60 protein-coding genes and 1 tRNA gene (2 of these 61 cut by a window edge) are annotated in these 54,508 nt (G+C 67.0%); 29 read left to right on the top strand and 32 right to left on the bottom strand.

The genetic code is table 11. The features are described 5' to 3' along the window. Window positions 1-496, top strand: the 3' portion of a protein-coding gene (locus tag BLS11_RS11520; RefSeq protein ID WP_092537602.1) for a GNAT family N-acetyltransferase. It extends 17 nt beyond the left edge of the window; the window shows 496 of its 513 coding nt (coding positions 18-513); its start codon lies beyond the left edge, outside the window; the stop codon is at window positions 494-496. A 123-nt stretch (window positions 497-619) separates the two neighbouring features. On the opposite strand, the gene aspS is transcribed toward BLS11_RS11520, so the two are convergent. Beyond that, entirely contained in the window at window positions 620-1,924 is a 1,305-nt protein-coding gene (aspS, locus tag BLS11_RS11515) for an aspartate--tRNA(Asn) ligase (protein WP_092537600.1), read from the bottom strand. A 153-nt stretch (window positions 1,925-2,077) separates the two neighbouring features. Here aspS and BLS11_RS11510 point away from each other — a divergent pair, with 153 nt between their 5' ends. Next, on the top strand, window positions 2,078-2,842 hold the full coding sequence (locus BLS11_RS11510; protein WP_092537598.1) for a DUF4013 domain-containing protein: 765 nt from the start codon (window positions 2,078-2,080) through the stop codon (window positions 2,840-2,842). 63 nt (window positions 2,843-2,905) lie between these two features. Here the strand turns inward: BLS11_RS11510 and BLS11_RS11505 are convergent, their stop codons facing one another. Both BLS11_RS11505 and BLS11_RS11500 read right to left on the bottom strand, forming a co-directional pair. Then, window positions 2,906-3,631 (bottom strand): phosphoglycerol geranylgeranyltransferase, encoded by a 726-nt coding sequence (locus BLS11_RS11505; protein ID WP_092537596.1) that lies wholly within the window; start codon window positions 3,629-3,631, stop codon window positions 2,906-2,908. A 142-nt stretch (window positions 3,632-3,773) separates the two neighbouring features. Further along, on the bottom strand, window positions 3,774-6,275 hold the full coding sequence (locus tag BLS11_RS11500; RefSeq protein ID WP_092537594.1) for a DNA topoisomerase I: 2,502 nt from the start codon (window positions 6,273-6,275) through the stop codon (window positions 3,774-3,776). Window positions 6,276-6,498: 223 nt separating this feature from the next. Here BLS11_RS11500 and BLS11_RS11495 point away from each other — a divergent pair, with 223 nt between their 5' ends. Further along, window positions 6,499-7,941, top strand: a complete 1,443-nt coding sequence (locus tag BLS11_RS11495) for an MATE family efflux transporter (RefSeq protein ID WP_175454441.1) — start codon at window positions 6,499-6,501, stop codon at window positions 7,939-7,941. A 100-nt stretch (window positions 7,942-8,041) separates the two neighbouring features. Next, window positions 8,042-8,230: a hypothetical protein gene (locus BLS11_RS11490; protein WP_092537592.1), complete on the top strand. Its 189-nt coding sequence runs from the start codon at window positions 8,042-8,044 to the stop codon at window positions 8,228-8,230. Window positions 8,231-8,377: 147 nt separating this feature from the next. On the opposite strand, the gene gatB is transcribed toward BLS11_RS11490, so the two are convergent. Both gatB and BLS11_RS11480 read right to left on the bottom strand, forming a co-directional pair. Continuing rightward, window positions 8,378-9,868, bottom strand: a complete 1,491-nt coding sequence (gatB, locus tag BLS11_RS11485) for an Asp-tRNA(Asn)/Glu-tRNA(Gln) amidotransferase subunit GatB (RefSeq protein ID WP_092537590.1) — start codon at window positions 9,866-9,868, stop codon at window positions 8,378-8,380. 58 nt (window positions 9,869-9,926) lie between these two features. Then, on the bottom strand, window positions 9,927-10,364 hold the full coding sequence (locus BLS11_RS11480; protein ID WP_217629015.1) for a hypothetical protein: 438 nt from the start codon (window positions 10,362-10,364) through the stop codon (window positions 9,927-9,929). 142 nt (window positions 10,365-10,506) lie between these two features. Here BLS11_RS11480 and BLS11_RS11475 point away from each other — a divergent pair, with 142 nt between their 5' ends. The 4 genes from BLS11_RS11475 (at window position 10,507) to BLS11_RS11460 (ending at window position 16,536) form a co-directional block, all read left to right on the top strand. Continuing rightward, window positions 10,507-11,364, top strand: a complete 858-nt coding sequence (locus BLS11_RS11475) for an alpha/beta hydrolase (protein ID WP_092537588.1) — start codon at window positions 10,507-10,509, stop codon at window positions 11,362-11,364. A gap of 84 nt (window positions 11,365-11,448) precedes the next feature. Next, window positions 11,449-11,937, top strand: coding sequence for a DUF7518 family protein (locus tag BLS11_RS11470; protein ID WP_175454440.1), 489 nt, complete (start codon window positions 11,449-11,451; stop codon window positions 11,935-11,937). 29 nt (window positions 11,938-11,966) lie between these two features. Next, window positions 11,967-15,638 carry a chromosome segregation protein SMC gene (gene smc / locus BLS11_RS11465; protein WP_092537586.1) on the top strand — a complete coding sequence of 1,224 codons (3,672 nt, stop codon included), beginning with the start codon at window positions 11,967-11,969 and terminating at the stop codon, window positions 15,636-15,638. Next, on the top strand, window positions 15,631-16,536 hold the full coding sequence (locus BLS11_RS11460; RefSeq protein WP_092538581.1) for a segregation/condensation protein A: 906 nt from the start codon (window positions 15,631-15,633) through the stop codon (window positions 16,534-16,536). The genes smc and BLS11_RS11460 overlap by 8 nt, the downstream gene beginning before the upstream one ends. Window positions 16,537-16,557: 21 nt before the next feature. Here BLS11_RS11460 and BLS11_RS11455 read toward each other — a convergent pair whose 3' ends face one another. The 5 genes from BLS11_RS11455 to BLS11_RS11435 all read right to left on the bottom strand — a co-directional run bounded on the left by BLS11_RS11455 (window position 16,558) and on the right by BLS11_RS11435 (window position 21,184). Next, complete coding sequence (locus tag BLS11_RS11455; RefSeq protein WP_092537584.1) at window positions 16,558-17,781, bottom strand: ABC transporter substrate-binding protein; 1,224 nt, start codon at window positions 17,779-17,781, stop codon at window positions 16,558-16,560. 78 nt (window positions 17,782-17,859) lie between these two features. After that, the gene (mtnP, locus tag BLS11_RS11450) at window positions 17,860-18,720 is read right to left on the bottom strand and encodes an S-methyl-5'-thioadenosine phosphorylase (RefSeq protein WP_092537581.1); all 861 of its coding nucleotides are present in this window, start codon (window positions 18,718-18,720) and stop codon (window positions 17,860-17,862) included. Window positions 18,721-18,816: 96 nt separating this feature from the next. Next, window positions 18,817-19,770 carry an AEC family transporter gene (locus tag BLS11_RS11445; protein ID WP_092537579.1) on the bottom strand — a complete coding sequence of 318 codons (954 nt, stop codon included), beginning with the start codon at window positions 19,768-19,770 and terminating at the stop codon, window positions 18,817-18,819. Window positions 19,771-19,851: 81 nt separating this feature from the next. Next, window positions 19,852-20,472: an HD domain-containing protein gene (locus BLS11_RS11440; RefSeq protein ID WP_092537577.1), complete on the bottom strand. Its 621-nt coding sequence runs from the start codon at window positions 20,470-20,472 to the stop codon at window positions 19,852-19,854. Between the two features lie 7 nt (window positions 20,473-20,479). After that, the gene (locus BLS11_RS11435; protein WP_092537575.1) at window positions 20,480-21,184 is read right to left on the bottom strand and encodes a phosphoribosyltransferase; all 705 of its coding nucleotides are present in this window, start codon (window positions 21,182-21,184) and stop codon (window positions 20,480-20,482) included. A gap of 307 nt (window positions 21,185-21,491) precedes the next feature. On the opposite strand from BLS11_RS11435, the gene BLS11_RS19430 reads away from it, so the two are divergent. The 4 genes from BLS11_RS19430 (at window position 21,492) to BLS11_RS11420 (ending at window position 23,562) form a co-directional block, all read left to right on the top strand. Beyond that, complete coding sequence (locus BLS11_RS19430) at window positions 21,492-21,659, top strand: DUF7563 family protein (RefSeq protein WP_175454439.1); 168 nt, start codon at window positions 21,492-21,494, stop codon at window positions 21,657-21,659. A 64-nt stretch (window positions 21,660-21,723) separates the two neighbouring features. Then, the gene (locus tag BLS11_RS11430; RefSeq protein WP_092537573.1) at window positions 21,724-22,623 is read left to right on the top strand and encodes a PhzF family phenazine biosynthesis protein; all 900 of its coding nucleotides are present in this window, start codon (window positions 21,724-21,726) and stop codon (window positions 22,621-22,623) included. Between the two features lie 73 nt (window positions 22,624-22,696). Then, window positions 22,697-23,062 (top strand): DUF7344 domain-containing protein, encoded by a 366-nt coding sequence (locus BLS11_RS11425; RefSeq protein ID WP_114936169.1) that lies wholly within the window; start codon window positions 22,697-22,699, stop codon window positions 23,060-23,062. An 89-nt stretch (window positions 23,063-23,151) separates the two neighbouring features. Then, window positions 23,152-23,562 carry a VOC family protein gene (locus BLS11_RS11420; protein WP_092537569.1) on the top strand — a complete coding sequence of 137 codons (411 nt, stop codon included), beginning with the start codon at window positions 23,152-23,154 and terminating at the stop codon, window positions 23,560-23,562. Window positions 23,563-23,605: 43 nt separating this feature from the next. On the opposite strand, the gene BLS11_RS11415 is transcribed toward BLS11_RS11420, so the two are convergent. From BLS11_RS11415 to BLS11_RS11395, 5 genes are read right to left on the bottom strand one after another with little or no spacing between them, the layout of a single operon-like run. Further along, a complete protein-coding gene (locus BLS11_RS11415) occupies window positions 23,606-24,364 on the bottom strand; it encodes a proteasome assembly chaperone family protein (protein ID WP_092537567.1) in 759 nt (252 codons plus the stop codon). A 7-nt stretch (window positions 24,365-24,371) separates the two neighbouring features. Then, the gene (locus BLS11_RS11410; protein WP_092537565.1) at window positions 24,372-24,551 is read right to left on the bottom strand and encodes an RNA-protein complex protein Nop10; all 180 of its coding nucleotides are present in this window, start codon (window positions 24,549-24,551) and stop codon (window positions 24,372-24,374) included. A 1-nt stretch (window position 24,552) separates the two neighbouring features. Next, window positions 24,553-25,350: a translation initiation factor IF-2 subunit alpha gene (locus tag BLS11_RS11405; protein ID WP_092537563.1), complete on the bottom strand. Its 798-nt coding sequence runs from the start codon at window positions 25,348-25,350 to the stop codon at window positions 24,553-24,555. Window positions 25,351-25,374: 24 nt separating this feature from the next. Then, window positions 25,375-25,560: a 30S ribosomal protein S27e gene (locus tag BLS11_RS11400; RefSeq protein WP_092537561.1), complete on the bottom strand. Its 186-nt coding sequence runs from the start codon at window positions 25,558-25,560 to the stop codon at window positions 25,375-25,377. A 3-nt stretch (window positions 25,561-25,563) separates the two neighbouring features. Continuing rightward, complete coding sequence (locus BLS11_RS11395; RefSeq protein WP_092537559.1) at window positions 25,564-25,845, bottom strand: 50S ribosomal protein L44e; 282 nt, start codon at window positions 25,843-25,845, stop codon at window positions 25,564-25,566. A 169-nt stretch (window positions 25,846-26,014) separates the two neighbouring features. Here BLS11_RS11395 and BLS11_RS11390 point away from each other — a divergent pair, with 169 nt between their 5' ends. Further along, complete coding sequence (locus BLS11_RS11390; protein WP_092537557.1) at window positions 26,015-26,272, top strand: HAH_0734 family protein; 258 nt, start codon at window positions 26,015-26,017, stop codon at window positions 26,270-26,272. A gap of 24 nt (window positions 26,273-26,296) precedes the next feature. On the opposite strand, the gene BLS11_RS11385 is transcribed toward BLS11_RS11390, so the two are convergent. Further along, window positions 26,297-28,702 carry a DUF2298 domain-containing protein gene (locus BLS11_RS11385; RefSeq protein WP_092537555.1) on the bottom strand — a complete coding sequence of 802 codons (2,406 nt, stop codon included), beginning with the start codon at window positions 28,700-28,702 and terminating at the stop codon, window positions 26,297-26,299. 175 nt (window positions 28,703-28,877) lie between these two features. Here BLS11_RS11385 and BLS11_RS11380 point away from each other — a divergent pair, with 175 nt between their 5' ends. The 4 genes from BLS11_RS11380 to BLS11_RS11365 all read left to right on the top strand — a co-directional run bounded on the left by BLS11_RS11380 (window position 28,878) and on the right by BLS11_RS11365 (window position 30,711). Next, window positions 28,878-29,684, top strand: coding sequence for a glycosyltransferase (locus tag BLS11_RS11380; protein WP_092537553.1), 807 nt, complete (start codon window positions 28,878-28,880; stop codon window positions 29,682-29,684). Between the two features lie 2 nt (window positions 29,685-29,686). Further along, the gene (locus BLS11_RS11375) at window positions 29,687-30,136 is read left to right on the top strand and encodes a GtrA family protein (protein ID WP_092537551.1); all 450 of its coding nucleotides are present in this window, start codon (window positions 29,687-29,689) and stop codon (window positions 30,134-30,136) included. Window positions 30,137-30,206: 70 nt separating this feature from the next. Next, window positions 30,207-30,281: transfer RNA gene (locus BLS11_RS11370), tRNA-Met, on the top strand. 91 nt (window positions 30,282-30,372) lie between these two features. After that, window positions 30,373-30,711: a hypothetical protein gene (locus BLS11_RS11365; protein ID WP_175454438.1), complete on the top strand. Its 339-nt coding sequence runs from the start codon at window positions 30,373-30,375 to the stop codon at window positions 30,709-30,711. A gap of 28 nt (window positions 30,712-30,739) precedes the next feature. Here BLS11_RS11365 and BLS11_RS11360 read toward each other — a convergent pair whose 3' ends face one another. The 6 genes from BLS11_RS11360 to BLS11_RS11335 all read right to left on the bottom strand — a co-directional run bounded on the left by BLS11_RS11360 (window position 30,740) and on the right by BLS11_RS11335 (window position 35,971). After that, the gene (locus BLS11_RS11360; RefSeq protein ID WP_092537549.1) at window positions 30,740-31,150 is read right to left on the bottom strand and encodes a Rieske (2Fe-2S) protein; all 411 of its coding nucleotides are present in this window, start codon (window positions 31,148-31,150) and stop codon (window positions 30,740-30,742) included. A 46-nt stretch (window positions 31,151-31,196) separates the two neighbouring features. Next, complete coding sequence (locus BLS11_RS11355) at window positions 31,197-32,105, bottom strand: aminotransferase class IV (RefSeq protein WP_092537547.1); 909 nt, start codon at window positions 32,103-32,105, stop codon at window positions 31,197-31,199. Then, complete coding sequence (locus tag BLS11_RS11350) at window positions 32,098-32,694, bottom strand: anthranilate synthase component II (RefSeq protein ID WP_092537545.1); 597 nt, start codon at window positions 32,692-32,694, stop codon at window positions 32,098-32,100. Before BLS11_RS11350 ends, BLS11_RS11355 begins: the two co-directional genes overlap by 8 nt. Beyond that, window positions 32,691-34,271, bottom strand: a complete 1,581-nt coding sequence (locus BLS11_RS11345) for an anthranilate synthase component I family protein (RefSeq protein ID WP_092537543.1) — start codon at window positions 34,269-34,271, stop codon at window positions 32,691-32,693. Before BLS11_RS11345 ends, BLS11_RS11350 begins: the two co-directional genes overlap by 4 nt. A gap of 92 nt (window positions 34,272-34,363) precedes the next feature. Beyond that, window positions 34,364-35,107, bottom strand: a complete 744-nt coding sequence (locus BLS11_RS11340) for a helix-hairpin-helix domain-containing protein (protein ID WP_092537541.1) — start codon at window positions 35,105-35,107, stop codon at window positions 34,364-34,366. Between the two features lie 60 nt (window positions 35,108-35,167). Further along, window positions 35,168-35,971 carry a shikimate dehydrogenase gene (locus BLS11_RS11335; protein WP_092538579.1) on the bottom strand — a complete coding sequence of 268 codons (804 nt, stop codon included), beginning with the start codon at window positions 35,969-35,971 and terminating at the stop codon, window positions 35,168-35,170. A 228-nt stretch (window positions 35,972-36,199) separates the two neighbouring features. On the opposite strand from BLS11_RS11335, the gene BLS11_RS11330 reads away from it, so the two are divergent. The 5 genes from BLS11_RS11330 to BLS11_RS11310 all read left to right on the top strand — a co-directional run bounded on the left by BLS11_RS11330 (window position 36,200) and on the right by BLS11_RS11310 (window position 40,955). Further along, entirely contained in the window at window positions 36,200-37,522 is a 1,323-nt protein-coding gene (locus BLS11_RS11330; RefSeq protein WP_092537539.1) for a sodium:calcium antiporter, read from the top strand. A 48-nt stretch (window positions 37,523-37,570) separates the two neighbouring features. Then, entirely contained in the window at window positions 37,571-38,890 is a 1,320-nt protein-coding gene (locus BLS11_RS11325; protein WP_092537537.1) for a D-aminoacyl-tRNA deacylase, read from the top strand. Between the two features lie 102 nt (window positions 38,891-38,992). Next, a complete protein-coding gene (gene ftsZ / locus BLS11_RS11320) occupies window positions 38,993-40,141 on the top strand; it encodes a cell division protein FtsZ (protein ID WP_092537535.1) in 1,149 nt (382 codons plus the stop codon). A gap of 183 nt (window positions 40,142-40,324) precedes the next feature. Further along, on the top strand, window positions 40,325-40,498 hold the full coding sequence (locus BLS11_RS11315; RefSeq protein WP_092537533.1) for a protein translocase SEC61 complex subunit gamma: 174 nt from the start codon (window positions 40,325-40,327) through the stop codon (window positions 40,496-40,498). A 1-nt stretch (window position 40,499) separates the two neighbouring features. Continuing rightward, window positions 40,500-40,955 carry a transcription elongation factor Spt5 gene (locus BLS11_RS11310; RefSeq protein ID WP_092537531.1) on the top strand — a complete coding sequence of 152 codons (456 nt, stop codon included), beginning with the start codon at window positions 40,500-40,502 and terminating at the stop codon, window positions 40,953-40,955. Window positions 40,956-41,261: 306 nt separating this feature from the next. On the opposite strand, the gene BLS11_RS11305 is transcribed toward BLS11_RS11310, so the two are convergent. Beyond that, complete coding sequence (locus tag BLS11_RS11305) at window positions 41,262-41,564, bottom strand: DUF7565 family protein (RefSeq protein WP_092537529.1); 303 nt, start codon at window positions 41,562-41,564, stop codon at window positions 41,262-41,264. A 135-nt stretch (window positions 41,565-41,699) separates the two neighbouring features. Here BLS11_RS11305 and BLS11_RS11300 point away from each other — a divergent pair, with 135 nt between their 5' ends. Next, window positions 41,700-42,434 carry a PHP-associated domain-containing protein gene (locus BLS11_RS11300; protein ID WP_092538578.1) on the top strand — a complete coding sequence of 245 codons (735 nt, stop codon included), beginning with the start codon at window positions 41,700-41,702 and terminating at the stop codon, window positions 42,432-42,434. Between the two features lie 9 nt (window positions 42,435-42,443). Here BLS11_RS11300 and BLS11_RS11295 read toward each other — a convergent pair whose 3' ends face one another. Together BLS11_RS11295 and BLS11_RS11290 are read right to left on the bottom strand one after the other, a co-directional pair. After that, a complete protein-coding gene (locus BLS11_RS11295) occupies window positions 42,444-42,974 on the bottom strand; it encodes a metal-dependent hydrolase (RefSeq protein WP_092537527.1) in 531 nt (176 codons plus the stop codon). A gap of 112 nt (window positions 42,975-43,086) precedes the next feature. Further along, window positions 43,087-43,602 (bottom strand): CinA family protein, encoded by a 516-nt coding sequence (locus BLS11_RS11290; RefSeq protein ID WP_092538577.1) that lies wholly within the window; start codon window positions 43,600-43,602, stop codon window positions 43,087-43,089. A 148-nt stretch (window positions 43,603-43,750) separates the two neighbouring features. On the opposite strand from BLS11_RS11290, the gene BLS11_RS11285 reads away from it, so the two are divergent. Together BLS11_RS11285 and BLS11_RS11280 are read left to right on the top strand one after the other, a co-directional pair. Continuing rightward, window positions 43,751-44,887 (top strand): pyridoxal phosphate-dependent aminotransferase, encoded by a 1,137-nt coding sequence (locus BLS11_RS11285; protein ID WP_092537525.1) that lies wholly within the window; start codon window positions 43,751-43,753, stop codon window positions 44,885-44,887. Window positions 44,888-44,931: 44 nt separating this feature from the next. Further along, complete coding sequence (locus BLS11_RS11280) at window positions 44,932-46,185, top strand: ArsA family ATPase (protein WP_092537523.1); 1,254 nt, start codon at window positions 44,932-44,934, stop codon at window positions 46,183-46,185. A gap of 79 nt (window positions 46,186-46,264) precedes the next feature. On the opposite strand, the gene BLS11_RS11275 is transcribed toward BLS11_RS11280, so the two are convergent. From BLS11_RS11275 to BLS11_RS11260, 5 genes are all read right to left on the bottom strand, one after another. After that, window positions 46,265-47,107, bottom strand: a complete 843-nt coding sequence (locus BLS11_RS11275) for an SDR family oxidoreductase (RefSeq protein WP_092537520.1) — start codon at window positions 47,105-47,107, stop codon at window positions 46,265-46,267. 46 nt (window positions 47,108-47,153) lie between these two features. Then, entirely contained in the window at window positions 47,154-47,918 is a 765-nt protein-coding gene (locus BLS11_RS11270) for an endonuclease V (protein WP_092537518.1), read from the bottom strand. Between the two features lies 1 nt (window position 47,919). Further along, on the bottom strand, window positions 47,920-48,834 hold the full coding sequence (locus BLS11_RS11265; protein ID WP_092537516.1) for a rhomboid family intramembrane serine protease: 915 nt from the start codon (window positions 48,832-48,834) through the stop codon (window positions 47,920-47,922). A gap of 136 nt (window positions 48,835-48,970) precedes the next feature. Then, window positions 48,971-49,099: a hypothetical protein gene (locus tag BLS11_RS19865; RefSeq protein ID WP_258555446.1), complete on the bottom strand. Its 129-nt coding sequence runs from the start codon at window positions 49,097-49,099 to the stop codon at window positions 48,971-48,973. Between the two features lie 186 nt (window positions 49,100-49,285). Next, a complete protein-coding gene (locus BLS11_RS11260; protein WP_092537514.1) occupies window positions 49,286-49,819 on the bottom strand; it encodes an inorganic diphosphatase in 534 nt (177 codons plus the stop codon). Window positions 49,820-50,097: 278 nt separating this feature from the next. Here BLS11_RS11260 and BLS11_RS11255 point away from each other — a divergent pair, with 278 nt between their 5' ends. Then, window positions 50,098-50,457, top strand: a complete 360-nt coding sequence (locus BLS11_RS11255; protein ID WP_092537512.1) for a PadR family transcriptional regulator — start codon at window positions 50,098-50,100, stop codon at window positions 50,455-50,457. 19 nt (window positions 50,458-50,476) lie between these two features. On the opposite strand, the gene BLS11_RS11250 is transcribed toward BLS11_RS11255, so the two are convergent. After that, a complete protein-coding gene (locus BLS11_RS11250; RefSeq protein WP_092537509.1) occupies window positions 50,477-51,064 on the bottom strand; it encodes a DUF7108 family protein in 588 nt (195 codons plus the stop codon). After that, window positions 51,057-51,650, bottom strand: coding sequence for a ribonuclease HI (rnhA, locus tag BLS11_RS11245; protein ID WP_092537507.1), 594 nt, complete (start codon window positions 51,648-51,650; stop codon window positions 51,057-51,059). Before rnhA ends, BLS11_RS11250 begins: the two co-directional genes overlap by 8 nt. Before the next feature lie 118 nt (window positions 51,651-51,768). Between rnhA and BLS11_RS11240 the strand changes: the two genes are divergently transcribed. The 3 genes from BLS11_RS11240 to BLS11_RS11230 all read left to right on the top strand — a co-directional run. Next, a complete protein-coding gene (locus BLS11_RS11240; RefSeq protein WP_092537505.1) occupies window positions 51,769-52,752 on the top strand; it encodes a transcription initiation factor IIB in 984 nt (327 codons plus the stop codon). 213 nt (window positions 52,753-52,965) lie between these two features. Further along, window positions 52,966-54,231 (top strand): DNA repair protein NreA, encoded by a 1,266-nt coding sequence (nreA, locus tag BLS11_RS11235; protein ID WP_092537503.1) that lies wholly within the window; start codon window positions 52,966-52,968, stop codon window positions 54,229-54,231. 148 nt (window positions 54,232-54,379) lie between these two features. Then, on the top strand, window positions 54,380-54,508 hold the 5' portion of the coding sequence (locus BLS11_RS11230; RefSeq protein ID WP_092537501.1) for a DUF7344 domain-containing protein. Its footprint extends 198 nt past the window's final position; the window shows 129 of its 327 coding nt (coding positions 1-129); it begins with the start codon at window positions 54,380-54,382; its stop codon lies beyond the right edge, outside the window.

The raw sequence follows: 54,508 nt of genomic DNA, 5'->3' as shown, positions 1-54,508 counted from the left end.
CCTCAGACGCTACCGACCCGAAGACCACGACCGCGTTCTCGAACTCCACGAGGAGGCGATGCGCGACGTCGGATCCTTCGTCGAAGGTGTCCCCGACCTGGACCTCGAAGACGTCCGGGGGGCGTACCTCGACGGAGGCGGTGAGTTCCTCGTCGGCGAGGCGGACGGCCGAATCGTCGCGATGGGTGCGTTCCGCTCGGCGGAGGGGTACGTCACCGATTTCCTCGACGACCTGCCCGAGACGACGGCGGAACTCAAGCGGATGCGCGTCGCCCCCGACCACCAGCGTCGCGGGTACGGACAACGGGTGTACGAGGAACTCGAACGCCGCGCGCGGCAACGAGGCTTCTCCGACATCGTTCTCGATACGACGCCGAAACAGGTCGGCGCCCGGCATCTCTACGAACGCAACTCGTTCGAGGAAGTCCTGCGGGACCGCGTTCGAGTGGCGGACGAGTCGTTCGAGATTCTCTTCTACCGGAAGTCGCTCGACTGAAGATGAGCGTTCGACGGCTCCCGACGCCTTCGCCTACGGGCTCTGGCGTTGTCTGTCCCGCGGGAACTCACTCGCAAATCGGAGATTTGCTCGCTGTTCCCACGCTCGTATCCGCGGCGTCGCCTACGGCGACAGCCGCTGTCGGTCTCGCGGGAACAACACGGCTTCTCGGATGTTGTCCAGACCGAGCATCGTCATGACGAGGCGTTCGCCGCCGAGGCCCCATCCGGCGTGCGGGGGCATCCCGTACTTGAACATCTTCGTGTAGTAGTCGAACGACTCGGGGTCGAGACCCTGCTGTTCGAAGCCTTCCACGAGGTGTTCGTAGCGGTGTTCACGCTGCCCGCCGGAGACGAGTTCCATGCGCGGGTGCATCATGTCGAACCCCGTCGAGAGCTGTTCGTCGTCGTCGTGGTCCTTGATGTAGAACGGCTTTATCTCGGAGGGCCAGTCGGTGATGAAGTAGTGTTCCCCGACGTCCTCGCCGAGTGCGCGTTCGCCCTCGGTCGGCAGGTCGTCGCCCCAGACGAGTTGCTCGTCGAGTTCGCCTGTCGCGTTGATTCGCTCGATGGCCTCCTCGTAGGTGAGGCGGGGGAACTCGCCCTCGGGCACCTCGAAGTCGTCGGCGATGCCGAGCGCTTCGAGCCGCTGTTGGCAGTTCTCGGCGACGCCCTCGTAGGCGGCCTTCACGACGTACTCGCAGGCGTCCATCGCCTCGGTGTGGTCGAAGAACGCGGACTCGAAGTCGATGGAGGTGGCTTCGTTCAGGTGCCGCGGCGTGTTGTGTTCCTCCGCGCGGAAGATGGGACCGACCTCGAAGACGCGTTCGAGACCGGAGCCGATCATCAGCTGCTTGAACAGCTGCGGCGACTGGTTCATGAACGCCTCCTCGCCGAAGTACGTGATGGGGAACAGCTCGGTGCCGCCCTCCGTCCCGGTGGCGACTATCTTCGGCGTGTTGATCTCGGTGCAGCCGAGTTCGCGGAAGGCGTTCCGGACCGACCGCAGAATCTCCGCGCGAATCTCGAAGACTGCCTTCACTTCCTCCTTGCGGAGGTCGAGCGTTCGGTTGTCGAGCCGAGTAGAGAGTTCCGCGTCCACCTTCCCCGAGGGGTCGAGGGGGAGTTCCGTGTCCGCCTCCGCGAGGACGTCGATAGACTCGGGAACGACTTCCACGTCCGTCGGCGCGCGGGGTTCCTCTTTCACCTCGCCCGTGACGGAGATGACGCTCTCGCGGTGGACGCCGAGACCCGTCTCGACGAGTTCCTCGTCCATCTCGTCTTTCTCGAACTTGACCTGAATCTTCCCGCTCTTGTCGCGGAGGATGAGGAATGCGATGCCGCCGAGGTCGCGGACCTCGTGGACCCACCCCGCGACGGTCACCGCGTCGCCGGGTTCGGCGTCTGCCGTGTACGTTCGGTTCTGCATGTGTCCGGATTTCCGCCGGCGAGTCTTAAAAACGGTCGTTTCACCTCGGAGTGAGAGTGCTAAGCACACTTCGGCGCGTCCGCCTCCGCCGCCGGTCGTCGCCGCCCGCCGCGCGGAGGTTTATATGCGGAGACGGGACCACTCCGGGCCACGATGAGACACACCCTCGACGTCGCGATGGAGTCGCTATCGACCGCGGAACGCCGAACAGAGACGGTAATCGTCGGATCGTTGCTCACGCTCGGGTCCGCAATCGCGCCCGTACTCTGGATCCCCCTCGTCGGGTACGCCGTCCGCGCCGTTCGCTCCGCGGCCGAGTCCGAGACGGCCCTTCCGACGTTCGAGGGGTGGGACGGCCTCCTCCTCGACGGCGGCCGGGCGACCCTCGCGGCGGTTCCGCTTCACCTCCCCGGACTGGTCGTCCTCCGGTTCGCCGTCGGGTTCGACCGCGCGCGTCTGACCGCGCCCTATCTCTTCTCGGACCTCCGACGCGGCGTGCTTCCGGGTCTGGACTTGTTCGTCGGTCTCCTCGCCGTCGTCGCCCTCGAAATCGCCGCGGGCTACCTCTCTCTCGCGGTCCTCGTCGCCGTGGCGCGACGCGGTTCGCTCGGCCCGGGTCTCGTCGCAACGACGAGCGAGATAGCCCGCGACGGCGCGTTCGCTCGAACGTCCTCGCTCGCAGTCGCGGTCGGGACCGTCGGACACGTCCTCGGCGGCGTCGTCGCCGCCGTTCCGATTCTCGGCGGACCCGCGAGTGCGGCCGTCTCGTTCCTCGCAGTCGCCGTCGGCGCGTCGGTTCTCGGCGGGCGGTTGTCCCCGAGAGGCGACGACGACCGACGGGACGGCGACGTTCGATCCCCTACTGCGTCTTCTGCGTCTTCCGCGTCCCCCGCACCGAACCGCGGCGTTCGCGACTGACGCCGTTCGTAAACGGCGTTTACGGACGCGAGGGTCCGCGGAGTTAGCGGAGAAAGAGACCGCTCACTCGGCTTCGAGTTGTTCCGCGTGGGCGTCGTTGACGCCTTCGACCGTCTCGCGGACGGCGTCGACGCCCTCGTCGTGGAGGAGGTCGCCGACGACGATGGTGTCGGCGTGCTTGCCCATCTCGTAGGCCGCGTCGTAGTCGCGGATGCCGCCGCCGTAGAACAGCGTCGAATCGTCGAGAGCGTCCTGCGCGGCGGCGACTTTCTCCGTGTCGCCGAACATGCCGGAGTACTCGACGTAGATTATCTCCTGTCCGAACATCTTCTCGGCGACGGCGGCGAAGGAGGCGACGTCGTCTGCGCTCTGTTCGGTGTCTGCCTCCGTCAACTCCGCGACGGACGCTTCGGGGTTCAGAACGATGTACGCCTCGGTGGTCGTGCGTTCCCAGTCGAGGGGGCCGTCGATTCGGACCCACTCCTTGTGCGCGCCGGTGACCCAAAACGACGAGTCGGCGTTGAACACCGTCGGGATGAGGTAGCCGTCGAGGTGATCCGACTCGATGACGACGCCGGGGTTCGACGGTTCCTGATACAAGGGCACGTCGTACTTCGCACACGCGTCGACGACGCGTTGCATCTTCTCCGTCGTGATGTCCAACGTGCCGCCGATTTCGATGGCGTCAGTTCCGGTGGCGCAGACGTCCTCGAACGTCTCGCCCTCCACGAGGTCCTTGTCGGGGTCTACCTTCAAGACGTGGTCCCATTCCGTCCATGGCCCGGTCATTGGACCTACTTCTCCCCGGAGGCGTTAAAAATGGCGCGGATGAGCGAGTCGGATGCGTTGCGATGGCATCCGTCCTTCTCTAAACTACTTTCACCGAGTGAGGCGCGGCATCGCCGCGCCCGTACAGCGTAAAAGGTGGGTTTCAGTCCGCGTTCGCCTGCCACTCCCGAACCGTGTCGGGTCCGACGCCGTCCACCGCGTCAGCGAGGGCGTCGGGTTCGGCTTCCTTCAGCGCGCTCACGTCGCCGATACCGGCGTCTTGGAGTTTCTCCGCCGTCTTCTCGCCGATACCTTTCACGGCCTCGAGCTCCGAGCCGTTCTGTTGGGCTTGGTACTCGCGGTAGTTGCAGATGGGACAGCCGAGGTCCCACGGTTCCCTGTCGCCGTCGTAGGTGATGCGTATCTTCGGCAGGTCGTGTTCCTCGCAGGAGTCGTCCGTGACCTCCACGTCGCCCCGCCGCGGGAGGGGAAGCGAGTAGTCGCAGTCGGGGTAGCGCGTACAACCGACGAGGCGCGACCCCGAGCGGAGGCGCTTGATGGCGAGTTCGCCGCCGTGTTCCTCCCCACATTCGGGACAGGTGCCGATGACCAAGTCCTCCTGTTCGTCAGCCTCCTCGGCCTTACAGAGCGGACAGCCGTGGACGAACGTCTTCCGACCGGCGAGCATCTTCACGTGGTTGAGCTCGTGTTCGTCGCAGGACTCGTCCATGATGAGGGGCTTGCCGGTGGACGGAAGCGGGAGGGTGTAGGTGCAGTCCGGATAGGAGTCACAGCCGATGAAGTACGACCCGTGTCTGCTCTTTCGGACGACCAAGTCGCCGCCGCACTCGGGACAGGTTCCGACCGTCTTGTCGGCTTTCAGCGACTCTTGGAGGTGTTTGCCCACCTCCTCGCCCGAGGACATCAGCCCCTCGAAGACGTCTTCGAGGATGTCGCGGGACTCGTCTGTCACCTCCTCTAAGGTGGCTTCGCCCCGCGCGATGGCCTGCATGTCCTGTTCCAGTTGGGCGGTCATCTCCTCGCTCACGATGAGTTCCGCGAACTCCTCGCCGGCCTCGACGACCGACCGCGCCAGTCGCGTCGGTTTCGGCGGGTCGCTCTCGATGTAGCCGCGGTCGTACAGTTTCTGGATGACGTCGTGTCGCGTCGCCTTCGTCCCGATGCCCATCTTCTCCATCGTCTCGATGAGGCGCGACTGCCCGTATCGCCGCGGCGGTTGGGTCTGTTTGGCCTCGATTCGGGTGTCCGTCACCGCGAGTTCCTCGCCCTCCTCGACGTCGGGGACGAACGACTCGCTGGAGTTGAAGTACGGGTAGACGGCGTGGTAGCCCTCTTTCACGAGACGCTTGCCGTTGGCCTTCAGCGAGAGGCCGCCGGCGTCCGCGACGACGCGGAGATGCTCCCACTCGGCGGACTCCGCAACCGTCGCGAAGAACCGGCGGACGACGAGTTCGTACACCTCCCACTCGTCCTCCGAGAGGTCGGAGGGAGAGGGGAGTTCGCCCGTCGGGTGAATCGGCGGGTGGTCCGTCGTCTCGTTGTCGCCGGCGGTCGGTTCTATCTCCTCCTGTTCGAGCAACGAGTCCGCGTCGTCGCCGAACGTCCGGTGGCCGCTGAACTCCGAGAGGAGTTCCTCGGGGTCTAAATCCTCCGGGTAGACGGTGTTGTCCGTCCGGGGGTACGTCATGTACCCGGCGGTGTAGAGGTCCTCCGCGATGCTCATCGCTCGCTGGGCGGAGTAGCCGATAGAGCCCGCCGCGCGGATGAACTGCGTGGTGTTGAACGGCGCGGGCGGGTCGTCGGTCCGCGTCCGGCGGCGGACCGACTCCACCGTCGCCGCCGACACCTCTTCGAGCGTCTCGTAGGCGGACTCGGCGTCGTCGCCGTCCCAGACGCGTTCGGCCTCGTTGCCGTCCTCGTCCAGATAGAAGTACTGCGACTCGAAGCCCTGCCCTTCTTTCTCCAAGTCGGCGAACAGTTCCCAGTAGTCCTCGGGGTCGAACGCGTCTATCTCGCGTTCGCGGTCTACGATCAACTTCAGCGTCGGCCCCTGCACCCGGCCGACGGAGATGAAGTCGTCGCCGAGTTGGCGGGCCGAAAGCGAGAGGAAGCGCGTCAGCGCCGCCCCCCACACCAAGTCGATTATCTGCCGCGCCTCGCCCGCGGCCGCGAGGTCGAAGTCCAGTTCGTCGGGGTTCTCGAACGCCTCCGTCACCTCGCGGTCGGTGATGGAGGAGAAGCGAACCCGGTCTACGGGCACGTCCTCGTTGACGTCGCGGACGAGTTCGTACGCCTCCTTGCCGATGAGTTCGCCCTCGCGGTCGTAGTCGGTCGCGATGACGACTCGGCGGGCGCGCCGCGCGAGGCGGCGCAACGCGGCGACGATGTTCTCCTGCGTCGGGTGCTTATCGACGGGTGCGTCGATGAGTTCGACCGGCTCTACGTCTCGCCAGTCGTTGTACTCCGGCGGGAAGTCGACGCCGACGACGTGGCCCGACAACCCGATGCAGCGTTTGCCGCCCCACTTGTAGACGTTCACCCCGTTGACCCGCTCGGCCTCCGCGGACTCGCCGCTCAGGATGTCGGCGATACGCCGAGCGGCGTTGTCCTTCTCCGTGATTATCAGTTCCGGGCCGTTGCTCATCGGGCGGCGATATGTGAGGGGGCGGCCTAAACCTTTCGCGCCGAACCCGACGGAATCGGCCGACAGCGACGGCGTGCGCGCGAGAACGGGCGTGCGCGCCGGGCGCGACGCGCCTCGCGCGCACACGCGAGACGGTAGTTCCCGCACTCGCGTACCGGAACCCCCGGGCGACCCCCAACTCCTACGTGCTCACGCCTCCCACTCGACGGCACGGAGTACACCCGTGTCCGGACGAGAGAACCGAATCGACGTGACGACGGGCGCGATAACGCCCAAGCTGTTCTCGCTGTCGTGGCCCCTCGTCGCGGGGAACCTCCTCCAGACGTTTTACAACCTCGCGGATATGTTCTGGGTGGGGCGCGTCGGGCCGGAAGCCGTCGCTGCGGTCTCTCTGATGTTCCCGACGGCGTGGATGTTCGTCTCCGTCGCCATGGGCGTCACCGCGGCGGCCGTCGCCCTCGTCTCCCAACACGTCGGCGCGGGCGACGACAGGGCCGCGGAACGCGTCGTCGGCCAGACGGTCCTCCTCGCGGTCGGCGTCGGCGTCGCCCTCGGAATCGTCGGCTACCTCGGCAGACACCCCCTCTTGACGCTCATCGGCGCGCAGGGGCGCGTCTACGCGGAAGCGCTCGCGTACGCCGAGGTGTTGTTCGTGACGCTCCCGTTCACGTTCCTCTTTTTCGCCTTCCGGGCGGTCCTCCGCGGGGCGGGCGACACCCGGACGGCGATGTGGTTGGTCGTCGTCAGCGCGGGCCTCAACGTCGTCGTCGACCCGATTTTCATCCTCGGGTGGGGTCCGTTCGTCGACCCGATGGGGACGCGCGGGGCGGCCGTAGCCACCCTCATCGCCCGCCTCGTCGCCGCGGGCACGGGCGTCGCCGTCCTCCTCCACGGCGGGTGGGGGGTCCGCCTCCGAATCACCGACTTACGACCCGACTCCTCCCTCCTCCGGAAACTCGTGGACGTGGGCTACCCGGCGACGCTGGACGGCCTCGCGCGGAGTTTCGCCGCTGTCGCTCTCGCCGCACTCGTCGCGCGGTTCGGGGCCGTCGCCACCGCCGCGTACGGCATCGGTCTGCGCCTCATGTCCGTCTCGTGGACCGTCTCCGGGGCCGTCGGGCAGGCGGCGGCCACGGGCGTCGGCCAGAACCTCGGCGCGGAGAAACCCGACCGCGCCGCGGAGGTGACGTGGAAGGCGACGGCGGGGACGATGGCCGTCCTGTTCCTCGTCGGCGGCGTCGTCTGGGCGTTCCCGGCGACGTTCGTGCGGGTGTTCATCGACGACGCCGCCGTCGTCGAGGCGGGCGTCGTGATGCTTCGGATAGTCGCCCCCTTCTGGGCGTTCCTCGGCGGTCTGATGGTCGTCCAAGGGGCGTTCCGCGGGGCGGGCCGGACTCGCGTGTCGATGGGCCTCTCTATCGTCTCGCGGTGGGTCGTTCGGTTCCCCGCGGCGTTCGTCCTCGCGTACGCCCTCTCGTGGGGCGTCACCGGACTCTGGTGGGCGCTCTCGCTTTCGGGCGTCGTCACCTTCGTCGTCGGCGTCGCGTGGTTCCTCCGCGGCGAGTGGCGCACCGCAGTCGTCAATACCGACGCGCCCGGCGACGTGCGCGACGACGCACCGCACGCGGACGACGACGGCGTCGCGGAGTCGCCCACCGACGACTGACTCTTCTCGTCGTCGCCGTCCTCCGTCGAACCGGTCCGGACGCGGGACTGTAACCTCGGCCGCACAAAAACGTCAACCCGTCTCCGACGGATGATGTCGCATGGCACACAGTCCAGATCTGCCGGAGCGATTCGTCTGCACGAACTGCCACGCAATCTTCGCCGGCACGCCGGAGGGAACGGGGGACTCGGCGGACTTTCGCGCGCCGAACTCCTGTTCGGCCTGCGGCGAGACGGCGTTTGTCAGCATCGAACGGTTCGTCTACCACCACCGAAACGAAGGCGTCTGAGGGGTCGGCGTCACCAGAACGCTTCGCGTTCTGGTTGGCGGACGAGACGCAAAGCGTCTTGTCAACGTCACCGGACGCAGTCTCGCCGTCTTCCGCGTCCGCGCCCGCGTCGCCGCCGAACCGCGACACCCCGGAGCGACGGCTATCTCACTCGTCTAACCGGTCGCGGAGCATCTGGTTCACCGCGCCGGGGTCGGCGCTTCCGCCCGTCTTCTGCATGACCTGTCCGACGAGGAAGTTTATCGCGCCGCCCTCGCCCTCGTAGTAGTCTTCCACCGCGTCGGGGTTTTCCTCTATGGCCTCGCCGACGGCGACTTCGACTTCGTCCTCGTCGGCCTTCCCGAGGCCCTCGGACTCGATGACGTCGTCGGGGTGCGCCCCCTCGTCGAGCATCTTTCGGAGGACTATCTCCTCGGCGTTCTTCGTCGTGATGTCGCCCGCGTCCACGAGTTCGACCAGTCGGGTGAACTCGTCGAGTCTGTCGTCGACGTCCGTGATAGCCATATCGCGGTAGTTGAGTTCGCCGAGTAGGTTGTCGGCGACCCACGTCGCGGCTAGGTCGGCGTCGTACGCCTCGGCGACTTCCTCGAAGAAGTCCGCGACTTCCTTCGTGGAAGTGAGCTTCGAGGCGGACTCGGCGTCTAAGCCGTACTCCTCCTCGAACCGGTCGCGGCGGGCGTCGGGCAGTTCCGGAATCGATATCTTCTGTTTCCAGTCTGCGACTTCGAGGGGCGGTAGGTCCGCCTCGCGGAAGTAGCGGTAGTCCTTCTCCTCTTCCTTCGACCGCATGGAGACGGTGATGCCGCGCGTCTCGTCCCAGTGGCGCGTCTCCTGTTCGACGGCGCGTCCGCGTTCGATGGCGTTCTTCTGCCGGGTTACCTCGTAGGCGAGGGCCTTCTCCGCGCCCTTGTGACTGGAGATGTTCTTCACCTCGGTGCGGTTGGCCGCTTCGAGGGTCTCCTCGGTCAGAGAGCCGTCCTCGCCCATCTCGTCGGCGGGCACCATCGAGATGTTCGCGTCGATGCGGAGCGACCCGTCGCGCGTCGCGTCGAAGACGCCCAGATACTCGAGGACCTCCTCCAACTTCGCGAGGAAGCCGCGGACCTCCTTCGGACTCCGGAAGTCGGGCTTCGTCACGATCTCCATCAGGGGCGTGCCCGCGCGGTTGTAGTTGACGAGCGTGTAGTCCGCCGTGTCGATGCTGCCGCCCTTGTGCTGGAGGCTTCCGGGGTCCTCTTCGAGGTGGGCGCGTTCGACGCCGATTTCGCGGCGCGTCCCCTCGACGGACACTTCGAGGTGGCCGTCCGAGCAGATGGGCGCGTCGTACTGCGTGATCTGGAAGTTCTTCGGCAGGTCGGGGTAGTAGTAGTTCTTCCGGTGGAAGCGAGTGTGCTCGGCGATGTCGGCGTCTAACGCCTTGCCGACCTTCACCGCCGCCTCAACGGCACCTTCGTTCAGCACGGGAAGCGCGCCCGGCAGACCCAGACAGACGGGGCACGTCCGCGTGTTCGGTTCTTCGTCCTCCGCCGCGTCGGTCGAACACCCGCAGAAAATCTTGGTGTCCGTTTCGAGTTGGACGTGGACCTCCAACCCGATGACGGTGGCGAGTTCGCGCTGTTGGAGCGCCTTCGCGGTCATTACGCGGGATTTGACGGCACGCGGCTAAAGACTAACGGGACTCGTCGCGGGGCGGCGGTCACCCGTCCGTATCGGTGTCGGTGTCCGACCCGTCCGTGTCGGTGTCAACCCCGTCGGCGTCCGCGTCGGGTCCGTCCGAATCGCCGTCCCCGCCGTCGCTATCCGAGTCCGTATCCGAATCGCCGTCGGAACCGGCGTCCGAGTGGCCGTCCGCGTCCGTCCGCGACTCGGCTCGGACGGCGGTCTCCGAAGACGAGTCCGACTCTTCCCCGACGTCGACGCCGAGACCGTACAGGACGAGGGGCGGACAGACGTACGCGGCGATAGCCAGCGCCACGAAGAGCGGATCGATGAAGATGAGCAGTCCGAACCCGGTGAGTGCCGCGGCCGAAGCCGTGTGAATCGCGGTGTGGGTGTACCTCCGGTAGTACTTCCAGAATCCGTGCAGCCACCGGTACGCCGCCGCCATCGGGCCGCCGTCGGTTGCCGTCTGCATACGTACGTTTCGGGCGACACGGCGAAGAGTCCTCTCCTCGCTCTCGGTGGTTGGCCAACGCTCCGTACGCATCGGCCGAGACTCGCGCCGAACTGCGTCGAAGCGCAAGCTAGTTGTCCCGCGGGCGACGATTCGCGTTCCGATGCGCGACTCTCTCGGCGCGGGTGCCGCAGTCGAGGTGCTCCGGGCGGTGCCGTTCGCGTCGCCGCCGGAGCGAACGCTCCACCTCGACCTGTACCGGCCGGTACCGCCCCGCGGCGACGCCGCCGACGCCCGCCGGGCGGTGGTCGTCCTCGTCTACGGCGGCGAGTGGCGCGACGGCGACAGAGACGACCTGTCGCGGTTCGGTCTCGCCCTCGCCGAACGGGGGTTCGCCTGCGCCGCCGTCGAGTACCGCGGCAGCGACGAGGCCGCCTTCCCCGCGCAGATTCGGGACGTGAAGGCGGCGATTCGCTGGCTCCGAGCGAACGCGGACCGGGCGGGCCTCGACCCGAACCGGGTCGGCGCGTTCGGCCACGCCGCCGGCGCGCACCTCGCCGTCCTCGCCGCCCTCACGCCCGGGCGCCCCGAACTGGCGCCGGACCCTGACCACCTCGTCGGTGAGGCGTCGTTCGACGGCGAGGGACCGGCCGACGCCCTCGCCGCCACCGTCGGCGTCGCCGGACTCTACAACTTCGAGCACACCCCCGAACGGGAGTCGATACGGTCGCTCCTCGGCGGGTCGCGGTCGGAGGTGCCCGAGGCGTACGAACTCGCCTCGCCCTCGACACACCTCCGAAACGCGGGGTCGGACGACGCCTCGCCGATTCTCCTCCTGCACGGCGCGGAGGACGACGTGACGCCCTCGATGGCGTCGGAACTGTTCTACGACGGCCTCGAAGCGTCGGCGGGCACCGCGGAGTGCGTCGTCGCGGAGGGTGCGGGCCACGACGTTCACCTCGAACAGTTCGACTGGACGCTGGCGTGGACGGAGGCGTTCCTCGACCGTCACCTTCGCTGATTCGTCGCCGCGCAGACAAGAACTGTCAAGTTGCGTCTACGTGTCTGACGTACGTTTATGTGACCTCCGACGGGGTATGCACACATGAGTAACAGGGTGGAGGAACTCGAATCTAAGGTTGCGGAACTACAGGCCGCCGTCAACGGCCTGACGGAGGAGTTGGTGGAGACGAAAGAGCGCGTTCGACTGCTCGAGGACCAAGTCGAAGTGGACCTGAGCACGGGCACGCGGCCCGTCGGCCACGGGTCGCCGTCCGAAGGGTCCGCCGACCCCGAACCCGCGGAGTCGAGTCAGCAGTCGCAGTCTCAGCCTCAGTCGCAGTCGCAGTCTCAGCCCCAGTCGAAGGCGAACGCGAAACCGGGCGAGTCGCCCGCCCAGACGGAATCGCGGTCGGAGACGTCGGATAATCCGGGGACCGACGCCGACTTCATCGACGCGGACGCCGAGGAACTCGGCGTCACCGCCGACGCTGACACCGCCGCCGACGCCGCAGACGACGAGGATAAGTCGGACGAGGGCCAGAGTGAAGACGAGGCGGACACCACCGACGATTCGGACATCATCGTCGCGTAACTGGGTGCTCCGTCCCTCGCGAGCAACCCATGCATATCAAAGAGCTCGTCCTTGACGGTTTCAAGAGTTTCGGGCGGAAGACCCGAATCCCGTTCTACGAGGACTTCACGGTAGTCACCGGTCCGAACGGCTCCGGCAAGTCGAACATCATTGACGGCGTTCTGTTCGCCCTCGGCCTCGCGCGGACGCGGGGAATCAGGGCCGAAAAACTGACCGACCTCATCTACAACCCCGGTCACGCGGACGAGAGCGACGGCGAGTCGTCGGGCCCCAGAGAGGCGAGCGTCACCGTCGTCCTCGACAACTCCGACGGCAAACTCGACCGCTCGCAGGTGGTCAACGCCGCCGGAAGCGACAACGTCGGCGACGTCTCCGAGATACGCGTCAAGCGGCGCGTCAAGGAGACGGACGACAACTACTACTCGTACTACTACCTCAACGGTCGCTCCTGTAACCTCTCGGACATCCAAGACCTCCTCTCGCAGGCGGGCATCACCCCGGAGGGGTACAACGTCGTCATGCAGGGCGACGTGACCGAGATTATCAACATGACCCCCTACCAGCGGCGGGGCATCATCGACGAAATCGCGGGCGTCGCCGAGTTCGACGCGAAGAAGGAGGACGCCTTCGAGGAGTTGGAGGCGGTCGAAGAGCGAATCGACGAGGCCGACCTCCGAATCGAGGAGAAGGAGACGCGCCTCGACCAACTCGAAGACGAACGCGAGACGGCGTTGGAGTACAAGTCGCTCCGCGACGAGAGAGAGGAGTACGAAGGCTACCTGAAGGCCGCCGAACTCGAAGACAAGCGCGCCGACCTCGAACGGACGAAGAAGCGCGCCGAGAAGAAGGAGACGGACCTCGAAGACCTCCGGGAGGAACTCGACCAACGGCAGGGTCGCGTCACCCGTCTGGAGGAGGAACTCGACGACCTCACTCGGGAGATAGAGCGGAAGGGCGAAGACGAACAGCTCCGCATCAAATCCGAGATAGAGGAGGTCAAAGGCGAGATAACTCGCCTCGAAACGGCAATCGAGAACGCCGAGGAGCGCATCGAGGACGCCGAGAACGAGCGTCGCAAGGCGTTCGTCGAACTCGACCGCAAACAGGAGAAGATAGACGACCTCGAAGGCGACATCCGGTCGGTCAAAGTCGAGAAGGCCTCGGTCAAATCCGACGTACAGTCGAAGGAGACGGAACTGGCCGAGGTGAAAGCCGAGATTGCGAGCGTCGACACCGAGTTCGACGAACTCAAGGCGGAACTCGAAGACCGCAAGGAGCGACTGGAGGAGCTGAAGACGGCGAAGAACGACCTCCAACGCGAGAAGGACCGACTGCTCGACGACACGCGCCGCCGCTCCAACGAGATAACCGAGACCCAAGAGAAGGTCGAGGAGGCCAAAGAGCGGCTGCCGGACCTGAAGGCGACGCTCTCGGACCTCCACTCGGAGCTCGACAAGGCCGAGAAGAACCGCGAGAAGATTCGCGGCGTCGTCGAGGACCTCAAAGAGGAACGGGCGGACGTCAAAGACGAACTCAGCGAGGTGGCCGACGAACTGCAACGCAAGCAGTCGCAGTACGCCGAACTGGAGACGAAGGCCGGGCGCGACGGCGACAACTCGTGGCCGCGGTCGGTGACGACGATACTGAACGCCGGTCTCTCCGGCGTCCACGGCACCGTCGGCCAGCTCGGCTCCGTCACCGGGGAGTACGCCACGGCCTGCGAGACGGCCGCGGGCGGCCGACTCGCGCACGTCGTCGTCGACGACGACGGCGTCGGGTCCTCGTGTATCGACTACCTCAAGTCCCGAAACGCCGGTCGCGCGACGTTCCTGCCCATCACGAAGATGGACGACCGGGGCCTCCCGAACAAGCCGAACGACCCCGGCGTCGTGGGCTTCGCGCGCAACCTCGTGGAGTACGACGCGGAGTACGAACCCGTCTTCTCGTACGTCCTCGGGTCGACGCTGGTCGTCGAGGACATGGAGACGGCGCGGCAGTTCATGGGCGATTACCGCATGGTGACCCTCGACGGCGACTTGGTCGAGCGGTCCGGCGCGATGACCGGCGGGTCCGGCGGCGGGTCGCGCTACTCCTTCTCGAAGTCCGGGAAGGGCCGCCTCGAACGCCTCGCCGAGGAGATTTCCTCGCTGGAGGACGACCGGCAGGCGCTCCAAGACGAACTCCGCGACGTGGAGAACGACATCGACGACGCCCGCGAGAAGCTGGCCGACGCGAACGACCGGGTTCGCTCGGTCGAAGCCGACATCGAACGGGCCGAATCCGAAGTCGAGGAGGCCGAATCCGAAATCGAGAGCCTCGAAGAGAGGCTCGAAGAGCTCCGCGAGGAACGCGAGTCCGTAGACGAGGAGATGCGGGAGCTCGACGAGGAGATAGACGAACGCGAGGCGGAGATGGAGGAGGTCGAAGCCGAGATAGACGACCTCGAAGCCGAACTCGCCGACTCGAAGATTCCGGAGCTCACCTCGCAGGCCGACGAGATTCGCGCCGACATCTCCGACCTCGAAGACCGGATGGACGAGCTGGACGGCCGCCTGAACGAGCTCCAACTGGAGAAGGACTACGCCGAAGACGCCGTCGAGGACCTCAACGAGACGGTCGAGGCGGCCCAAGAGAAGAAGGCCGACGCCCGGGAGGTCATCGCGGAGAAGGAGTCCGAAATCGACGAACAGGAGTCGATCCTCGAAGAGAAGCGCGAAGCGGTCGAAGAACTCGAAGAGGAACTGGCCGAACTGAAGGAGGACCGCCGCGAACTGCAGGGCGAGCTCCGCGAGGCCAAATCCGAACGCGACGAGCAGAAGGAGAAGGTCGAGCGCGTCGAATCCGCCCTCGAGAACCTGCGCGAGAGCGCCGAGCGTCTGGAGTGGGAGATAGACGAACTCGCGGCGGAAGTCGGCGAGTACGATCCCGAGGAGATTCCCGACCACGACGAGGTGGAGTCGAACATCGAGCGTCTGACCGAGAAGATGGAGGCGCTGGAACCGGTGAACATGCTCGCCATCGACGAGTACGACGACGTGAAGTCGGACCTCGAAGACCTGCAGGAACGCCGCGACGTGCTGGTCGAGGAGCGAGACGCCATCGCAGAGCGCATCGACCGCTTCGAGTCCCAGAAGAAGGCGACGTTCATGGAGGCGTTCGACGCCATCAACGAGAACTTCACCGAGATATTCGAACGGCTCTCCGACGGGACGGGCGAACTCCACCTCGAAAACCCCGAGGACCCCTTCGAGGACGGCCTGACGATGAAGGCGCAACCGGGCGACAAGCCCATCCAGCGCCTCAACGCCATGTCCGGCGGCGAGAAGTCCCTGACCGCCTTGGCCTTCATCTTCGCCATCCAGCGGCACAATCCCGCGCCGTTCTACGCGCTGGACGAGGTAGACGCGTTCCTCGACGCCGCAAACGCCGAACGAGTCGGCCAGATGGTCGACGACTTGGCCGGTCGAGCGCAGTTCGTCGTCGTCTCGCACCGCTCTGCGCTGTTGGAACGCTCCGAACGCGCCATCGGCGTGACGATGCAGGGCGACAACGTCAGCGCGGTCACCGGCATCCAACTCGGAGACGGCGACGACGTGGAGGGTCCGGACGACGACGGCGACGGCGGTGAGGGCGACAGCGGTGACGGCGGCGACGGCGGCGACGGACCCGACGCCGAACAGGAGGTCCCGGCGGATGACTGACCCGCGCGACGAAGTGATGCCGGAGGGCGTCGACGCCCCCGACGAGGACGCGGAGGAGGTCGAACCGGTCGAACTGCTGGTCCAACTCGCGGAAGAGGGCGAGATAGACCCGTGGGACATTGACGTGGTGGACGTGACGGACGCGTTCCTCGACCGACTGGACTCGACTGACCTCCGCACCTCCGGGCGGGCGTTGTTCTACGCCGCGGTCCTCCTGCGGATGAAGAGCGACGCCTTGCTCGAACCGGACGAGGAACCCGAGGAGGAACTCGAACCGTGGGAGGCCGCCTTGGAGGGCCCCGACGGCGCGATGGCCGGCGGCGACGAGGGAAACGCCCCCGGATTCGACCCGGTGGACGCCTTAGAGGAGGAGATGGACCGCCGCCTCGACCGGAAGCACGCCCGCGGGTCGCCGGAGACGCTTGACGAACTCGTCCGCGAACTCCGCGACGCGGAACGCGGGTCGTGGTGGAAGCGCCGCCGGGAGTACGACACCTCCGACTCCCCCCGGGGATACCAGCGCGGCACGCAGACGCTCGATTACCGGAGCGCCGACGACTTCCGCGACGAGGACGAACCGTCGGCGGCGGACGTCACGGACACCGCCCACACCGAGGACATCGAGTCCTCGATAGCGCAGGTGGAGTCGGTGCTCAGAGAGCAGTACGACAACGGACGCGCGGAGGTGCTCTACCGTGAGATTCGGACGGCCACGGAGACGCCCGTGACGACGTACCTCTCGCTTCTGTTCCTCTCGCACCGCGGAACCGTGCGCCTCCAACAGGACGACCTGTTCGGCGACCTGTGGGTGCAGGACCCCGACGCTATCGAGGACGAAGACGCCGCGGACGGCGGCGACGAGGACGAAGACGAGGCGGTCGAAGCGATAGCGGACTGAGTTCTCCGCTCCGACTCCCTTTTAGAAGTCGCCGTTGACGATGTCGGCGACGCGTTGTCGGTCGAACAGCCGTTCGCCTTCGGGCACGTCCGGGTACGGTTCGCCGTTCGTGTAGCCCGGCCACTCGCCGAAGATATCGGGGTACAGTTGCTTCGCGCCCATCTCTATCTGGAACAGGTTCATGATGGGGCCCTGATAGCGCATCCCCGCGGGGTACACCCGGTCGTTCTGCACGGCGGTCAGTTGGCTGCCGACGGGGTGGTCCCGAAGCGACGCCAGCGTGTCCTCCATGTTGTAGTTGGGCGTCATCCCCCACAGGTGGAGGATGACGTCGGGGTCGGCCTCCAGCATCGTCTCGTAGTCCACCGTCCCCCAGAGGCTCCCCCAGTCTTTCTCCGCGAACGCGTCGTTCGCGCCGAGGGGGCGGGTGTCGGCCAGCCAGTAGCCCGGCTTGTTGAGGTGGTACGTGTAGAACGAGTCGCTCTCGGCCGCGAGAGTGACGCGGACCGCCGTCGGACGCTCCTCCTTCGGGGGAAGCGACTCCTCGATGGTGGAGACGAGTTCCTCGTGGACGGACGCCAGCGCCTCGTACCTCTCTCGCTCCTGAAACACGTCGGCGACGTTGCCGAACAGGTCCCAGAGCGTGTAGTACTCGTAGTCGTACCCCTCGGGCGGGGCCGCGTGCGTCCCGCTGAAGAAGTTACCGAACCACGGGCCGATTTGGGAGGCCACCTCCTCCACGTCGGCGGAGTCCCAGTTGTCCTGCGTCGACGCCCACGCCGGGTCCGTGAGGTGGACGTCGCTGTCGAGTTCGAAGAGCAGTTCCTTGCGGAGGCCCTCGCTCAGGGGGTCCGACAGCCCCTCCCACTCGAAGGAGACGCCGTCTAAGTGGTGGTAGTAGTGGTTCATCGTCGTCCCGGACATCTCCGGGACGTACACCGAGTTGACCTTCTCCCCGTGTCCGAGAGCGACCGCCATGTCGGCGTACTGCGGGAAGACGGTGAAGACGCGTTCGGGGACGCCGTCGAACTCGACGGTCCCCATCGGCTTCATCGACGCCGAGTGCGACGCTCCGCCTTTCCCGGTGGTCGATTCGCTCGTCCCCGTCGCCGCGTCGCCCCCGTCCGTCTCGGGCGCGTCGGTCGAATCGCCGGTTCCCTCGCCCGTACACCCGGCCACCAGGCCGGCACCGGCGAGTGCGGCGGTTCGTCGAAGGTACGTCCGTCGCGTAGGCGCGTCCGTCATATCGCTTTAGGCAAGCCTAAACGAGAGTAAAGTACTTTTGGTTCGCCCCAACGGTTCGTCGCCCGCACCGAGCGTCGATTACTCGACGTACTCGCCGATGAGGGGGTCTAACTCCGCCTTCGTCTCCTCGGGGATGGCGTCGTCGGGGGTGTTTATCGTCCCTTCGAGCGAGGAGTGGCAGTCGCACTCGTGGTCCTCGGGGAGGGCGCGGATGGCCGCCTCCACCGTCTCCTTGATGGCCGTCTCGTTTTCGGCGGCGTTCTCCAACACCTCTTCGAGGGTGACCTCCGACTCTTCCTTCCAGACGTCGTAGTCGGTGACGCCCGTCACCGTCGCGTAGGACATCTCCGCCTCGCGGGCGAGTTTCGCCTCCGGGATGGTGGTCATGCCGACGACGTCCCACCCCTGCTGGCGGTAGAACTCGCTCTCGGCGCGCGTGGAGTACTGCGGCCCCTCGATGCAGACGTACGTCCCGCCGCGCACCACGTCGGCGTCCGCGGCGTCCTCGGCGGCGTCGGCTATCACGTCGGCGAGTTCGGGGCAGTACGGTTCCGCGAACGGTTGGTGGACGACGACGCCCTCGTCGAAGAACGTCAGGTCGCGGTGCTTCGTCCGGTCGTAAATCTGGTCCGGAATCACGAGGGTCTGCGGCGGCAGGTCCTCGCGGAGACTGCCGACGGCGTTGCTCGCGATGACGTGCGTCACGCCCAGTTTCTTCAGGGCGTAGACGTTCGCGCGGTACGGGAGCGTCGTCGGCGAGTGCTGGTGGTCCGGGCCGTGCCGCGGGAGGAAGACGATTTCGCGCCCGGTGTCGCCGAACTCGCCGACGACGGCGGGCGCGGAGGGGTCGCCGTACGGCGTCTCGACGTCGATTTCGCGCGTCTCCTGCAGGGGCAGGGCCTCGTAGATACCGCTGCCGCCGATGAATCCGATGGTCATACCTGACGGTTGTGCGGTCGGAACAAAACCGTGGCGAGTTCCGGCGGGTTCGGGAAGGCGGCGCACGGTGGTCCGGGAGCGAATCGGACCGCGGGGCTACAGGACGATGCCCGATTCGAGGAGCGCGATGGTGAGCGTCAGCGTCGGAACGCTGACCAGCGTCGTCACGAAGACGGCGGTGGAGACGAACTCCGCGACGGGGACGCCGGAGACGTCGCCCTCCGCGAACTCGCCGACGAGGATGAGAGGCGTCACGGCGGCGGGCATGGCGCACTCCAAGACGAACGTCCGGCCGACGTCGGGGTCGGCGAACCCGACGACGAGGGCGACTGCGACGCCCACCGCCGGGGCGGCGGCCATCTTCAGCACCGTCACGACGCCCACCTCCGAGAGCGTAGAGCCCACGTCCGTCTTCGACAGTTGGACGCCGAGGATGAGAAGCATCAGCGGAATCGAGGAGTCGCCGACGAGTTTCAGCGTCTCCATCGCCGTCGACCCCGCCGGGGGGACGACGCCCGCCCACCGCGCCAGCAAGGCGGCGACGACGGCGTACACCAGCGGAATCGTGAACACCCGCTTGACGCCTTCGAGGCCGGAGTCGCCGCCGCCGCGGGAGGCGATGTAGACGCCGAGCGTGTAGATGAGGACGCTCTGTACCGAGAGAAACAGCACCGCCGTCGAACGCCCGGTGCTCCCGAACGCGAAGTTCGAGACGGGGATGCCGTAGTTGCCGGAGTTGGGGAACGCCGCGACGAGGACGAGTGCGCTCAAAAGCGGGTCGCGTTCGCCGAACAGGCGGCCCGCACCCTCCGCGAGCAGAATCATCACGAGGTGGTAGGCGGTCACCGCGACGACGACTTCGACCAACGTCGAACGCGCGAGGGAGGTGGTGGCGAGACTGTGGAAGACGAGCGCCGGCGCGAGGACGTAGACGACGACGGTGTTCAGCGAGTCCGTCTCGACGCCCGTCGCGCGCCCGAGGACGAATCCGACCGCGCCCACGGTGACGATGGGGAGAATCGCCGTCGCGAAGATAGAGAGCAGCGCCACGACGGAACGGACTCTCGCCGCCCCTTCAAACGCTTCGGAGACGGCGCGGCTTACCGCGTCAGCGGACGCTCGCGAGAGGAGTCAGGACCGCTCGTCCCGGTCGGCTTTCGCGTCCTCGTACCGCGCGCGGACCGTCTCGAACAGTTCGCGCCCGACGGACGTCCGCACTCGCGGTTCCGCGGTGGCGAAGAACTCGTCTAACCGGTCGTACGCCTCGAAGTTCGGGTTGTCGGCGTCGGGGTCGTACCGCCCCTGCCTCTCGTAGACGACCGCCTGCAGGCACATGTCCAGTAGGTCCATGTCCTTGACGAACCGGGCCGTCTCCGTCTCCCGCGCCTCGTACTCCTCCCACGCGTCGCGGAGGTCGTCCGAGAAAGGCGCGAGGAGGTCCGCTATCGCGGCGCGTTCGCGGCGTTCCTTCTCCTCGGGGTCCGGCGTCTCGGCGTCGGGGTCCGCGCGCGTCGCCTCGTCGCCGGTGCGGGCCTCCGCCGTATCGTGGAGGACGGCCAGACGCACCGCTCTGTCGGGGTCCACGTCCTCGGCGCGGTCGGCGAAGCAGAGACAGAGGTAGGCGACGCCCCACGAGTGGGCGGCGACGGACTCCGGGTCGGAGACGCCGCGGAGTTGCCACCCGGTGCGGCGTTCGTCCTTCAGGTCGTACGTTTCGAGGAGGGCGTCTACGTCGCGGTCCGTCGGAGACACGGGCGGGTCAGGAGTCGTCTTCGAGGAGTCGCCACGCGCCGCCGTTCGTCGCCTCGACGTACCCGCGGCGTTCCATCTCGCTCATCACTTCGCCCATCCGGTTCGGTTGGGCGATCTCCATCTCGATTCGGTCCACGTTGTGGTACTCCGAGAGGTAGTGGCGGACGTCGTCGACTTCGAACGTCTCCTCGTCGGCCTTCTCCATGACGCCGGAGACGAGGTCTATCATGTCCTCGATGAAGTTCCACGGGTAGACGACCCACGCCCACTCTTCGAGGCGTTCGCCGACGAAGTCGGGTTCGAACTCGCTGGTCTGAAGCAGTTGCAGCGTCGCGGTCCGAACCTCGCCCGCGTTGCGGTCGGTCACGTACTCGTAGGCGTGGTGGATGGACCCGCCGGTGTCGGCGATGTCGTCGATGATGAGCACGTCTTTGCCCTCGACGCTGCCCTCCGGCATCGGGTAGCGGACTTCGGGTTCGCCCGACTTCTGGGCCGTCCCGACGTAGTGTTCCATCTTCAGGCTCGTCAGGTCGTCCATCCCGAGGAAGTCGCAGATGCACCGCCCCGCGAACCACCCGCCGCGCGCCAACGCCACGATGACGTCCGGTTCGAACTCGGACGCCTTCACGGCGGTGCTCACGTCCCGACAGAGGCCGTAGATGTACTCCCAGTTCGTGATAGTGCAGTTAAACTCGTCGGGGAGGTCGCCCATGGACTTCGTTCACCAGTTCGTACAGGGCGCGTGTCCCCCTTTAACGTATTCGTCTCGCCGCGCGTTCGGTACGCCAACGCACGGATATTCGCCGTTCGACGCCGACTCGGAGGGCCTCAATCTGGACGGCGCAGGCTCTCGGGACGAAATGGTCGGTGTGAGAAGTCACACCCGCTTCACAGACCGATCGGAACGTTTCGGCCCACCGACGTAACCGATATCGTTCGCACGGACGGCTTCGGCGAGCAACCCTGTCGATAATTTTATGATAGTATGGTATGTGGTAACATAGTGCGAGGAAATCACGATGTACACCTGCAACAACTGCGACGAGTTCGTGACCCGCGACTTCGTGAGAGTGTTCGGCGACGAGGACGGGCGCGTGTTCGGTTGTCCCTCGTGTGCGACCACCGCCGACCTGCACGCGGGGGCGGCGTCCAGTCCGGCCCCCTCGGCCGGGCCGCCCTCGCCGTAGGCCGTCCGTCCCTCTCGCCGTCCGACCGCCGGGATTGATGAGAGGGAGGTTCCTTGGACCCTGCATGCAGACGCGTCGAACCCTCCTCGTGGACGCCTTCGCCGACGAACCGCTATCGGGCAACGCCGCCGGCGTCGTCCCCGAGGGGTCGGACCTGACAGAGTCGCAGATGCGCGCCGTCGCCCGCGAACTCGCGGTAAGCGAGACGGCGTTTCTCCTCCCCTCGGGGACGGCGGACCGCCGCCTCCGTTACTTCTCGCCGACGCAGGAGGTGGACCTCTGTGGGCACGCTACCATCGCGGCCCACGCCCACCTGTTCGAGGAGGGGGTCCTCGACGCCGGCGACCACACCGTCGAGACGAACGTCGGCGTCCTCGATATCGAAATCGAGTCGGACGGCACCGTCTGGATGACGCAGGACGCCCCCCGCGTCGAACCGGTCGAAATCGAGTACGACCGCCTCGGCGCGGCCCTCGGCATCGACCCCGAGGCCCTGCGCGACATCGGACAGGACGCGTCCGTCGCCGTCGCCTCGACGGGGCTTCCCTTCCTCGTCGTCCCGGTGAACTTCCTCGAACACCTCGGCAACGCCGACCCGGACTTCGCCGCCGTCGAGGAACTGGCCGCCGAGTACGACGCCGCGGGCGTCTACGCGTTCACCTTCGACGTCCTCGATAGCGACGCCACGATTCACGCCCGCGCGTTCGCGCCCGGCATCGGCGTCCCCGAGGACCCGGCCACCGGCACCGCCGCGGGTGCCTGCGGGGCTTACCTCCGGCACGTCTCCGCGTTCGACGAGACGCCCGAGGAGATGGTCTTCGAACAGGGCCACTTCGTCGATAGGCCGGGCCGAATCTGCGTCCGTGCGGGCGAACGGATTCGCGTCGGCGGGCGGGGGGTCACCGCCCTCGACGGAACTCTCACCGTCCCGCCGTCGGACGACGACGACATCGTGGTCGCTTGAATTTTCAGCCTCTCGTTTGCATCGTCTGATTACCGGGGTGATACTTATGCCGTCTACCGTTCACGGAACCTACATGAACTGCGGTTCTGCCCCCCGCGTCGACGATAGGTTCGCCGCGTTCGCGGATATCTCGCGACGTATCGTCCTCTATACGCTCTACGAACGGTCGGAGTCGGGCGACCCGTCGAAGGCGAGCATCGAGACGTTGGCCGAGGAACTCGCGTCCGACGGCGGACGGGAAGAGTTGGCCGACGGGGGTGTGCCCGAGAGACCCGCCTCCCCCGCGGACGCGGAGATAGAACTCGCTCACGTCCACATCCCCGGACTCGAACGCGCGGGACTCGTCGAGAGCGACGGCGACGAGGTGCGCCTCGCGGTCGAACCCGAGGTGGTCGAACACGGCCTCGAACTCGCCGAGAAGTTCGAACGGGCCGGCTGAACCGGGGTCGTCGCACCCCTCCCGACGGTATCGTCACCGCGCGTTCGCCGACAGAGCGTTCTTCTGCGTTCCACCCCTGCACCCCTCCGATGGACGACCACGCCGACCCCGAGTACGCCGGGCAACTCCACCACGTCGAGCTGTACGCCTCCGACCTCGAGCGGTCGGTCGATTTCTGGGGCTGGCTCCTCGGCGAACTCGGGTACGAACCGAAGGACGAGTGGGACGGCGGCCGGTCGTGGGTCAACGGGCCCGCGTACGTCGTGTTCGTGCAGGCCGACGACGCCGACCGCCCTTTCGACCGTCAAACTCCCGGTCTGAACCACCTCGCGTTCCACGCCGCCTCGCGCGAACAGGTCGATTCGCTCGCGGCGGGCGTCAGAGAACGCGCGGACGCGACCCTCCTGTACGAGGACCGCCACCCCTTCGCCGGCGGCTACTACGCGCTCTACTGCGAGGACCCGGACGGGATAAAAGTCGAAGTGGTCGCCCCCGAGTGACGGTTCGCGCCGCGGACCCGTTCGAGGGGTGTCGACAGACGGTTCAGCCGATGTACCGCAGGTCGTCGTCGGTCGGCATCCCCTGCTGTTGGTTCTGCATCTCCTGAATCTTCCCGACGACTTCCTTCATCTCCTCTGCGCGTTCCTCCAGCGACTCGTACTCGACGTCGAAGCCGACGGCCTCCTCCAACACTTCGAGGACGGCCTGCGCACTCGTGGGGTCGACGAGGTAGCCGCTTGTCTCGCCCATGAGGCAGGCGACGTCGAGTCCCCGCCGTTCGCCGAGGCCGAGGAGCAGACCGCTGACGCCGACGATTCCGCCGGCGGGTTCGTCCTCGCGGAACTCGACGCCCGCCTCTTTCAGTCGCTCTATGGCGTCCTCGTGGGTGACGGCTCCGAGGACGGCGGGGTCGTCCACCAGTTCGCCCGTCGGCACGCCGCCGAGTGCGAACCCGCGTTCGACGCCGAACGCCTCGGCGACGTCGAGGAACGCGTCGGTGAGGTGGTAATGTCCCGCGTTCGACTGCGCTTGGTGGTCGCCCGTCAGAACGAGAAGGTCGCGGTCGCCGGCGTCGACGGCGTAGAACTCCGCGCTCGCCAGTTCGGCGACGCCGTCGTCGTCGATAGACACCTGCGGCGGGAACTCGTCGGCGTACACCCGGCGGACGAGCTCGCTGTCCATCTCTTCGAGAAGATGCTCGACGGCGAGCTTGCCGACGTGCCCCACCCCGGGAAGCCCTTCGACGAGTACGGGGTCCCGGAGGTCCGGGTCCGCGACCGTCTCGACTTCGATTTCGTCCATAGCCGTGTTACCGGTCGCTTCGCTTAAAGGACCGTCGGTACTCTCCGTAGGGGTCTTCGGGGTTGAACGGCGCGGGCGCGCTGTTTTCGGTGTCGGCGCCGCAGTCGGGACAGGTCGCAGAAAGCGTGTACACCGGGCGGTCGTGACGAGTGCGCCACGCGCCGCAGACCCGGATGTCCGACTTCATCCTACTCGTCGTCTTCGTTGCGTTCGCGGTGGAACTCCGCGGTTCCGCCGGACGCCTCGATGGACTCCGCCGCCCGCGCGGCGGCGTCTTCGAGCGCGGTCTCCGCGGTCTTGTAGTCGGGCGCGCGCACCTTGATTCGGTACTCGGGGGACCCGACGTACGTGACGGAGAGCTCTATCTCCTCGGGGATCTCCTCGCCTTCGGCGGCTTTCAGCGCCTCCTTGATGTCGTCGACGCCGTCGCCGACGGGACAGCGGAGGTCCACGTACCCGGTGACGTTGACGTACGGGACGGAGACGTTCTGCCGGGCCGTCTCGACGATCGCTTCGACCTCCTCGTCGTCTAAGTCGACGTCTTCGAGCGCCTCGGCGCCGTGGATGGCCGCCTGCTCGAAGCCGTCGTAGAGGCTCTCGTACTCCGCGAGCAGGGCGTTCGCGACGGAGCTGTACTGCTCGTCGGAGACGTCCTCGCCGAAGGCGATGTTCATCCACTTGTCCGCCTTCTGCTCGTTTTTCCACTCCTGTATCTTCTCTTTGCGCTGGTGCTCGTTGACGTCCTTGATAGAGAGGTCTATCTGCTGTGAGCTCGTGTCGACGTCGAGCACCTTCGCGACCACCGTCTGTCCCTCGCGAACGTGGTCGCGGACGTTCTTTATCCAGCCGCTGGCGACCTCGCTTATGTGGGTGAGGCCGCGCTTGTTCTCGTACTCTTCGAGGTCGATGAAGACCCCGAAGTCGGCGATTTCGTCGACCTTTCCCACGACGAGTTCGCCTTTGTCGGGCCAGCCGCTGTACTTCATATGTAAATACCTCCGGAGGGGAGCTTACGCCTCGGTCGTGCGACGTTCGACGGTGTCGACAACTTCGCCGCGGATGTCGGCCTTCCCGCCGGTCGGGGTGGCGAGCGTGGTGCCGCAGACGGCGCAGTTGACGACGGACGATGCCTTACCGAAGACGACCTGTTCGTTGTCGCAGTCGGTGCACTGGACGCGGTAGTAGTTTCCAGCCATCGTTTACTCCTGGAACTCCAGTCGGCCTGCGCGCCATCCCTTCCGCATGTGGGCCTTGCCACACTCGGAGCAGATGTACTTCAGGTGCGTCTTCTTCGTCGGCTTGTCGCCACCGGGCACCTTCGAGAACTTCCCGGCGTTGCCGATGGTGGACTCGCCGCGCTTCTCCTGACGAGCGGCCCACTTCATCCCGGTCTGACGGCCCGAGCGGACCTTCTCGACTTCGTGTTCTTCGTGCTCTTTACAGTGGGGACAGTACGTGTTGAACCGGCGTGGCATCTGCATAGATATCGACCTTACGCGAAGTTCGGCACGGCCCGTTAAAACCCGTTTGGTTCGCGTCGGTGTTCAGACGGCTCCGTGCGGGCGGATGGCACGGGAACGCCACCGCCGCGGTGCGGGCGACGAGACGTCTCCGAAGCCGTTAAGCACCGACTGGGCGAAACGTCGCCGTATGAAGAAGCTCATCATCCGCGGCGACCCCGGCATCCGGCGCAACGCGACCATCGAAGTGGACGGTGAGGAAGTGGTCTGCTTCTCCATCGACCGACAGGGCGACTGGCACGGCCCGGACCGCGTCCAACTGTGGTGCACCGTCGGCACGGAAGAGGAACGAGAGACGTTCGCCCGCCGCGAGTACGTCCCGCACTTCCTCGACGTCGAATCCGTCGACGCCGAGGCCGTCGACGTCATCTCGAAGCGCGGCACCTGATTTTCGGAGCCTCGTCCCCGACGCTCACGCGGACTCGTTTTCGGCCGCCGACCCGCCGGACGCGCCCGGCAACCGGTCGGGGTGAACCTCGTATATCGTGACGGAGCCCGACTGGTGGGCCACCGTCACGCCCTCCATCTCGAAGGAAACGTCGCCGTAGCGCGCCCGTTCGCTCGGCCCGACCCAGACGTACCGCACGTCGTACGTCCGGAACAGGTCGGCGCGGGTCTCCGCGTCGCCGGTGAACATCGCGTCCACGTCGCGCACGCGGTCGTAGTACGCCTCGTCGCCGCGGTAGCCGACTTCGTGGGCCCACCCCGCGACGGAGGGGACGCCGGTGAGCGACGAGGCGGCGCTCGCGTTCCAGTTGTACATCACCCTCGTCCGGCCGTCGTCCCCGCCGGGGTAGTGTCTCGTTCCCGGCGCTTCCAACAGCGTGGGCGTCCCCTCGCGTTCGTCCAACCAGTCGATGGCCGCCGCTTGGTCGGGGTGGTACGACTCGACGAACTGCGTCGCGTCCAGCGTCGTCCCGCCGGGCGGTCCCTCCTCGAAGTGGTTGCCGAGGGCCATCACGCCGTAGACGGACGTGGAGGCCACGAGGACGACGACGAACGCGACGGCGGCGAAGCGTCGCCACGGGACGCGCCCGCCGTCCGTCGCGACGGACCCGGCGCGCGCCCGCGTCTCGTCCGCGGCGTCGGTGGCGGCGGCGGGGACGCCCCGGACCAACGCGGGGAGAACGACGCCCATCGCCGTCGCCCAGAGCATCCACACCTGCATGTACGTCTTGAACACGGTGTTCATCCGCCCCGGCCCGGCCTGTTCGCTCACGTAGACGAGTTCGACCAGCGTGACGATGCCCGCCCCGCCGACTATCAGGACCGTCTCGTAGCCGACGGGTCGGTCCGTCCGCAGGGCGACCCATCCGAAGACCAGGAGTGGGACGACCACCGCGAGGGCCGCAAAGCCGATTTCGAGGGCGACGAGTGCGGCGACGGCGAGTGCGCCGACGACGTACAGCGGCCGTTCGACGCGGAGGCGCGCGAGGAGGTACGCGCCGAAGGCGGCGACGAACGCGCCGTGGACGAACAGCAACCCGCCGAATCCGCTCCGCGTCTCCGGGCCGAGGAGTTCGATGGAGCGTCCGCCCGCGCCCGTCGCCGCGCCGAAGAGGAACGGCGACGCGAGGGCGACGGCGACGACGGCGACGACGCCGACGGCGGCGAACGCCGAGGCGACGCGCGCCGCCTCGGCGGCGAGTCGAGAGCGGGGCGCGGCGCGGCGACCCAGCGACCCGACGCCCGGGAGGAGCGACCACGGCGCGGCGGGCGCGAAGGCGACGGCCAACCACGCCAAACCGAGGACGCTCGGGAAACTCCACGTGTTGTGGACGGCCTGCCACGACGCGATGACCGGCACCGCGCCGAAGACGAGCGCTCGGCGTCGGCGGCGGTTGGCCTCGGGCGTCCGGTAGTACGCGAACCCGACGGCGGCCGCGAGGAGGAGAAACGGCGTTCCGGTCATGTGCGCGTGCAGGTCGCCGTTCAACCACGCGAACAGTGGGAACTCGTTTATCGTCCCCGGGATGACGCGACTCGCGCTCCAGTAGGAGAACGACTCCGCGCCCGCGAGGACGTCGGACACCGCGTACTCGGTCTGCGCCGCGACCATCTCGGCGGCGGTTCGACGGAGGCCCTCCGGCAACGCCAGAAGGACGAAGCGACCCGCCGTGACGAGGTTGCTCGCGAACCCGACGAAGAACGCCGCGAACAGGCCGGCGATTCGACGGGGGACGCCGCGCTCAGCGCCGATTGCCCCGGCGAGTTCGAAGGCAGCGACGACGGCGGCGCCGTAGAATCCCGCGAGCGCGAGGTTGTACGCGAAGCGGGGTTCCGTCCCGCTGAGCCACGAGAGGAGCGTCGTCATCAGGTGGCCGCCGTAGTAGTACTTCACCGGTTCGCCGGCGAACCAGAAGTCCTCCGGCGGGAGCGTCGCGGAGCGTTGGAGCGTCTTCAGGAGGCCGAAATCGAGGAACTTCTCGCCGCCGGCGGGGAACACCGCGGGGTCGAACGCCCTGACGGCGACGATGAAGAGGAACGCCGCGGTGAACACGGCGAAGGCGTCTCCGGCCGCCCTGACGTCGATATCGACGGCGAGTTCGACGCGTCCGTCTCGGAGTGCGGCGGCGTCGAACGCCGCGAGGGCGGCGGCGACGAGGAGGGCGACGACGCCCGCGGCGAGGGCCACCGGACCGAACGATACCTGTCCGACCCAGTAGGCGGGCACTGTCAGCACGAGGAGAGATGCGGGGAGAGCGAGTCCGGCCCCTCGCCCCGCGGCGTCGGGGAGGAGGCGGGCGGCGAGTGGAAGTCCCGCCGCAAGCAGTACGGCGTAGAGAACTAACCAGCGGATGACGAGGGCGTACTCCATCGCGTTCTATAGGTCAGAGGGCGGCCACGAGGCATACGTTTTATGATGCGATCGGGGGGAACGACCGCGCTCGACGGATTCAGCGGGTGAGGAGATATGTCGTTTCGTCTAGCCGTTTCGCAGCGATCCGGAAGTAGCGGTTCGTTTTTTACCCCGAAGGCGGTATGGGTCTCCAATGAACCGTACCGTCGGGGTCGTGGTGCCGGCGTACCGGCCCGACCCGGAGCGCCTCCTCTCGTACGTTCGTTCCCTCGACGACCAGTTGACCCCCGCAGTCGTCCGCATCGAACTGGACGACCCCCGCCCGAAGGTCCTCGACCGCCTCCGCGACGCCCCCCAGTTCGTAGACGTGAACGCCGTCGCCGCCCGCCGCGGGAAGGGGGCGGCCATCACCGCGGGATTCGAATCGCTCGCGTCGGAGGTGGACGTCCTCGCTTTCGCCGACGCGGACGGGAGCACGCCCGCCGACTCCTTTGCGGACGTCGTCGCCCCCGTCGCCGACGGCGACGCCTCCCTCTCCGTCGGGTCGCGGCGACATCCGCGGTCGGACATCGCCTCCCACCAGACGCTCGCCCGGCGACGCCTCGGCGACGGGTTCGCGTGGTTGGCGCGGCGACTGCTCGACGTGGGTCTCTACGACTACCAGTGCGGCGCGAAAGCCGTCGCTTCGGACGCGTGGGCGAACGTCCGCGACCACCTGTACGACCCCGGGTTCGCGTGGGACATCGAACTCATCGCCGTCGCCGACGCCCTCGACTACCGCATCGTCGAGGTGCCGGTCCGCTGGGAGGACCGCCCGGGATCGACCGTCTCGCCCGTCGAGACGACGTTCCGACTCGCCCGCGGCCTCCTCCTCTCGCGGCACCGCGCCCGCATCATACGCGAGGACCGAGTCCACGAACTGTTGGAGACGACGCGGACGGACAGGCCGACCCTCGTGAACCGCCTGACCGACTCCGTGGAGGCCGCAGAGGCCGATTGAAGATGAGCAACCGTTCCTTCGACGCCCTCTTCTCGGGCGTTCGCTTCGGCAAGTTCGTCTCCGTCGGTGCGGTGGGCGCAGTCTTCGACATGACGACGACGACGGCGCTCATCGTCCTCCTCGGCGTCCTCGGCGAGTACGCGAAGCTCGTCGGCGCGGAAGTCGCGATCATCGTCATGTTCGTCATCAACGAGAACTGGACGTTCGCCGACGAGGGCGCGGGCGGAACGCTCCCGACGATTCGGCGCTTTCTCACCTCCAACCTCGTCAGAAGCGGCGGCCTCGCCCTCCAGTTCTTCATCGTCCGGTCGCTTCGCCAACTCGACCTGTCGGTCATCGTGTTCGGCTTCGACTTCTGGCAGGTCATCCCGATTCCGATTGCCATCGCCGCCTCGATGCTTGTGAACTACGTCGCCGAGAGCACGTTCACGTGGCGCATCTCTCGGCCGTGACGAACGGTGGAAATTCGCATACGGCGGCCGAAACATAACCCTTAACCGTCAGCCGGAGTTTGAGACATGTAGCGGGATGGGATAGCCAGGAGATTCCGCCGGGCTCATAACCCGGAGATCGGTAGTTCAAATCTACCTCCCGCTATGGTTTTGCCGAACACGACACCTCAGAGCGACGAGTTTCGCGCCTCGGCGGTCACGCAACGGTTATCCTGTCAGACGCCGTACGTTTACGCTTGACTACTAGTGAATCGGCCGAGTCGGCTTCATCCGGCGGGTTGTTCCTCGTCGGCGTCGTGTTGGCCGTCGTCGTCGGGATGGCGGTGTTCGGTTATGGTCTGCTCCTCGTTCCCGGGTCTGCGCTCGGGGGCGCATGGATTGCGGCTATCGGCCTCTCGTTGCTACTGTCGGCGCTACTCGCGACCGAACGGGTCGGCGGCCGCCTCGGTCTCTCGGCGGCGGGCCGACGCACCGCATCGCTCGCGTTCGCGGCACTCGCGGTAGTTCTCTTGGTCGCGTTCGTCGTCGTCAACTACGCGTCGGTCGGTCCCGGCGTGACGGAAACGAGCGGCTGAATCGGACCGAATCCCGCACAAGAGCCGTCTAAAACCCGATTTGGTTGCCCGAGGAGCGGTCGTACTCCTGCGACGCGCCGAGGTTCTCGAACGCGTAGTCGTCGTCGGTCAACAGCACGGACCCCTCCTCGACGGTCACGTCGATCGTCTCCAACACCGCGCCCTCGCAGGGGCCGAAGTTACAGACCCCCGAGTCGCGTTCGAACGTCGCCCCGTGTTTCTGGCAGACGAGTTCGCCGTTCCGGACCAGCGCACCCGACCCCTTGTCGAGTCGCACGTCCGTCCAATGGGGGCAGTAGTTCGAGAACGCCGCGATGGTCCCGTCGTCGAGGCGCGTGAGGATGGCCTCCGTCCGGTCGCCGTCCTCCGAGACGGTGAAGAGAAGCGTGCCGTCTTCGGGCACCTCGTCGGCGGCGGCGATTCGGCGCGAGTCGTCCATACCCGCCTTCCGAGTCGGCGTGTTCAAAAGCTGACGGTCTTCGAATTTATTGCCCGTTCGGCTCCGTCGCGTCGTCTGCGTAGTGTTCTCGTTCCACTCGGTCGTCGAACACGCGGGAGATGAGCGTCGTCACCGGGCCGCCGCCCACGTCGATGCCGTCAACCGACTCGACGGGTCGCACCTCCCACGTCGTGTTCGTGACGAACGCCTCCGCCGCGTTTCGTAGGTCGTCGGGGGTGAACGTCCCCTCACGAACCGGGATATCCTCCGCCGCGGCGATGTCGAGAACTTCTGCGCGCGTCACGCCCGGCAGTACGGGACCGTCGAGCGACGGAGTACAGAGGGCGTCCTCGCGGACGAAAAACAGGTTACTCGTCGCCCCCTCCGCGAGGTGGCCGTCGGCGTCGAGCATCACCGCCTCGTCGGCGTCCGTAACGCGGAGTTCCAAACGGGCGAGGATGCCGTTGAGATAGTTGTGCGTCTTCGCCCGCGCCGGAATCGACCGGTCGGGGGCGCGCCGCGTCTTCACCGTCTGCAACGACGCCGGGGCGTCCCACACGGGGTCGCTTCCGCGCCCGCCCCGCGGCAGGGGTTTCACGACGACGACGACGGTGGGGTCCACCGCCTCGTCAGGCGTGAGTTTCCCCGGCTGGACGCCCCGCGTGACGGACAGTCGGACGTATGCGTCGTCGAGTTCGTTCGCTCGGAGGGTCTCGTCCACCCGAGCCTTCAGGTCCGAATCGGAGAGGCCGTGGTCTAACGCGAGAACGTCGCACGTCTCCCGGAGGCGGTCGGCGTGCGATCCCCACCGGAACGCCTCGCCGCCGTAGGCTCGGAGCGTCTCGAACGCCGCGTCGCCGTACGTGAATCCCCGGTCGCGGACGCTCACCGTCGCCTCGTCGGCGGGCACCAACTCGCCGTTGACGTGGTACAGGACGTCTGATTCCTCAGACATCGGCGTCCTCCCCGTCCTCGCAGGCGGCGACGAAGTTGGCGACGAGACGCTTCCCATCGGCGGTGAGGATGCTCTCGGGGTGGAACTGCACGCCGACGTGCGGCCTGTCCCGACGGCGGACGCCCATCACGACTTCGCGTTCGTCGTCGGTCCGCGCCGTCTCCGCGAGGCCGTCGGGCAAGTCGTCGCGTTCGACCGCCAGCGAGTGGTAGCGACCCACCTCGAAGCGGTCGGCCATCCCCCGGAAGATGCCCGTCCCGTCGTGGGAGACGAGCGACGACTTCCCGTGGACCACCTCGGGGGCACGGACGACGGGCGCGCCGAGTGCGGCACAGAGGGCTTGGTGGCCGAGACAGACGCCCATCGTCGGGTACCGCAGGTCGCGGAAGAGGGGTATCGAGACGCCCGCCTCCGCGGGCGTTCCAGGGCCGGGCGAGACGACGATTCCGTCCGGGTCCATCTCGCGGACGCCGTCTACGTCCACCGCGTCGTTCCGGCGGACGATCACCTCCTCGGCGAACTCGCCGACGTACTGGACGAGGTTGTAGGCGAACGAGTCGTAGTTGTCCACGACGAGGACGCGGGTCACCTCCGGCCACCCTCCGCGTCGGCGGCGTTCGACTCGGCGGCGTCCGCGTCGAGGCTCATCCCGCGACCCTCGGCGGCGAGTGCCTCGTCGATGGCGGTGACGAGCGCCCGCCCCTTCGCCAGCGTCTCGTCGTACTCGGCGTCGGGGTCCGAGTCGTGGACGATTCCCGCGCCCACTCGGAGGTAGTACGCCTCGCCGTGGCGGACCAGCGTCCGGATGACGATGTTGAGCGTCGCGCGGTCGTCGAAGCCGAACGCGGCCACGCTCCCGGTGTAGGGGCCGCGGCGGGTGGACTCCACCTCGTCGATTATCTCCATCGTCCGGGGTTTCGGCGCGCCCGTGATGGTGCCGCCGGGGAAGACGGCGGCGACGGCGTCCGCGACGGAGACGTCCGGTCGTCTGGTGCCTTCGACCACCGAGACGAGATGCATCACCTCGGAGTAGCGGTCGACGCGCCGGTACTCCGACACTTCGACGCTCCCGTACTCGGAGACTTTCCCGAGGTCGTTGCGTTCGAGGTCCACGAGCATCGCGTGTTCGGCGCGTTCCTTCTCGTCGCCGGTCAGGTCGCGTTCGAGTTCGTCGTCCTCGGCGGGGGTCGCCCCCCGGGGGCGCGTGCCCGCGATGGGTTCGGTGACGAGTCTGTCGCCATCGACGTCCAAGAGGAGTTCGGGGCTGGCGCTGACGAGGTCGGTGCCGCGGAACTCGACGAGGCCGGAGTACGGGGCGGGGTTGACCCGCCGAAGCGCGTCGTACGCGGCGACGGGGTGGACCGCCGCGGGCGCGACGAGTCGCTGGGAGACGTTCGCTTGGAAGGTGTCGCCCTCGCGGACGTACCGCTTCACCGTCCGCACGCGGTCGGCGAACGCCTCGCGGCCGCAGTCGCTCTCGAACTGCGCCTCGTCCGCCGCGACGGGCGGGTCGCACGGGGCCGCCTCCCCCGAGAGCGTCGCCTCCGCGAGGGCCGTCGCGCGGGCGAGGGCGCGGTCGTACAGGTCGTCCGCGTCGCTCCCAGCGGGCACGCGCGGACACGCGGTGATTCGGAGTGTGCACTCCCCGTCGGGTCGCGGTTCGCTCCACGAGGCCACGCGGTCGAACAGGCCGAGTTGCAGGCGCGGGATACCCCTGTCGGCTTCCGCCCCGCCCGGCAGCGATTCGAGTTCGCGGGCCACGTCGTACGAGAGCCACCCGAACAGGCCGCAGGGGTACGGCACGTCGCACCCGGTGTCGCCGCGGACGAGCGTCTCCGAGTCGAGCATCGCGTCGAGGGCGGAGAGCGAGGGCGACCCCGCCGAGGTTGGCCCGCGCGTCGCGTCAGCCTCGGCGAGAGAGACCGCCTCCGACCCGACGCGGAGTCGCTCGGCGGGTTCGACGCCGAACGCGCCCCATCCGGGCTGTCCGCCGGTCGTCTCGTAGAAGAAGCCGTCGGCGTCGTCGCTCCGAACGCGGCGGTAGGCGTCGAACGGGTCGGCGACGACGCGGACTTCGACGGGGACGCGCGCGCCGGGGGGCGCGTCCGCCGCCGTCGAGCGAAACGCCGCCCGCGGCGTCGCGACGGCGATGTCCGATTCGGTCATGGGGGTACGTTCGGCGGCGAGCGCTAAACGGTTTCGCGACGGCTCCGGCGGCGGTTCGACGGGTGAACTCGAACGACGGCGAGAAAACGGAGTTAGGAGTCGAGGCGTTCTTTCGCGCGGTCTATCCACCGCGAGATGCGCTTGTCGGAGACGCCGATGTCCTCCGCGAGCGATTCGGCGTCGGCGTCGGCGAGTTCGGCGACGGTGGTGACGCCGGCGTCGGACAGTCGCTCCGCGTAGGCCGGGCCGATGCCCTTCACGTTCTTGACCGCCTCGCCGCCGCCCGCCTCGCCGCCGCCCTCGCCGGACGTCTCCTCGTCCTCCGTGAACGGTTCGTCCTCCGGTTCGGCCTCCTCGACGACGTCCGCGCCGGCCGCCTCGCCCTCGATGGAGTCTGCCTCCTCGGTCGGTTCCGCCGCTTCCGAGGGTTCCGCGGCCTCGGCGGGTTCGTCGGTCGTTCCCTCGTCCACGACCGACCCCGTCGAGGCGGCGGCGTCGGTGTCCGCCGCGACGCTCTCGTCGGCCGTCTCGTCCGCGTCGTCGGAGTCTATCTCGCCCTCCTCGTCGCCGCCGACTTCGACGGCCTCGGAAGGTTCTGCGGCCTCCTCGGGTTCGTCGGTCGTCTCCTCGTCTACGACCGACCCGGTGGACGCAGTCGCGTCCGTCTCGGAGGCGACCGGTTCGTCCGTCTCGGACGCGTCGGCGTCGCCGGAGTTCGTCCGGGTGTCGCGCTCGACCGAGACGCGCGTCTCTCGCGACGCGGATTCGCCATTCGAAGACGTGTCGCGGCCGAGAAGCGACCGGAACGACGACACAATCCTGTCAAATATGCCCATTGTATCTCAGTATGTCCTGCGCTTATTTAAAAATCGTTACCCCGCGTCGTTCCGGGACGTTCATTCCAGTTGCGAACGGAGCGCTTCGTTCATCGCCTCCACCGGGGCGTCGCGGCCGGTCCAACGTTCGAAGGCCTCGACGCCCTGATAGAGGAGCATCCACGCGCCGTCCACCGTCGTCGCGCCCGCGTCGGCGGCGTCGCGGAGCAGTCGCGTCTCGATAGGGGTGTAGACGGCGTCCAACACGGCGAGCTCGGAGTGGAGGTAGTCGGCGGGGACGGGCGTCTCGTCGGACTCCATCCCGACGCTCGTCGCGTTGACGAGGACGTCCGCGTCGGCGACGCGGGAGAGCGAGTCCAGACCGCCCGCCGTCGCGTCCGGCACGTCCGCCGCCAGCGACTCCGCGCGTTCGACGGTCCGGTTTGCGACGTGGACCGACGCGCCGGCGTCGGCGAGGGCGAACGACGCGGCGCGTCCCGCCCCGCCTGCGCCGACGACCACCGCCTCGCGCCCGTCGAGGCGGACGCCGTGGTGTTCGAACGAGCGACGGACGCCCGCCGCGTCGGTGTTGTACCCCCGCGGAGCGCCCTCGACGCCGAAATCGACGGTGTTTACGGCCCCGATTCGCTCGGCGAGTCCGTCCGGTTCGACGCGGGAGAGCACGTCCTCCTTGAACGGGATGGTGACGTTGAGCCCCGAGATTCCGAGGGCGTCCGCGCCCGTCACCGCCGCGTCCACCGCCTCGGGGTCGGGTTCGAAGGTGACGTACCGCGCGTCCATCCCGAGCGCCTCGTACGCCGCCTCGTGCATCGGCGGCGACAGCGAGTGACCGACGGGGTTCCCCACCAGTCCGAACACCTGCATGCTCATGCGTCCCTCTCGGACCGGCGGCGGCTTAAAAGACCCCGGGACGGCCTCGCCCGCGACGCGCGGACGCGACGTGGTGCGAGTTTCGCGCGCGGTTCGCTCGAAATCGTCGCTTCGGCGAGAGGGAATCGGCGTCCTCGCGCCCCTCGGAGCGTCTCCGGCGGAAACCGCCGTCCGCTGTCGGAAGCATAAAAGATAGGCGGGCGCGGAACCGAACGGTTCACGATGAGTTCACGCCTTCGCCATCCGCTCGTCGCCCTCGCGGCGACGGTCCTCCTGACTCTCCCGTGGGTCGGACTGTGGGTGACCGGGTCCGTAGAGAGCGTTTCGACGATTACCAGAGTCGCCATCAGCGGCATCGCCGTCCTCGGCGCGTCGTTCCTCCTCGCGTGGGGCGCGGAAACCGCAGAGAAGGACGTGCCCCGGGCGTTCGCGCTCGCGGTGCTCGCGGTGCTCGCCGTCGCGCCCGAGTACGCCGTCGACGCGTTGTACGCGTGGCAGGCCGCGAGCGATCCCAACGCGGCCAACCTCGCGGTCGCCAACATGACCGGCGCGAACCGCATCCTCATCGGCCTCGGCTGGTCGGGCATCGCGCTGTTCTCCATCTACAAGGCGTCGCAACTCCCCGACTCGGCGGACGACGTGGTGGACAAGCCGGGCACGTTGCGCGACGCCGTCCAGTTGGACCCGAGCATCTCCACGGAGATTCTCTTCCTGTTCGCCGCCACGGTGTTCGCCTTCTTCGTTCCCCTCCACGGCGGCATCGACTGGTTCGACACCGTCGTCCTCGTCGGCCTCTACTTCGCCTACATCGGCATCATCGTCCGCGGCGACCCGGAGGAACACGAGGAACAGGTCGGCGTCCCCGCCTACTTCCAAGCACGCCCGAAGGGCGTGCGCATCCCCGCGGTGCTGACGCTGTTCGCCTACTCTGGCTTTCTCATCTTCACGGCCGTCGAGCCGTTCGCGCACGGCTTAGAGGAGATCGGCCTCCAGTTCGGCATCCCCGAGTTCTTCATGATTCAGTGGTTCGCACCGCTGGCCAGCGAGAGCCCCGAACTCATCGTCACGGCGTACCTCGTCAACAAGGCCAGAGCCACCGCGGCGTTCAACGCCCTCATCTCCTCGAAGCTGAACCAGTGGACGCTCCTCATCGGGACGCTCGTCGTCGTCTACAGCATCGCGCTGGGCCGGTACGGCATGCTCCCGTTCGACTTCAAGCAGGCCGCCGAAATCTGGCTCACCGCCGCCCAGAGCTTCTTCGCTCTGGCCATCCTGATGAACTTCGAGATCAGCGTCCGGGAGGCCGTCGCGCTTCTCGTCCTGTTCGTCTCGCAGGTCGTCGCCGAGTTCGCCATCATCCGAACCGTCGCCGAACCGTTGGCCGAGACGTACTCCATCTACCTGCTCGTCGGCTACTCCGTCGTCTACATGATTCTCGGCGTCGCCCTCGTCGCGCGGCGCTTCGACGACTTCCGTCGACTCACCCGCATCACCGCCGCGACCATCCGCGGCGAACCCACGCCGACGGACGTCGAGGCGGACTGACCGGCCGCCTTCGACGCGCTTTACACCGCGGCGCGGCGACTTCCTCTCGTGATAGCCGTAGTCGTCAGCCGCGCCGACAGCGCATCGGCCCACATCGGCGACCGCCTGTTGGAACTGGCCGACTGGGACGAACGGACCGACGACTCGCGCCCGGACGGCGAGGGCGGCGGAACGTACTACCGCCGCGGCGAGTTCGAACTCCGCGAGTTCGACGGCCTCCACATCGAACTCGGCCGAGTGGCCGACGCGTTCTCCGACGACCCCGAGTTCGTCGCGTTCGTCTCCCGGCACTCCGGCGAGACGGGACCGCTTCTCACCGCGCACTTCACGGGCAACTTCGGCCCCGCGGAGTACGGCGGCGAACCCGGCGAACTCGCCCGCGCCTGCCCGAACGCCCAGAAGCGCGTCGTCGAGTCCCTCGCCGAACACGCCCCCGAGGAGTACGACGTGGGCATCGAGTGCACCCACCACGGTCCGACCGACGCGGGCGCGCCGTCGATGTTCGTGGAACTCGGAAGCGGCGAGTCCGAGTGGGAGGACCCTGCGGGCGCGCGCGCCGTCGCGGCGGCGGTGCTCGACCTCTCGGACGCCGACGTCGACAGGGAACGACAGGTCGTCGGCTTCGGCGGCGGCCACTACGCGCCGCGCTTCACGCGCATCGTCCGCGAGACGGACTGGGCCGTCGGCCACGTCGGCGCGGACTGGCAGCTAGAGGCGATGGGCCACCCGGAGGAGAACCGCGACGTGATCCGGCGCGCCTTCGAGGCGTCCGACGCCGAGTACGCCGTCGTGGACCGCGACCACCCCGAACTCGAAGCCGTCCTCGACGAACTCGGCTACCGCGTCGTCGGCGAGTCGTGGGTGCGCGAGGCGACGGGCGCCTCCCTCGATTTACTCGACCGCCTCGAATCAGACCTCTCGCCGGTCGAAGACGGCCTGCGCCTCGGCGGACGGGAGGCGACGGAGTACGAGGTGGTCTCCCTGCCAGACGAACTCCTCTCGGAGGCGGGCGGCGTCGACGCGGACTCGGCCCTCGCGGCGGTTCACGACCGGTCCGTCGCCTACGAGACTATCGACGGCGGGACGAAGGCGCGCGGGCGCGCCGCACTCCCCGACGAGGACGCGTACGACGAACTCGTCGCGGCACTCGCGGACGTCCTCCGCGAGAAGTACGACTCCGTCCGGCGGACGGACCGGGCAGTCGTCGCGCGCCGGGAGGCGTTCGACCCCGCCGAGGCGGCGAAACTCGGCGTCCCCGAGGGACCGGCGTTCGGGAAGCTGTCCGCCGGACGACCTGTCGAGATAGCGGGCAGAACCGTCGAGCCAGACGACGTACGTAGCGAACAGCGCACGGTGTTCAAAATCTGACCGCTTAACGTCGCACTAATCTGCCGCGTTCTCCGTCTGACTACCGTCTGACGCGAGGGGGAAAGATAATAATGCTCCATTCGGTAAGAACGGCCATATAGCATGGACTCTATCGTCGACGAAGCAATTGACGAGGCCGAAGAGACGGGGGATGGGACTCCTGACGTCGGCGCTTCCGAGGGTGAAGAGATTCGCCGGACGGGAACGATGACCGACGACGAACTGAAGGACGTCCTCCAGGACTTACAGACGAACATCACCGTGGTCGGATGCGGCGGCGCGGGCGGGAACACGGTCAACCGGATGTTCGAGGAAGGAATCAAGGGGGCGAAACTGGTCGCGGCGAACACCGACGTGCAGCATCTCGTCGAGATCGACGCGGACACGAAGATTCTGATGGGGGAACAGAAGACGCAGGGACGCGGCGCGGGGTCGCTTCCGCAGGTGGGTGAGGAGGCGGCCATCGAGTCCCAAGAGGAGATCTACGAGGCCATCGACGGGTCCGACATGGTGTTCGTCACCGCCGGACTCGGCGGCGGCACCGGCACGGGTTCCGCGCCCGTCGTCGCCAAGGCGGCCCGCGAGTCGGGTGCGCTCACCATCGCCATCGTGACGACGCCGTTCACCGCGGAGGGCGAGGTCCGGCGCACGAACGCCGAGGCCGGACTGGAACGCCTCCGCGACGTGGCGGATACGGTCATCGTCGTCCCGAACGACCGCTTGCTCGACGCCGTCGGCAAACTGCCCGTCCGGCAGGCGTTCAAAGTCTCCGACGAAGTCCTCATGCGTTCGGTGAAGGGGATCACGGAACTCATCACCAAACCCGGCCTCGTCAACCTCGACTTCGCCGACGTGAAGACGGTCATGGAACGCGGCGGCGTCGCCATGATCGGACTCGGCGAGTCCGACACCGAGAAGAAGGCCCAAGATTCGGTCAAGAGCGCGCTTCGCTCGCCGCTTCTCGACGTGGACATCTCCGGCGCGAACTCCGCGCTCGTCAACGTCACCGGCGGGTCGGACATGAGCATCGAGGAGGCGGAGGGCGTCGTCGAGGAGATTTACGACCGCATCGACCCCGACGCGCGCATCATCTGGGGTACCTCCGTCGACGAGGAACTGGAGGGCCAGATGCGGACGATGATCGTCGTCACGGGCGTCGAGTCGCCGCAGATCTACGGTCGCAGCGACGAAGACGAGGAACCCCAACCGCAACCGGCGAACGCGGGTCAGGACATCGACTACGTCGATTAATCGCTCTCACCGGTAGTCGCCGCGCGCACCGTCGCGCGCGCCGTTCTCGGGTCGATTCGGGACGTCGGGTCCCGTTCTCTCGTTCTCGCGGGCGGGCGAGCGTCGGCCATCCGACGATTTTCCGGCTGAGGCCCCCGTTCGCATCAATAGATAGAAAAACCCCGACGCACAAACCCCGGTAACATGGACGTCAAGTACGACCTGAACAGTTACGTGCGGGTGTTGAAACTGGCGAGCACCCCCTCTTGGGAGGAGTTCTCCCAGATCGGTCTCATCGCCGGAGCCGGCATCTTCCTCGTGGGATTCATGGGCTTCGTCATCTTCGCGGTCATGAGCTTCCTCCCCGGAGGTGTCTGAGGTGCCGCCAATCTTCGCCGTAAAGACGACCGCGCGGCAGGAACGCACCGTCGCGGACATGATAGCCAACCGCGAAGAGTCCGAAATCCACGCCGTCCTCGCGCCCGACTCGCTCACCAGTTACGTGATGGTCGAGGCGGACGGCGACGCGGTGATAAAGCGCGTCTTAGAGGAGATTCCGCACGCGCGCGGACTCGTCTCCAGCGGCGGTAACGTCGGCAAATCCAGCATGGCCGAAGTCGAGCACTTCCTCTCGCCGACGCCGGACGTGGAGGGCATCGCGGAGGGAGACATCGTCGAACTCATCGCCGGCCCGTTCAAGGGCGAGAAGGCGCGCGTACAGCGAATCGACGAGACGAAAGACCAAGTGACGGTCGAACTGTACGAGGCGACGGTCCCGATTCCGGTGACGGTCCGCGGCGACCAGATCCGCGTCCTCGACAGCGATGAGCGCTAGCGCGCTCATCTGGCTCCCGTTCGCTGCACTCACGGGAACAGCGACGAACGCTAACGCGTTCGTCTAACTCTCGCTCGCGAGAACAGCGACGAGCGTTAAACGCTCGTCTGGCTCTCGTTCACTCCGTTCACGGGAACAGCGACGAACGCTACGCGTTCGCGAGAACAGTAATACGCGCTGGGCAAACGGTAACGCGCGGTTTACACCGCTCCGTCTCCGTCTCTCGGCGACACTATCTGCCCGGATAGCAACGCGTTCGGTTCGTTCTCCGCGCTCTTCTCCGTCTCTCCGGTCGGTCCCCGCCCGTTACAGCGCACCGCGTTCTTTCAGGTCCGAGACGACGCGTTCGAGGTCGGCCTCTTCTTCGACTGCGGCCTTGACGTCCTCTCGTTCCCGTACCGCCGAGGAGTCGGCGTCGTACGCCCGGACGAACTCCGCGCGCGAGTGTTCCTCGAACGTGTGTCGGATGGCGAAGTACCCTTCGGGGACGATGGTGCCGCAGACCTTGCACTCGTGTCGTTCGTGTTCGGTCGTCTGGTGGATGACGGCTGACTCCACGTCCTCGAACCGACCGTCGCACCCCTCGATACCGCATTTCCACAGGCCCATACCCGCGAGACGGATACCGGGGACTAAATCGTTCCGCAGACTCCCTCGATAGGTCGGTAAATAGTAATATCTAACTCCGGCGTCCGCCCATCGAGAGACGTGACCGCGTCCGCCTCGGAAACGACCCGCGTCGATATGCACGTGAAGATTCTCGACGAACGCGTCGTCGCCCGCGCGAAGGACCGCGGCATCGACGTGTTGGTGTACGCGCCGCACTTCGTGCGCCTGCCGGACATCCGCGAACGCGCGGCGGAGTTCTCCGACGACGAACTCCTCGTCGTCCCCGCCCGCGAGGTGTTCACCGGGTCGTGGCGACGCCGCCGTCACCTCCTCGCGGTCGGTCTCTCGGACCCCGTCCCCGACTTCATCTCGATGGAGGGGGCGTTCGCCACCCTCGCCGAACAGGAGGCGGCCGTCCTCGTCCCGCACCCGACGCTTCTGACCGTGAGTCTGGGCCGCGACGAAATCGCCGCCCACCGCGACGAGATTCACGCGGTGGAGACGTACAACGCGAAGTCGCTCCCGTACCACAACCGCGCGGCCCGCGACGTCGCCCGAGAGTTCGACCTCCCCGGGTTCGGGTCGTCGTACGCCCACCTGCTGGGCTCAGTCGGCGAGGCGTGGACGGAGTTCGACCGCCCCATCGAGTCCGAATCAGACCTCGTGGCGGCCCTCCGTTCGGGCGCGCCCCGCCGCGTCATGTACCGGCCGGGACTCCGCCACCGCGGCCGGGCACTCGCGGAGTTCGCCCACCTCGGGTTCGAGAACTCGTGGGGGAAGATAGACCGCCTCTTTCTGTCCGGGATGGAACCGACGCATCCCGGTCACATCGCCTACGACGGCCGGTTCGACGACGTGCGCGAGTACTAGTCTCGGGCCTCAGACGCCGACCATCGCCATCATCTCGACGAACGTCGTATCGAGGGCGAAGACGAAGTAGTGGACGAGGGCCAACGCGGCCAGTTCGAGGACGGTCACGACGACGGTGACGGACGTGGCCCACTTGCTCGACGTGGCGACGCCAGTCGGCAGACCGTACTCCGTCGGCGAGAACGGGTAGAACAGCGCGATGCCGCGCTTCGACCCCACCACGTCGAGCAGGTAGTGCGTCGCCACGCCCACCCAGACGTACTCCAAGTTGCCGAAGACGAGGGGGAAGGCGACGAAAAGCGCCAGCACGGGGAGGTTGTGTAGCGTCTTGCGGTGTTTCCCGAACGCCGTGTCGACGTCGGGGAACAGAGCGCCGAGGACGACGGGTAAGGAGAGTTCGACCACCGTCCGCCCCGCCGCGAGTAGCAGTTCCGTCGGGGAGTCGTCCACGACGGGACCCGCCGTCGGGTCGACGCTGAGGACGACGCCGAGACCGACCGCCAACAGCGCGGCGTTCAGCACGTGACCGTCTTTGTTCATCAGTGACTAGTCCGCAACCCTGTGATACAAACGTTTTGTCACGTGACGAGAGCGTTCGACGCTCCTCCGACGGGGGCGGACGGAAACGGGAGCGGTGTCGCCCCGCGCCGACTCACTCGGACTCGACTGCTGCGACGACCGTCTCCAGCGCCGTCCGAGCTATCTGCTCTTTCACCTGCCGCCTGTCGCCGTCGAAGACGCGCCGTTCGACCGTCGTCTCGGAGTCGCCGCTTCCCCACTCGCCGGCGCGGGCGAGGCCGACGAACACCGTTCCGACCGGTTTCTCGTCCGTCCCGCCGGTCGGTCCCGCGATACCGGTCGTGGCGACGCCCCAGTCGGTGCCGGCGGTGTCACGGACGCCCGCGGCCATCTGCCGGGCGACGGGTTCCGAGACGGCCCCGTGTTCGTCCAACGACTCCCGCGAGACGGCCAGTTCGGTCAACTTCGCGTCGTAGGAGTAGGTGACGACCGACCGGTCGAAGTAGTCCGAAGAGCCCGGCACGTCGGTCAGAAGCGACCCGACGAGGCCGCCGGTGCAGGATTCGGCGACGGCCACCGTCTCCCCCGTCTCGCGGAGGGCGTCGCCGACGCGTTCTTCGACCGGCGGGTCGGAGGCGAACTCGCGCATGCGAGAGACGACGGGGGCGGTCGGCAAAAGTACCTCGCTGACTCGCCGGGAGTCCCGCGAGCGAACGGAGTGAGCGAGGGGGACGTCGGCGAGTGGACTCGCCGAGAGCGAAAGAACCACCACCTTCGGCGGCCACCCGTCGCACGACATGAACTCCGAGGAGGGTGCAGGCGACGCCTACGACTCGCCCCTGTTCTATCTCGTGATGCAGTACGCCCACCGCGCAGACAGGGACGTGGTGGACATGGTGTCGGGGAGTCCGGACTGGGACCCGCCGGCCGCCGTCCGGGAGGGACTGCGCGAGTACGCCGACGGCGACCCAGCCGACTTCCAGTACCCCCCGAGCGAGGGCCTGCGGCGACTCCGCGAGGAGATGGCCGCCCGTCGGAACGTCGATTCCGACCGCGTCGTCGTGACGAACGGCGCGGGCGAGGCGAACTATCTGGCCATGGCGCGCGCGATGGAACGGGACGCGGGCGAGGAGATGGTGCTGACCGACCCGGTGTACCCGTACTACCCGGGGAAGGCGCAGATGCTCGGCGCGTCGGCGACGAAGGTGCCCGTCGCAACCGACGGGTCGTTGGACCTCGACGCGATGCGGGCCGCCGTCTCCGAGGAAACAGCCTGCGTCGTCGTCAACACGCCGAACAACCCGACCGGCGCGGTGTACGACCGCGAGTCGGTGGCCGAACTCGTCGCTTTAGCCGAGGAGAACGACGCCCTCCTCCTCGTGGACGAGGTGTACGACCACTTCGACTTCTCCGGGCGGTTCGAGAGCGCACTCACCTTCGACTCCGAGAACGTCGTCGTCACGTCGGCGTACTCGAAGACGATGGCGATAACGGGATTCCGCGTCGGGTACGCCGTGTTCCCCGAATCGCTCGTCGAGGCGGCGAAGACGCGCCACATGCTCGTGAACGTCGCCACCAGCAGACCGGCGCAGGCGGCCGTCCTCCGGGCGTTGGAGGAGACGCCGCCGGAGTACTACGAGGCGGCGCGCGACAGACTTCGGGACCGAATCGACGCGTTCACGGACGCACTCGACGCCGCGGGGGCGTCCTACACCGACCCCGACGGCGGGTTCTACGTGCTGGCGCGGTTCGAGGAGTTCCCCGGAACGCTGGAGAACGTGAAGAAACTGATAGACGAGGCGGGCGTCGCGGGGATGCCCGGCGAGGCGTTCGGCGAGGCGTACGACGACTGGATTCGCTTCGCCCTCTGCACCCCGCGGGCCGACGACGCCGCCGCCCGCTTGGCCGACTACTTCTCGGCGTCGGACGAGTAAACCAGACCGACGGGTACACAAGTCCGCGCCGCGTCCCTCCGCCCATGGCCGACATCGACGTCGAACCCGTCGAACGCGTCGAAGACGACGCCGAGGCGGACGAGTCGAGCGACGAGACGCCGGAGGACGGCGGGAGCGCGGGCGTCCCCGTCGACACCGAGACGCGAACCGACGAGACGAACCTCCCGTCGGGCGTGGACGCCCCCGAGTACGTCCTCTACGGCGGGAAGGGCGGCGTCGGCAAGACGACGATGGCCGCGGCGACTGCGCTCGCGTCCGCCGCCGACGGCACCGCGACGCTCGTCGTCTCGACCGACCCCGCACACTCGCTTTCGGACACGCTCGGAACCGACGTGCCCGCCGAACCCGCGCGCGTGCGCGAAGACATGCCCCTGTACGCCGCCGAAATCGACCCCGACGCGGCGATGGAGGGGCCGTTCGCCGGGGCCGACGATGCCGGCGGGTTCGACCCCGAGTCGGACGAGAACCCCTTCGAGTCCGCCGACGAGGCGAACCCCTTCGAGGAGTCCGGCGGAGGCGAGGGGAACCCCTTCGGCGACGACTCGGGACAGAACCCCTTCGGGATGGACATGGGCGGGATGGAACAGTTACTCGGCCCGGACGGGCCGATGGGGATGTCGCCCGGTTCGATGCCCGGCGCGGACGAGGCGGCGGCGATGCAGCAACTGCTCGCGTACCTCGACGACCCCCGATTCGACCGCGTCGTCGTGGACACCGCGCCGACGGGGCACACGCTCCGCTTGCTCGAACTCCCCGAGGTGATGGACTCGATGCTCGGGCGAATCGCCCGGATGAAACAGCAGTTCTCCGGCATGATGGACCAGATCAAGGGGCTGTTCGGCGGCGGGACGGGCCAGTCGGGCGCGGGCGACTTAGACGAACTCCGCGAGCGAATCGAGCGACTCCGCCGCGTCCTGCGGGACCCCTCGAAGACCGACTTCCGCGTCGTGATGATTCCCGAGGAGATGAGCGTCGTGGAGTCGAAGCGACTCGTCGAACGACTCGACGGCTACGAGATTCCGGTGCAGACGCTCGTCGTCAACCGCGTCATGGAGAACCTCGCGGACGTGACGGACGCGTCGGTGGACCCGAAGTGGGTCGTCACGCCCGACTTGGAGCACTGCGAGTTCTGTCAGCGGCGCTGGCAGGTCCAACAGAACGCCCTCCAGACGGCGACGGACCTGTTCCGCGGCCGGGACGTGAAGCGCGTCCCCCTCCTCGCCGAGGAGGTACAGGGCGAGGACGCCCTCCGCGTCGTCGCCGCCTGTCTGGCGTAGACGCGACTGCGGGCGCGGGGACGGGAGGAGAGGCGGCGACTGCGACGGGAGCGGAAATCCCAGGGCGGTCGGCCGGCGCTCACACCAGTTTCTGCAGGAGTCGGTACGTGGTGTCGAACCACGCGTCCGGGAGGAAGCGCGCGAGCGTCGAGACGCGCGCCACCGTCCCGGGTTGGTAGCGCGCCTTCGGTTGCGTCGAGGACGCCGCGTCGACGATGTCGTCGGCGACGCGGTCGGCCGAAATCGACCCCGGGCCGCCGCCGCCGAGGGCTCTCGTGTCCTCGAAGAGGGCGTAGAACGACTCGTAGGCGCCAGAGCGTTCGATGCCGGGGATGTCGTCCTCGCCGGACACCTCCTCCTGCGCGCGGTTCGAGAAGTTCGTCGTCACCGGTCCGGGTTCGACGACGACGGCGTCGATGCCGTACTCGGCCACCTCGTTCCGCAGGGCGTCGGTCATCGCCTCGACGGCGAACTTCGACCCCGCGTAGACGCCGCCGCCGGGGAAGGAGACGCGCCCGGCGACGCTGGAGACGTTGACGATGGTGCCGTCGCCTTGTTCGCGCATGTGCGGGAGGACGGCGCGGATGAGGCGGTGCGGGCCGTAGACGTTCACGTCGAACTGGCGGTGGACCTGTTCGGTCGGAACGTCTTCGAGGGGTCCAAACTGGCCGAATCCGGCGTTGTTCACCAGCGCCGAGATGTGTCCCTCCTCGTCGATGATTCGCTCCACCACGCGGTCCACGTCGTCCTGTTCGGTCACGTCCAGCGTGGCGATCTCGCAACCTTCCTCGCCCAGCGTCTCGATGTCGGCGGGATTTCGCGCCGTCGCGTAAACCAGCCAGTCCTCGTCGAGAAACTGACGGGCGGTGGCGCGGCCGATGCCGGACGAACAACCGGTGATGAGGACCGTCTTGGGATGCACGTCACCGTCATCGGCCCCCGGTGAGTTAATTGTAGGCGGTCTATACCTACTTCTCGGCCGACGACTTCGCCTCGTCGGCGTAGGAGTCCGCGTGCCGCGTCGGTTCCGGGAGTTTGTAGTCTCCGCAGAGGCGCGCCACCAGATCGGTCGCCGTCGGCACCGAGACGCGGTGGCCCGGACTGACGTACAACGGGTTGACGATGGGTTCGTTGGCGTACTGCCGCGACTGGTAGGCGTGGCCGATGAGTTCCTCGGGGGCGGCGTTCTCCACTCTGCCGTCGGCGAGAATCTCGGTCCGCCACCCGGCGGGTCTGCCGTCCACGTCCTCGCGGGGCGTCCCGCAGAGGAGGCTCTTTGCGACGCCGACGCTCGGAACGTCGAGGACGACGCCGAGGTGCGTCGCCAACCCCGCCTGCCGGAAGTGGATGCGACCGCTCCCGTCGAAGACGACGAGGTCCGGCGTCGCCTCCAACTCCTCGAAGGCGGCGAGGATCGGGTTCCCCTCGCGGAACGAGAGCAGTCCGGGGATGTACGGGATTTCGAGGTCGACGACGGCGGACGCTCGCTCGATCACCCGACCCCCGCGCATGACGACGACGACGCTGACCGCCCGTTCGTCGAGGAACGCTTGGTCGACGCCCGCGACGAGGGGGGCGTCGTCGGGTGCCCAGTCGGCGAGTCCGACTTCTTCGGCGTCGAATCCGAAGTCGTCGTCCCACGTCGCGGCGTCGGCGACGTCGAGTTGCATCGACTCCATCTCGTCGCGCGACTGCGACGAGTCCGGGACGAACTCGGGGCGGGCCGGGAGCATCTCAGAAGCGCCTGCCCGGACCGCCGGGACCCCTGCCGCCGCCGCTTCCGAACTGGAGGCTGTTGGGGACCCGCCGTCTGCCTTTCACTCGGCGGCCGTACGCCAGACCGATGACGAGGCCGACGAGGTGTGCGAAGTGCGCGACGTTACCCTGTCCGACCGCCCCGGCGGCGCTCGGCGAGACGAAGAACACCGTCGAGATGAGGGCGAACCCGGCGGTGAACAGCCAAAGCGGGACGGGAATCAGGAAGTAGAGGTATATCTTCAGGCTCGGGTTCAGCACCGTCAGAACGCCGAGGACGGCGAACACCGCGCCCGACGCCCCGAGGACGGCGGTCGGAATCCCCGGATTGAGGAGCAGACTCGACCCGACGTGGGCGAGTCCGGCGGTCATCCCGCTTACGAGAAACAGGATGGCGAACTTCTTGGACCCGACGTACCGTTCGACCAACGGGCCGAAGAAGTACAGGACGATGCTGTTGCCGACGATGTGGTAGAACCCGTTGTGGGCGAAGATGGAGGTGACCCACGTCCAGACGTAGGTCAGGTTGTTCGACTGGAGGACGAACAGCGACGACATCAACCGCGGTCTGCCGAGTACGACGCTGAGCAGGAGTTGGAGACCGAACGTCACCCACATCAGCGCGAGGAAGGTGTACGCCATGTTGCCGCGGAAGTAGCCGAGCGGACCGCCGGTCCCGGTGAGACGGTCGAGGACGCCCGAGGTGCGTCCGCCCTCGTCGGCCACCGAGTCGTCGAAACCGCTGTCGAACACCCCCGAGGGGTCGTCCCACTCCGACAACCCCGGGCAGTCGTGGTTCTCCGGGAGGCGGTGCTCCGCACAGAACGTGTTCCCGCACCGTCGGCACTGGTACGGGAGGTTCTCGTGCTTCCCGCACTCGTCGCAGGTTGCCATTACCGAGGGTTGATTCCGGCGCGATAAAAGGGGTTCCCCTCGCGCGCGAAGACGATACTTTACCGTCGAAGGACACCGCCGAAGGAGAACCCGAACCGCGCGTCACCGCCGGTCAGTCACTGCCGGTCCGCCGCCGTCACTCCGCCGTCGCCGACTCGTCGCTCCCCTCGGCGTCGGCGTCGCCGCCCTCGGAGTCGTCCGGGCGGTAGTTCGTCGGGACGACCGTTACGTGGTCTATACCGGGGTACGCGCTATCGGCGCTCATCTCGGTTCGAAGTAGGGGACTCGCGGGGAAAAGATTACTCATAAGCATAACACATGCTCCCGGCGGCGGAGATTACCGGCGGGAATCGGCCCCTCGCCGTCGGGCGGCGCGTCGGGAACGGACGTGCGACGCTGGTCGGCGTCCTCGACGGCGACGAAAAAGTGTGTCTCGCGTTCGAGCGTCGGGTTACGCGAATTTCTCTTCGTAGAGGTCCATCGCGTGTTCGACGGCGTCCTTCGCGGCTTGGGCGTCCTCCCAGCCGAGGACTTCCGTCTGCTTGCCCTCTTCGAGGTTCTTGTACGTCTCGAAGAACTCGGAGATTTCCGCCTTCTGCTGGTCGGTCAGGTCCTCGACGTCCTGCACGTGGTCGTAGCGGGGGTCCTCGACGGGGACGGCGATGACCTTGTCGTCCTTCTCGCCGTCGTCGTCCATCTCCATGAGGGCGACGGGACGGGCCTCGATGACGCACCCGGGGAACGTCTGGTCCTCGACGAGGACGAGAACGTCGAAGGGGTCCTCGTCGTCGTAGTACGTCTGCGGGATGAAGCCGTAGTCGGAGGGGTAGTGGACGTTCGAGTGGAGAACTCGGTCGAGTACGACGCCGGGGATGTCCTTGTCGTACTCGTACTTGTTCCGCTCTCCCTTCAGGCACTCGACGACCGCGTAGATTTCGTCGGGCGCGTCCGGGCCGGTCTCCATCTCTTCCCAGAGATTCACCATACCGTCTGCCACTCCCAACGCGGGCAAAGTATTTTCGCATCGGAGTCGCCGTTCCGTCCGGGAATCGCCTCGTAAAATTTGACAGACGAACGGCCACAGATAACACCGCGGGGTTCTCGAATGACGAACCTTTCTTGACAAAAGTGACCGAAAATGGACTCTAGAGCGGGAACTCATACACAACGTTACCCCCGTCAAAGGTCCGGTTTCGACGGACGAACGGGGAAACAGACCGTGAGTTGAGAAGTGTTAAATAGCTTGATGACATTTTGCCTACCATGTCAGAGGCACAAACAGTTACCGACATCTCGGGCATTGCGCGGGACCTCACCGCGTTCCAACAGAACATCCTCGTCATCCTGGCCGAGGAACCCATGTACGGGCTCGCTATCAAGCGAAATCTCGAAGAGTACTACGGCACGGAAGTCAACCACGGCCGTCTGTACCCCAACCTCGACGACTTAGTCGAACTGGGACTCGTCGAGAAGAGCGAACTCGACAAGCGAACCAACCAGTACGAACTGACCGAGAAGGGCCACGACGCCGTCCTCGACCGGTTCGACTGGATGCTCGGCAAGTTCGTCACGGGCGACACCCGCGCCGACGAAGTCCGCGAACTCATCGACTCGTACCTGTAAACGCGAGCGCCGACGGAACTCAGAACTCGGGCACGTCCGCCCCGGCGGCCTCGAACGTCAGTTCGAGACTCTCGTCGACGACGGACGACTGGGCTTCCGACGGCCACGCGTTCCGCGGGTAGTACTCGTCGAGAAACTCCCGCAGTTCTTTCCGCGACGCCGACTCGACGCGCCGAACGTAGTGGTTACTCATGAAGTCCGCGAACACGCGCGCATTCGCCGCGTGTACCGGGCCGTGGGCTTCTTCGACCGCATCCACCACCGAGGAGTTGTGACTCTCGACGGCGTCGAACTCGCTTTCGTCTCCCGCGTCGGTTCCCAGCGGACGCTCTATCCCCCGCTCTACGTCGTCGATTCGGTCCAGTTGGACCACGCCGTCTTCGAGCCACTCCGAGGGGTACAGGACCAGCGTCTCGTCCTCCTCGCGGACGCGCACGTCGAACTCGAACCGGTCGAGAATCGTCTCGCGTCGGTCCTCGTAGGCGGCGGCTTCGTTCTCGTCTACCGCGTCTCGCGCGAGTCGGGTCAGACGCTCCACCTCGTCTATCACCTCCTCGGGCAGTTCGTCGGTGCCGTCCGTCTCGTCGGAAGAACCGTCCTCAGGCATGGTCGAGTGCCTCGTTCGCTAGTGAGTCGGCGCGCTCGTTTATCTCCCGCGGCACGTGCTCTAAGGACCACCGGTCGAACCGTTCGAGGAGTTCCCTGACCCGGACGCGACGCTCCCGGAGTTCGGGGTTGTTGGTGTCGTACTCGCCGCGGACCTGTTTGACGATGAGTTCTGAGTCGCCGCGGACGTCCACCTCGTCGAAGCCGTACGAGTCGGCGGCCTCCAACGCCCGAATCAGCGCCTCGTACTCCGCGCGGTTGTTCGTCGTCTTCCCGACGGTGTCGGAGCCCTCGCCGACGATTCCGTCCCCGGAGACGATGACCCACCCGACGGCACCCGGACCGGGGTTGCCGCGACTCGCGCCGTCGAAGTAGACGTGCGCTCGGCCGCCGCGGGACTCCAACAGGGCGACGAGGTCGGTCGGGTTCGCCCCCTGCACGACGACTTTCTCGTCGTAGGCGACGGCGGTTGCGTCGCCGCGCGTCGCCCGCCATCGTTCGTACTCCGTGTTTCCCTCTCGGACCTCGACGCCGGCGTCTTCGAGTCGCCGTCGGGCCTCCTCTGGGTCGCACTCGACAGTCGGCATACACCCACATTTACGAGCGTCCGTAAATCGCGTTCGCTCCGAACTCCGCGCGCGCCGGACGTTCACCGTAATGCGCCCCAGATTTTAAGTGTAAGCCACTCTGGACTATAAAAATGCGATGACACGGCCCACCCGCCAGCGGGAGCGAGATGTTGAACGGACGCGATGGCAGGGCGAAAGTGAGAACGTAGACGACGAAGAGGAGGACGAGATAGACTTAGAGGAGGTGGACGAGGAGGAACTCGTCCGCACGGGCGACGGCGAACTCATCCACGAACCGACGGGAATCATAATCGAGGAAGAACAGATAGACCCCGGTCCGGAGTGGCGCGCGTTCAACCACTCCGAGCGTCAGGAGAAGTCCCGCGTCGGCGCGCCGACGACCCAGACGATGCACGACAAGGGGCTGACGACGACCATCGACTGGAAGGACAAAGACGCGTACGGGCGCTCTATCTCCTCGCGGAAGCGGTCGCAGATGCACCGCCTCCGCAAGTGGCAGGAGCGAATCCGGACGAAGGACGCGGGCGAACGCAACCTGCAGTTCGCGCTCTCGGAGATAGACCGGATGGCCTCGGCACTCGGCGTCCCGCGGTCGGTGCGGGAAGTCGCCTCCGTCATCTACCGGCGCGCGCTCAGCGAGGACCTCATCCGAGGCCGTTCCATCGAGGGCGTCGCCACCTCCGCGCTCTACGCCGCCTGTCGGAAGGAGGGCATCCCCCGGTCGCTCGAGGAGATTTCGGAAGTCTCCCGCGTCGAGCGGAAGGAAATCGGCCGGACGTACCGCTACATCTCGCAGGAACTCGGACTCGAGATGAAGCCCGTAGACCCCAAGAAGTACGTCCCCCGGTTCTGCTCGGAACTCGACCTCTCGAAGGAAGTCCAATCGAAGGCAAACGAGATAATCGAGACGACGGCGGAGAAGGGACTGCTCTCGGGGAAGTCCCCGACGGGGTACGCCGCCGCGGCCATCTACGCCGCGTCGCTTCTCTGTAACGAGAAGAAGACCCAACGCGAAGTCGCCGACGTGGCGCAGGTCACGGAAGTGACCATCCGCAACCGCTACCAAGAGCAGATCGAAGCGATGGGCATCCACGGGTAACGCCGCCTCGCGCCCGACCCGACTCCTCTCGGCACCGCCCGACTTCGACTCCTCCGATTCGATTCGGATCGGTTCGACTCGCTTCGACCCGACCCGGTTTCGACTCGGTTCTCGTTTTCGTCCCCGACTGCGATTCCGCAGTCCCCATCTATCGTCGCGCGGTCCGCGCGCGACAGGTTCAAGCGACTGGCCGCGGTATCTCCGGCGAGTAGGATGCGCCTCGACGAGTACATGGACCTCGAAGCGGAGGGCGAACGCGCGAAGCGTCGCCGCCTCGCCCAAGAGAAGTCCTACGACATCCTCGACCACCTCGAACAGTTCCAACACCGGTTCGAGGAGACGGTGCAGGGCGATTCGCTGTTCGGGAGCGTCTCGCCCTCCATCTTCGTCGGCACTTCGAACTACCCGAACGTCTCGACGGGCATCCTCTCGCCCGTCGGCCACGAGGACGACGCCGCCCGGTTCGAGACGTCCGCCGGGTGGTACGACGAGGGCGTCAGCATCGACGACGTGTTTCAGCGACGGACCAGCCTCTTGAACTCGAATCAGACCACGAAGTCCGTCGAGGTGCACGACGCGTGGGACGGGTTCCTCGGCGTCCAACGCGAAGTCGCCATCGCCGATCGGCCGGTGAGCGTCGAAATCGGCCTCGACGGGACGCCGGACATCGACTTCGACGTGACCGAAAACGACATCGCGACGCCGACCGGTCCCCGCGCCAGAGCCCAATCCGCCGACTTGGCGGAGAACCCCCACGTCCCCCGTCCGGTGGAGAAGACGCTCGAAGACGACGACTGGAACGCCGAGGGTGCGATGAACTACCTCTACCGCCGCGGGTTCGACGTCTACGACATCAACACCATCCTCTCGGCGGGCGCACTCGGACAGGGACGGAACCGGAAACTCGTCCCGACGCGGTGGTCCATCACCGCCGTCGACGACACCGTCGGGAAGTTCCTCCGCGGGGGAATCCAGACGAATCCGAGCGTGAACTCCGTGGAAATTCACCGCGAGGAGTTCCTCGGAAACGCCTTCTGGGTGATTCTCGCGCCCGGCGACTGGGAGTACGAACTCGTCGAACTGAAAGCGCCGGGGAGCGTCTGGAACCCCGACCCCGACGCGGGGATGTGGCTGGCGGCGGACCGCGAGGGGTTCGAGGGACGCACCGGGTACGTAGAGGAGACGGCGGGGGCGTACCACGCCTCCCGACTCGGCGTCCTCGAACACCTCGAAGAACGCGGGCGGCAGGCGAAAGCGCTCGTCGTCCGGCACGTCTCCGACGACTACTGGGGACCGGTCGGCGTCTGGCAGGTGCGGGAGTCGATTCGGAACGCCTTCGACGGCGAACACGCGGAGGCGGAGACGTTCGCCGCCGCCGTCCGTCAGGTCGCCGAATACCTCCCCGTCTCGCTCGCCGACCTGCGGCGGAAGTCGACGATGGCCTCGGGTCTCCAGATGAATCTGGCCGACTTCTCCTGAACCGCCCGCGAACTCCGACGTTCGCTCGACTCCCCGACGGACTCACTGACGGACGCGTACTTTCGCCGCGTGGTTCCGACGCAAGGTATAATATTCGTGCGAGGAGATTGTGTATTCAGCGCCATATTCAGCGTCTATTTACAGAACCATGGATGACGACGTACGGAGGCTCAACGCGCTGGCCAACACGCGTCGTCTACTGGTTCTGCTGTCGCTCAAAGAGAACGAGACGCCGATGTCGATAGACGCCTTGGCGACGGACGTGGCGATGAAGGAG

This window comes from Halopelagius longus (assembly GCF_900100875.1).
Taxonomy (GTDB): domain Archaea; phylum Halobacteriota; class Halobacteria; order Halobacteriales; family Haloferacaceae; genus Halopelagius; species Halopelagius longus.
Note: the sequence above shows the minus strand (reverse complement) of the source record. Positions and strands in the feature narration are given on the sequence as shown.

Coding starts and splice junctions, on each gene's coding strand:
- aspS (WP_092537600.1), bottom strand. CDS start 1,924: ATGCAGAACCGAACGTACACGGCAGACGCCGAACCCGGCGACGCGGTG.
- BLS11_RS11510 (WP_092537598.1), top strand. CDS start 2,078: ATGAGACACACCCTCGACGTCGCGATGGAGTCGCTATCGACCGCGGAA.
- BLS11_RS11505 (WP_092537596.1), bottom strand. CDS start 3,631: ATGACCGGGCCATGGACGGAATGGGACCACGTCTTGAAGGTAGACCCC.
- BLS11_RS11500 (WP_092537594.1), bottom strand. CDS start 6,275: ATGAGCAACGGCCCGGAACTGATAATCACGGAGAAGGACAACGCCGCT.
- BLS11_RS11490 (WP_092537592.1), top strand. CDS start 8,042: ATGGCACACAGTCCAGATCTGCCGGAGCGATTCGTCTGCACGAACTGC.
- gatB (WP_092537590.1), bottom strand. CDS start 9,868: ATGACCGCGAAGGCGCTCCAACAGCGCGAACTCGCCACCGTCATCGGG.
- BLS11_RS11480 (WP_217629015.1), bottom strand. CDS start 10,364: ATGCAGACGGCAACCGACGGCGGCCCGATGGCGGCGGCGTACCGGTGG.
- BLS11_RS11475 (WP_092537588.1), top strand. CDS start 10,507: ATGCGCGACTCTCTCGGCGCGGGTGCCGCAGTCGAGGTGCTCCGGGCG.
- BLS11_RS11470 (WP_175454440.1), top strand. CDS start 11,449: ATGAGTAACAGGGTGGAGGAACTCGAATCTAAGGTTGCGGAACTACAG.
- smc (WP_092537586.1), top strand. CDS start 11,967: ATGCATATCAAAGAGCTCGTCCTTGACGGTTTCAAGAGTTTCGGGCGG.
- BLS11_RS11460 (WP_092538581.1), top strand. CDS start 15,631: ATGACTGACCCGCGCGACGAAGTGATGCCGGAGGGCGTCGACGCCCCC.
- BLS11_RS11455 (WP_092537584.1), bottom strand. CDS start 17,781: ATGACGGACGCGCCTACGCGACGGACGTACCTTCGACGAACCGCCGCA.
- mtnP (WP_092537581.1), bottom strand. CDS start 18,720: ATGACCATCGGATTCATCGGCGGCAGCGGTATCTACGAGGCCCTGCCC.
- BLS11_RS11435 (WP_092537575.1), bottom strand. CDS start 21,184: ATGGGCGACCTCCCCGACGAGTTTAACTGCACTATCACGAACTGGGAG.
- BLS11_RS19430 (WP_175454439.1), top strand. CDS start 21,492: ATGTACACCTGCAACAACTGCGACGAGTTCGTGACCCGCGACTTCGTG.
- BLS11_RS11430 (WP_092537573.1), top strand. CDS start 21,724: ATGCAGACGCGTCGAACCCTCCTCGTGGACGCCTTCGCCGACGAACCG.
- BLS11_RS11425 (WP_114936169.1), top strand. CDS start 22,697: ATGAACTGCGGTTCTGCCCCCCGCGTCGACGATAGGTTCGCCGCGTTC.
- BLS11_RS11420 (WP_092537569.1), top strand. CDS start 23,152: ATGGACGACCACGCCGACCCCGAGTACGCCGGGCAACTCCACCACGTC.
- BLS11_RS11415 (WP_092537567.1), bottom strand. CDS start 24,364: ATGGACGAAATCGAAGTCGAGACGGTCGCGGACCCGGACCTCCGGGAC.
- BLS11_RS11410 (WP_092537565.1), bottom strand. CDS start 24,551: ATGAAGTCGGACATCCGGGTCTGCGGCGCGTGGCGCACTCGTCACGAC.
- BLS11_RS11405 (WP_092537563.1), bottom strand. CDS start 25,350: ATGAAGTACAGCGGCTGGCCCGACAAAGGCGAACTCGTCGTGGGAAAG.
- BLS11_RS11400 (WP_092537561.1), bottom strand. CDS start 25,560: ATGGCTGGAAACTACTACCGCGTCCAGTGCACCGACTGCGACAACGAA.
- BLS11_RS11395 (WP_092537559.1), bottom strand. CDS start 25,845: ATGCAGATGCCACGCCGGTTCAACACGTACTGTCCCCACTGTAAAGAG.
- BLS11_RS11390 (WP_092537557.1), top strand. CDS start 26,015: ATGAAGAAGCTCATCATCCGCGGCGACCCCGGCATCCGGCGCAACGCG.
- BLS11_RS11385 (WP_092537555.1), bottom strand. CDS start 28,702: ATGGAGTACGCCCTCGTCATCCGCTGGTTAGTTCTCTACGCCGTACTG.
- BLS11_RS11380 (WP_092537553.1), top strand. CDS start 28,878: ATGAACCGTACCGTCGGGGTCGTGGTGCCGGCGTACCGGCCCGACCCG.
- BLS11_RS11375 (WP_092537551.1), top strand. CDS start 29,687: ATGAGCAACCGTTCCTTCGACGCCCTCTTCTCGGGCGTTCGCTTCGGC.
- BLS11_RS11360 (WP_092537549.1), bottom strand. CDS start 31,150: ATGGACGACTCGCGCCGAATCGCCGCCGCCGACGAGGTGCCCGAAGAC.
- BLS11_RS11355 (WP_092537547.1), bottom strand. CDS start 32,105: ATGTCTGAGGAATCAGACGTCCTGTACCACGTCAACGGCGAGTTGGTG.
- BLS11_RS11345 (WP_092537543.1), bottom strand. CDS start 34,271: ATGACCGAATCGGACATCGCCGTCGCGACGCCGCGGGCGGCGTTTCGC.
- BLS11_RS11340 (WP_092537541.1), bottom strand. CDS start 35,107: ATGGGCATATTTGACAGGATTGTGTCGTCGTTCCGGTCGCTTCTCGGC.
- BLS11_RS11335 (WP_092538579.1), bottom strand. CDS start 35,971: ATGCAGGTGTTCGGACTGGTGGGGAACCCCGTCGGTCACTCGCTGTCG.
- BLS11_RS11330 (WP_092537539.1), top strand. CDS start 36,200: ATGAGTTCACGCCTTCGCCATCCGCTCGTCGCCCTCGCGGCGACGGTC.
- ftsZ (WP_092537535.1), top strand. CDS start 38,993: ATGGACTCTATCGTCGACGAAGCAATTGACGAGGCCGAAGAGACGGGG.
- BLS11_RS11315 (WP_092537533.1), top strand. CDS start 40,325: ATGGACGTCAAGTACGACCTGAACAGTTACGTGCGGGTGTTGAAACTG.
- BLS11_RS11305 (WP_092537529.1), bottom strand. CDS start 41,564: ATGGGCCTGTGGAAATGCGGTATCGAGGGGTGCGACGGTCGGTTCGAG.
- BLS11_RS11300 (WP_092538578.1), top strand. CDS start 41,700: ATGCACGTGAAGATTCTCGACGAACGCGTCGTCGCCCGCGCGAAGGAC.
- BLS11_RS11295 (WP_092537527.1), bottom strand. CDS start 42,974: ATGAACAAAGACGGTCACGTGCTGAACGCCGCGCTGTTGGCGGTCGGT.
- BLS11_RS11290 (WP_092538577.1), bottom strand. CDS start 43,602: ATGCGCGAGTTCGCCTCCGACCCGCCGGTCGAAGAACGCGTCGGCGAC.
- BLS11_RS11285 (WP_092537525.1), top strand. CDS start 43,751: ATGAACTCCGAGGAGGGTGCAGGCGACGCCTACGACTCGCCCCTGTTC.
- BLS11_RS11280 (WP_092537523.1), top strand. CDS start 44,932: ATGGCCGACATCGACGTCGAACCCGTCGAACGCGTCGAAGACGACGCC.
- BLS11_RS11270 (WP_092537518.1), bottom strand. CDS start 47,918: ATGCTCCCGGCCCGCCCCGAGTTCGTCCCGGACTCGTCGCAGTCGCGC.
- BLS11_RS11265 (WP_092537516.1), bottom strand. CDS start 48,834: ATGGCAACCTGCGACGAGTGCGGGAAGCACGAGAACCTCCCGTACCAG.
- BLS11_RS19865 (WP_258555446.1), bottom strand. CDS start 49,099: ATGAGCGCCGATAGCGCGTACCCCGGTATAGACCACGTAACGGTCGTC.
- BLS11_RS11260 (WP_092537514.1), bottom strand. CDS start 49,819: ATGGTGAATCTCTGGGAAGAGATGGAGACCGGCCCGGACGCGCCCGAC.
- BLS11_RS11255 (WP_092537512.1), top strand. CDS start 50,098: ATGTCAGAGGCACAAACAGTTACCGACATCTCGGGCATTGCGCGGGAC.
- BLS11_RS11250 (WP_092537509.1), bottom strand. CDS start 51,064: ATGCCTGAGGACGGTTCTTCCGACGAGACGGACGGCACCGACGAACTG.
- rnhA (WP_092537507.1), bottom strand. CDS start 51,650: ATGCCGACTGTCGAGTGCGACCCAGAGGAGGCCCGACGGCGACTCGAA.
- BLS11_RS11240 (WP_092537505.1), top strand. CDS start 51,769: ATGACACGGCCCACCCGCCAGCGGGAGCGAGATGTTGAACGGACGCGA.
- nreA (WP_092537503.1), top strand. CDS start 52,966: ATGCGCCTCGACGAGTACATGGACCTCGAAGCGGAGGGCGAACGCGCG.